The organism is Paenibacillus sp. QJM3NY_38 (assembly GCF_056173265.1).
This window is the reverse complement of sequence record NZ_CM149665.1, coordinates 1,446,200-1,503,870: the sequence shown is the minus strand read 5'-3', so window position 1 is coordinate 1,503,870 and position 57,671 is coordinate 1,446,200. Positions and strand designations below refer to the sequence as shown.

The 57,671-nt window shown below is 51.7% G+C and carries 48 protein-coding genes and 2 pseudogenes (2 of these 50 running past the window's edge); 13 read left to right on the top strand and 37 right to left on the bottom strand.

All coding sequences use genetic code 11. From position 1 onward, the window contains the following. The 7 genes from AC0VZ8_RS06560 to AC0VZ8_RS06530 all read right to left on the bottom strand — a co-directional run. On the bottom strand, positions 1 to 408 hold the beginning of the coding sequence (locus tag AC0VZ8_RS06560; protein WP_475486425.1) for a Gfo/Idh/MocA family protein. Its footprint begins 591 nt before the window's first position; 408 of the gene's 999 nt are visible here — the first part of the coding sequence; its start codon is at positions 406 to 408; its stop codon lies off the left edge, out of view. A gap of 50 nt (positions 409 to 458) precedes the next feature. Then, complete coding sequence (locus AC0VZ8_RS06555) at positions 459 to 914, bottom strand: acyl-CoA thioesterase (RefSeq protein ID WP_194541285.1); 456 nt, start codon at positions 912 to 914, stop codon at positions 459 to 461. Positions 915 to 1,148: 234 nt separating this feature from the next. After that, entirely contained in the window at positions 1,149 to 2,144 is a 996-nt protein-coding gene (locus AC0VZ8_RS06550) for an ABC transporter permease (RefSeq protein ID WP_475486424.1), read from the bottom strand. Then, entirely contained in the window at positions 2,141 to 3,631 is a 1,491-nt protein-coding gene (locus tag AC0VZ8_RS06545; protein ID WP_475487650.1) for a sugar ABC transporter ATP-binding protein, read from the bottom strand. The genes AC0VZ8_RS06550 and AC0VZ8_RS06545 overlap by 4 nt, the downstream gene beginning before the upstream one ends. A 144-nt stretch (positions 3,632 to 3,775) precedes the next feature. After that, positions 3,776 to 4,897, bottom strand: coding sequence for a sugar ABC transporter substrate-binding protein (locus AC0VZ8_RS06540; RefSeq protein WP_475486423.1), 1,122 nt, complete (start codon positions 4,895 to 4,897; stop codon positions 3,776 to 3,778). Positions 4,898 to 5,210: 313 nt separating this feature from the next. After that, entirely contained in the window at positions 5,211 to 5,846 is a 636-nt protein-coding gene (locus tag AC0VZ8_RS06535; protein ID WP_071221206.1) for an SGNH/GDSL hydrolase family protein, read from the bottom strand. Between the two features lie 331 nt (positions 5,847 to 6,177). Then, positions 6,178 to 7,920 (bottom strand): ABC transporter ATP-binding protein, encoded by a 1,743-nt coding sequence (locus AC0VZ8_RS06530; RefSeq protein WP_009589764.1) that lies wholly within the window; start codon positions 7,918 to 7,920, stop codon positions 6,178 to 6,180. 147 nt (positions 7,921 to 8,067) lie between these two features. Between AC0VZ8_RS06530 and AC0VZ8_RS06525 the strand changes: the two genes are divergently transcribed. From AC0VZ8_RS06525 to AC0VZ8_RS06515, 3 genes are all read left to right on the top strand, one after another. Further along, positions 8,068 to 9,510: an ABC transporter permease gene (locus tag AC0VZ8_RS06525; protein ID WP_475486422.1), complete on the top strand. Its 1,443-nt coding sequence runs from the start codon at positions 8,068 to 8,070 to the stop codon at positions 9,508 to 9,510. Between the two features lie 13 nt (positions 9,511 to 9,523). Then, complete coding sequence (locus tag AC0VZ8_RS06520; protein ID WP_475486421.1) at positions 9,524 to 11,032, top strand: ABC transporter permease; 1,509 nt, start codon at positions 9,524 to 9,526, stop codon at positions 11,030 to 11,032. Between the two features lie 79 nt (positions 11,033 to 11,111). Further along, positions 11,112 to 12,932 (top strand): ABC transporter substrate-binding protein, encoded by a 1,821-nt coding sequence (locus AC0VZ8_RS06515; protein WP_475486420.1) that lies wholly within the window; start codon positions 11,112 to 11,114, stop codon positions 12,930 to 12,932. Between the two features lie 426 nt (positions 12,933 to 13,358). Here the strand turns inward: AC0VZ8_RS06515 and AC0VZ8_RS06510 are convergent, their stop codons facing one another. The 14 genes and pseudogenes from AC0VZ8_RS06510 to AC0VZ8_RS06445 all read right to left on the bottom strand — a co-directional run bounded on the left by AC0VZ8_RS06510 (position 13,359) and on the right by AC0VZ8_RS06445 (position 33,671). Continuing rightward, a complete protein-coding gene (locus AC0VZ8_RS06510) occupies positions 13,359 to 13,904 on the bottom strand; it encodes an alpha/beta hydrolase (RefSeq protein ID WP_475486419.1) in 546 nt (181 codons plus the stop codon). A 313-nt stretch (positions 13,905 to 14,217) separates the two neighbouring features. Further along, the gene (locus AC0VZ8_RS06505; RefSeq protein ID WP_475486418.1) at positions 14,218 to 16,776 is read right to left on the bottom strand and encodes a beta-mannosidase; all 2,559 of its coding nucleotides are present in this window, start codon (positions 16,774 to 16,776) and stop codon (positions 14,218 to 14,220) included. A 150-nt stretch (positions 16,777 to 16,926) separates the two neighbouring features. After that, positions 16,927 to 17,943, bottom strand: coding sequence for a glycosyl hydrolase (locus AC0VZ8_RS06500; protein WP_475486417.1), 1,017 nt, complete (start codon positions 17,941 to 17,943; stop codon positions 16,927 to 16,929). A 237-nt stretch (positions 17,944 to 18,180) separates the two neighbouring features. After that, the gene (locus tag AC0VZ8_RS06495) at positions 18,181 to 19,176 is read right to left on the bottom strand and encodes a carbohydrate ABC transporter permease (protein WP_475486416.1); all 996 of its coding nucleotides are present in this window, start codon (positions 19,174 to 19,176) and stop codon (positions 18,181 to 18,183) included. 43 nt (positions 19,177 to 19,219) lie between these two features. Beyond that, complete coding sequence (locus tag AC0VZ8_RS06490; protein WP_475486415.1) at positions 19,220 to 20,119, bottom strand: carbohydrate ABC transporter permease; 900 nt, start codon at positions 20,117 to 20,119, stop codon at positions 19,220 to 19,222. Continuing rightward, positions 20,116 to 22,692, bottom strand: a complete 2,577-nt coding sequence (locus tag AC0VZ8_RS06485) for a DUF5696 domain-containing protein (RefSeq protein WP_475486414.1) — start codon at positions 22,690 to 22,692, stop codon at positions 20,116 to 20,118. The genes AC0VZ8_RS06490 and AC0VZ8_RS06485 overlap by 4 nt, the downstream gene beginning before the upstream one ends. 15 nt (positions 22,693 to 22,707) lie before the next feature. Further along, positions 22,708 to 23,328 (bottom strand): YIP1 family protein, encoded by a 621-nt coding sequence (locus AC0VZ8_RS06480; RefSeq protein WP_475486413.1) that lies wholly within the window; start codon positions 23,326 to 23,328, stop codon positions 22,708 to 22,710. Beyond that, positions 23,309 to 24,772: a gluconolactonase gene (locus AC0VZ8_RS06475; RefSeq protein ID WP_475486412.1), complete on the bottom strand. Its 1,464-nt coding sequence runs from the start codon at positions 24,770 to 24,772 to the stop codon at positions 23,309 to 23,311. The genes AC0VZ8_RS06480 and AC0VZ8_RS06475 overlap by 20 nt, the downstream gene beginning before the upstream one ends. 10 nt (positions 24,773 to 24,782) lie before the next feature. Beyond that, the gene (locus AC0VZ8_RS06470) at positions 24,783 to 25,694 is read right to left on the bottom strand and encodes a carbohydrate ABC transporter permease (RefSeq protein ID WP_071221217.1); all 912 of its coding nucleotides are present in this window, start codon (positions 25,692 to 25,694) and stop codon (positions 24,783 to 24,785) included. Between the two features lie 4 nt (positions 25,695 to 25,698). Continuing rightward, complete coding sequence (locus AC0VZ8_RS06465; RefSeq protein ID WP_216533217.1) at positions 25,699 to 26,667, bottom strand: carbohydrate ABC transporter permease; 969 nt, start codon at positions 26,665 to 26,667, stop codon at positions 25,699 to 25,701. A 12-nt stretch (positions 26,668 to 26,679) separates the two neighbouring features. Beyond that, positions 26,680 to 29,638, bottom strand: a pseudogene (locus tag AC0VZ8_RS06460) (extracellular solute-binding protein). Between the two features lie 61 nt (positions 29,639 to 29,699). Continuing rightward, entirely contained in the window at positions 29,700 to 31,067 is a 1,368-nt protein-coding gene (locus AC0VZ8_RS06455; protein ID WP_071221220.1) for an ABC transporter substrate-binding protein, read from the bottom strand. Between the two features lie 426 nt (positions 31,068 to 31,493). Further along, positions 31,494 to 32,537, bottom strand: a complete 1,044-nt coding sequence (locus AC0VZ8_RS06450; protein ID WP_475486411.1) for a LacI family DNA-binding transcriptional regulator — start codon at positions 32,535 to 32,537, stop codon at positions 31,494 to 31,496. A gap of 219 nt (positions 32,538 to 32,756) precedes the next feature. Continuing rightward, a complete protein-coding gene (locus AC0VZ8_RS06445; RefSeq protein WP_475486410.1) occupies positions 32,757 to 33,671 on the bottom strand; it encodes a hypothetical protein in 915 nt (304 codons plus the stop codon). Between the two features lie 379 nt (positions 33,672 to 34,050). Between AC0VZ8_RS06445 and AC0VZ8_RS06440 the strand changes: the two genes are divergently transcribed. After that, complete coding sequence (locus AC0VZ8_RS06440) at positions 34,051 to 35,100, top strand: S-layer homology domain-containing protein (RefSeq protein ID WP_475486409.1); 1,050 nt, start codon at positions 34,051 to 34,053, stop codon at positions 35,098 to 35,100. 89 nt (positions 35,101 to 35,189) lie between these two features. On the opposite strand, the pseudogene AC0VZ8_RS06435 reads toward AC0VZ8_RS06440, so the two are convergent. Together AC0VZ8_RS06435 and AC0VZ8_RS06430 are read right to left on the bottom strand one after the other, a co-directional pair. Beyond that, positions 35,190 to 35,622, bottom strand: a pseudogene (locus tag AC0VZ8_RS06435) (VOC family protein). A 112-nt stretch (positions 35,623 to 35,734) separates the two neighbouring features. Further along, positions 35,735 to 36,625 carry a putative RNA methyltransferase gene (locus AC0VZ8_RS06430; protein ID WP_475486408.1) on the bottom strand — a complete coding sequence of 297 codons (891 nt, stop codon included), beginning with the start codon at positions 36,623 to 36,625 and terminating at the stop codon, positions 35,735 to 35,737. Between the two features lie 433 nt (positions 36,626 to 37,058). Here AC0VZ8_RS06430 and AC0VZ8_RS06425 point away from each other — a divergent pair, with 433 nt between their 5' ends. The 3 genes from AC0VZ8_RS06425 (at position 37,059) to AC0VZ8_RS06415 (ending at position 39,413) form a co-directional block, all read left to right on the top strand. Further along, the gene (locus tag AC0VZ8_RS06425; protein ID WP_071221226.1) at positions 37,059 to 37,574 is read left to right on the top strand and encodes a DUF6773 family protein; all 516 of its coding nucleotides are present in this window, start codon (positions 37,059 to 37,061) and stop codon (positions 37,572 to 37,574) included. A gap of 25 nt (positions 37,575 to 37,599) precedes the next feature. Beyond that, complete coding sequence (locus AC0VZ8_RS06420; RefSeq protein ID WP_009594955.1) at positions 37,600 to 37,797, top strand: helix-turn-helix transcriptional regulator; 198 nt, start codon at positions 37,600 to 37,602, stop codon at positions 37,795 to 37,797. A gap of 164 nt (positions 37,798 to 37,961) precedes the next feature. After that, positions 37,962 to 39,413: an erythromycin esterase family protein gene (locus AC0VZ8_RS06415; RefSeq protein ID WP_475486407.1), complete on the top strand. Its 1,452-nt coding sequence runs from the start codon at positions 37,962 to 37,964 to the stop codon at positions 39,411 to 39,413. A 145-nt stretch (positions 39,414 to 39,558) separates the two neighbouring features. Here the strand turns inward: AC0VZ8_RS06415 and AC0VZ8_RS06410 are convergent, their stop codons facing one another. The 3 genes from AC0VZ8_RS06410 to AC0VZ8_RS06400 form a co-directional block, all read right to left on the bottom strand. Continuing rightward, entirely contained in the window at positions 39,559 to 40,233 is a 675-nt protein-coding gene (locus tag AC0VZ8_RS06410) for a DUF4097 family beta strand repeat-containing protein (protein WP_475486406.1), read from the bottom strand. A 143-nt stretch (positions 40,234 to 40,376) separates the two neighbouring features. Further along, positions 40,377 to 40,865 carry a helix-hairpin-helix domain-containing protein gene (locus tag AC0VZ8_RS06405; RefSeq protein WP_475486405.1) on the bottom strand — a complete coding sequence of 163 codons (489 nt, stop codon included), beginning with the start codon at positions 40,863 to 40,865 and terminating at the stop codon, positions 40,377 to 40,379. Positions 40,866 to 40,902: 37 nt separating this feature from the next. After that, positions 40,903 to 41,391, bottom strand: a complete 489-nt coding sequence (locus AC0VZ8_RS06400; RefSeq protein WP_260067052.1) for a DinB family protein — start codon at positions 41,389 to 41,391, stop codon at positions 40,903 to 40,905. 112 nt (positions 41,392 to 41,503) lie between these two features. On the opposite strand from AC0VZ8_RS06400, the gene AC0VZ8_RS06395 reads away from it, so the two are divergent. Both AC0VZ8_RS06395 and AC0VZ8_RS06390 read left to right on the top strand, forming a co-directional pair. Next, complete coding sequence (locus AC0VZ8_RS06395; protein ID WP_260067053.1) at positions 41,504 to 42,451, top strand: helix-turn-helix transcriptional regulator; 948 nt, start codon at positions 41,504 to 41,506, stop codon at positions 42,449 to 42,451. 185 nt (positions 42,452 to 42,636) lie between these two features. Then, a complete protein-coding gene (locus AC0VZ8_RS06390) occupies positions 42,637 to 43,299 on the top strand; it encodes a CatB-related O-acetyltransferase (RefSeq protein WP_071221231.1) in 663 nt (220 codons plus the stop codon). Positions 43,300 to 43,394: 95 nt separating this feature from the next. Here the strand turns inward: AC0VZ8_RS06390 and AC0VZ8_RS06385 are convergent, their stop codons facing one another. The 9 genes from AC0VZ8_RS06385 to AC0VZ8_RS06345 all read right to left on the bottom strand — a co-directional run bounded on the left by AC0VZ8_RS06385 (position 43,395) and on the right by AC0VZ8_RS06345 (position 52,001). After that, positions 43,395 to 43,685 carry a hypothetical protein gene (locus AC0VZ8_RS06385; protein ID WP_475486404.1) on the bottom strand — a complete coding sequence of 97 codons (291 nt, stop codon included), beginning with the start codon at positions 43,683 to 43,685 and terminating at the stop codon, positions 43,395 to 43,397. Positions 43,686 to 43,767: 82 nt separating this feature from the next. Next, positions 43,768 to 44,931 (bottom strand): N-acetylglucosamine-6-phosphate deacetylase, encoded by a 1,164-nt coding sequence (locus AC0VZ8_RS06380; RefSeq protein ID WP_475486403.1) that lies wholly within the window; start codon positions 44,929 to 44,931, stop codon positions 43,768 to 43,770. Continuing rightward, positions 44,924 to 45,712, bottom strand: coding sequence for a glucosamine-6-phosphate deaminase (locus AC0VZ8_RS06375; RefSeq protein ID WP_397376694.1), 789 nt, complete (start codon positions 45,710 to 45,712; stop codon positions 44,924 to 44,926). The genes AC0VZ8_RS06380 and AC0VZ8_RS06375 overlap by 8 nt, the downstream gene beginning before the upstream one ends. A gap of 20 nt (positions 45,713 to 45,732) precedes the next feature. Then, positions 45,733 to 46,761 (bottom strand): Gfo/Idh/MocA family protein, encoded by a 1,029-nt coding sequence (locus AC0VZ8_RS06370; protein ID WP_475486402.1) that lies wholly within the window; start codon positions 46,759 to 46,761, stop codon positions 45,733 to 45,735. A gap of 53 nt (positions 46,762 to 46,814) precedes the next feature. Further along, entirely contained in the window at positions 46,815 to 47,825 is a 1,011-nt protein-coding gene (locus AC0VZ8_RS06365; RefSeq protein WP_071221236.1) for a Gfo/Idh/MocA family protein, read from the bottom strand. After that, the gene (locus AC0VZ8_RS06360) at positions 47,822 to 48,688 is read right to left on the bottom strand and encodes a sugar phosphate isomerase/epimerase family protein (RefSeq protein ID WP_071221599.1); all 867 of its coding nucleotides are present in this window, start codon (positions 48,686 to 48,688) and stop codon (positions 47,822 to 47,824) included. Before AC0VZ8_RS06360 ends, AC0VZ8_RS06365 begins: the two co-directional genes overlap by 4 nt. Positions 48,689 to 48,758: 70 nt before the next feature. Further along, entirely contained in the window at positions 48,759 to 49,583 is an 825-nt protein-coding gene (locus tag AC0VZ8_RS06355) for a carbohydrate ABC transporter permease (protein ID WP_071221237.1), read from the bottom strand. Positions 49,584 to 49,643: 60 nt separating this feature from the next. Beyond that, complete coding sequence (locus AC0VZ8_RS06350) at positions 49,644 to 50,609, bottom strand: carbohydrate ABC transporter permease (RefSeq protein WP_194541255.1); 966 nt, start codon at positions 50,607 to 50,609, stop codon at positions 49,644 to 49,646. A 30-nt stretch (positions 50,610 to 50,639) separates the two neighbouring features. Then, complete coding sequence (locus tag AC0VZ8_RS06345; RefSeq protein ID WP_071221239.1) at positions 50,640 to 52,001, bottom strand: ABC transporter substrate-binding protein; 1,362 nt, start codon at positions 51,999 to 52,001, stop codon at positions 50,640 to 50,642. Positions 52,002 to 52,193: 192 nt separating this feature from the next. Between AC0VZ8_RS06345 and AC0VZ8_RS06340 the strand changes: the two genes are divergently transcribed. Together AC0VZ8_RS06340 and AC0VZ8_RS06335 are read left to right on the top strand one after the other, a co-directional pair. Then, positions 52,194 to 54,065: a sensor histidine kinase gene (locus AC0VZ8_RS06340; protein WP_475486401.1), complete on the top strand. Its 1,872-nt coding sequence runs from the start codon at positions 52,194 to 52,196 to the stop codon at positions 54,063 to 54,065. Beyond that, positions 54,040 to 55,104, top strand: coding sequence for a response regulator transcription factor (locus AC0VZ8_RS06335; RefSeq protein WP_475486400.1), 1,065 nt, complete (start codon positions 54,040 to 54,042; stop codon positions 55,102 to 55,104). Before AC0VZ8_RS06340 ends, AC0VZ8_RS06335 begins: the two co-directional genes overlap by 26 nt. Before the next feature lie 12 nt (positions 55,105 to 55,116). Here the strand turns inward: AC0VZ8_RS06335 and AC0VZ8_RS06330 are convergent, their stop codons facing one another. Further along, positions 55,117 to 55,647 (bottom strand): GrpB family protein, encoded by a 531-nt coding sequence (locus AC0VZ8_RS06330; protein WP_071221242.1) that lies wholly within the window; start codon positions 55,645 to 55,647, stop codon positions 55,117 to 55,119. A gap of 189 nt (positions 55,648 to 55,836) precedes the next feature. Next, a complete protein-coding gene (locus AC0VZ8_RS06325; protein WP_475486399.1) occupies positions 55,837 to 56,382 on the bottom strand; it encodes an NAD(P)H-dependent oxidoreductase in 546 nt (181 codons plus the stop codon). 248 nt (positions 56,383 to 56,630) lie between these two features. Between AC0VZ8_RS06325 and AC0VZ8_RS06320 the strand changes: the two genes are divergently transcribed. Continuing rightward, positions 56,631 to 57,017 carry a winged helix-turn-helix transcriptional regulator gene (locus AC0VZ8_RS06320; protein WP_071221244.1) on the top strand — a complete coding sequence of 129 codons (387 nt, stop codon included), beginning with the start codon at positions 56,631 to 56,633 and terminating at the stop codon, positions 57,015 to 57,017. A gap of 309 nt (positions 57,018 to 57,326) precedes the next feature. Then, positions 57,327 to 57,671, top strand: the 5' portion of a protein-coding gene (locus tag AC0VZ8_RS06315; protein WP_475486398.1) for a PadR family transcriptional regulator. Its footprint extends 201 nt past the window's final position; 345 of the gene's 546 nt are visible here — the first part of the coding sequence; it begins with the start codon at positions 57,327 to 57,329; its stop codon lies beyond the right edge, outside the window.

Here is a 57,671-nt window from a genome sequence, read left to right as displayed (position 1 = left end):
GTTGTCCCTGACGGTCTTGAAATTCGGCATCAACGTCGACTTCAGGGCTTCCATGAGCAGAACGTTGTTATTCTTCGCTGCTTCAATCATGGCGGACACTTCGGCTGCGTTAGAAGCCATTGGCTTCTCGCACAGAACATGCTTCCCGTGGTTCATGCATAATATCGCCTGATCTACGTGATAGGAATTCGGACTCGCAATGTACACTGCGTCAACCTCGTCATCCTGCAGCATCGTCACAAGATCCGTATACACTTTGGGATCCGCGTACTTGGCCGCGAAAGCCCTGCCCTTCTCTTCCGTACGGGAGTATACGGCAGCAAGTATAAATTCTTCCGTCTCCAGAGCAGCTTGGAGAAACCGCTCGGTAATCCAGTTTGTGCCGATCACGGCAAAACGGATGTTCATCCCTAATCCCTTCCCTTCTCATCTGATAGTAAGTGATCTTTCACTTTGCGTTACATCCATCCTTCAAAAGTCGAAATTCGCTCGCGTGCCGAATCCGGAATCGGCGTGCTCTTGCCTGTCGCGGTATCGATGAGCACAATGGTTCCGCGACCGGCCGCTTTTAAGGTGCCGTCCACCACGATCGCATACTGGACGTCCATGGAGGAGCGTCCGATCTCAGCCACCCGGACATGAAGCTTAAGCGGGTCCTTCAGATACAATTGAGCAAGATACTGGCATTCCAGATCCGCAACCACCGACACCTTTTGTTTGCTGAACAGGTCCTCGGTCAATCCCAGGTTCTCGAAATACTCAATGCGTCCCTGCTCAAAATACATGAAATAGCTGACGTTATTGACATGACCAAGCATATCCGTTTCGCAGTACCTTATCTTTATCGGAATTTCAAAGTGAAACGTGTCCAGCCAAGCCTTGGGATCCGGTTGTATGAAGGTTGTTTTTTTCATGATGAGTCCCCTTTCTCTCTGTAAGAGACAAATGTATGTACAATTAAATCAGTCTTCTACAAGGATAGTCAATACAAGTTGAGTCCGTCAACTACCTAACCAAATCATGGATAACCTGCCAAGAATGCAGCCGGCCATGAAAAAAGACCACCCGTTCCAGAGCAGAATCACTGGAGGGATGGTCTTGATAAGGATGAATGGAACAAGTTGGTCAAAATACGTGCCGCTTAGCCATCAATGTCTCTTCTTATAGTAAGTTAAGGCAAGCGCCAACGCCAGCACGGCGCCCTTCACGATATCCATCGCATAATACGGCACGGACAGCATGATCAGACCATTTTGCAGTATACCGATCAGTACTGCGCCGACAAAGGTCCCGAGCGCGTTCGGCTTGCCGGCTCCGAATACGGAGTATCCGATGAAAGTCGCAGCGACGGCATCCATCAGATAAGGTCCGCCGGAACCCACCTCGGCCGTCATGACGCGAGCCCCGAGGATAATCCCGCCGATGGCGGCAAACAATGCGGAGACCAGGTATGCAATCAAACGGTACTTGCTCACCGGAATCCCGGATAATGCTGCCGCTTCACGGTTGCCTCCGATCATATACATGTACCGTCCGTGTTTGGTATAGGTCAGGAACAGATGGACTACCAGGACCACGAGCACCATGATGATAATGATCCATGGCACCTGCCCGATCTTCTCAAACACCGCCGGAATTTTACCCGTGGCAAAATCTCCGCTCGGCAGGATCATATTCTGGGAAATGGTAGCACCGCGGGTATATGTCAAGGCAATGCCCTGGAAGATAAACATCGTCGCCAGGGTCATCAGCATGTCGTCGATCTTGAAATTGATGACCAGAAACGCGTTGATCAGCCCGACGGCTAGACAGAACAGCAGCGTGAGGCCGATGCCGATGCCGATATTTTGCCCGTGCCAGACGAACATGGAAATAACCAGCGCGTTTGCCAGGGAAGCCGTTGAGCCGACAGACAGGTCAAAGCCGCCCACAGCCAGCGATACGGTCAGTCCCACGGCAATAATCGTCACGATCGAGATCGAACGGAGTATGTTAATAATGTTGCTTGTATTCAAAAAGTTGTCGGCGACGGTCCCGAATACGAGAATAAGTGCAAATACCGTGATCAATGTGCCGTATTTATATAGAAAATCAAAAGCGAAACTAGCCGTCGGCTTCTCCTTAATTGGTCTTGCTGTATTCATGTTAACCCGCCTCCTGTGCAATAAAGCAATAGTTCCTCTTCGTTGGATGACTGCGTCGTCAGCTCCTTCGTGATGCCGCCGTCATACATCACATACACCCGATCCGTGATGCCAACAATTTCGGACAGCTCGCTGGAGGCGTACAGCACGCACTTCCCCCGCTTGGCCAGCTCGGCCACCAGATGAAAAATGTCCCGCTTTGCGCCAACGTCAACCCCTTTGGTCGGCTCATCAAAAATATACACATCCGCGTCGACCAGCAGCCATTTGCCGATTGCCACCTTCTGCTGGTTGCCCCCGGACAGGTTTCTCACTCGGGCCCGCTCGTTCGGGGTCTTAATTCCGAGGGACTCGATCATCTCCCTCGCCGCCTGCTTCTCCTTGCCGAAGCTAAGCCAGGATCCCCATCTGGAAAAACGGGACAGCACCGCAGCCGTTAAATTAATGGACACCGACTCTTCCACGAAGACGGCTTCGCGTCGGCGTTCCTCGGGGACCAATGCGATGCCATGCGAGACAGCATCGTGCGGCGAACGGATGCGGAGTTTATTCCCGTTCAGCGTGATCTCACCGGTTGATGTATCGGATGCTCCGAATATCGCCCGGCACAGCTCCGTTTTCCCGGCTCCGACCAGCCCGGCCAAGCCGACAATTTCTCCCTTGCGTATGTGCAGGTTAACACTGTTGATTTTGCCTGGGTCGAACATGTTCTTCACCTCGAAGCAGACGGAGCCGATCTCTCGCTGGATACGGGGAAACTGCTGCTCCATCCGGGAGCCCAGCATGTACTCCACCACTTTGGGCTGATCGATATTCGCAATGCGGTCACTCTTCACCAGCTGACCATCCCGCATGATCGTAATATCATCGCAGATTTCATACAGCTCCGGCAGCCGGTGCGAGATGAAAATAATGCCGACCCCATCCTGCTTCAGCTTGCGCACCAGCTTGAACAGCTGATCTGTCTCGCTGTGGCTGAGCGGCGCGGTCGGCTCGTCCAGAACCAGAATCCGGCACTGCTTGGAGACGGCTCTTGCGATCAGCACCATCTGCTTCTCCGCCAGCGTCAGCTCCGAGATCAGCTTCTTGCCGGGAACCCGGATGTTCATCCGTGCAAGAATCGACTCAGCTTCCTGATGGAGCTCCTTCCAGCGGATCAGGTGCCGCTTACCCATATCGTGAACCGTCCGGTCGAGCATAATGTTCTCTCCGACCGTCAGGTTTGGAATGAGAGCAGTATCCACCTCTTGATAGACGATCTGAATGCCCAGATCCTTCGCTTCCTTCGGGGAACGGATGTCTGCCTTGCTCCCATCGATCCAGATCTCGCCCTCATAATGGTTGTAAGCACCCGATAGAATTTTCATTAATGTAGATTTCCCTGCGCCATTCGCGCCGATCAATGCATGTGCTGTTCCTGCGACCGTCTGAAAGTCAACATCGATTAACGCCTTAACGCCTGGAAAAGAGATTGAGATATGCTTCATTTGAAGTAAGGGTGCCGCATCCGACACGTTGGTCGATGTGGCAGTTGTTGGCTCCAAAACGCTTCGCAAGTGTATTCTTCCCTTCAAATAGGATAGGGCGCCCTTATCGAAAACCGACAAGAGCGCCTGTATGAATCATGCCGTTTATTTGCCGCTTGCTTCTTTCAACGCCTTCATCCAGTCCTCTTCGAATTCGGTGCTCGTCCCCCAGCTAGGGATAATATCCGCCAGGTTGACCATGTTAACCGCTTCGGTTGCACCCTCAAGGCCGGAGCGTTCGATCAATACAGGCTCCAGATTGACCGTGGCAGGCGTTTCCTCGCCGGCAATCTTTTTAGCAAGCAAACGTACGTTGATCGCGCCGATCGTTTTCGGATCTACGGCTGCGGTAGCTACCCAAGGACTGTCCGGCTTCTGGATCAGCTCCAGGTCCGCGTTGGATACGTCGATGCCGTAAATCTTAACCTCGGTGCGTCCCGCTTCCTCCAGCGCTCTGGCTGCGCCGATCGCGAACGCATCCCAGGTTGCGAAGATCGCATCGATTTCGCCCTTCGGATACTTCGTCAGGATGGCGGATACCGCATTTTGCGTTTCCAGTGAAGTCTGGTCGCTCGCCACGCCGAAACGCTCCACTTCCTTGATGCCCGGATTGTTCTTCAGCGTTTCCTGGTATACCGCATTGCGTCGTACCATCGGCGGGAATCCATCTACCCAGAGATAGACGATGTTGGCTTCCGGCCCTTGCTCTTCCACCAGCTTGTCCAGTGCCAGCTTCGCCAACTGCTCATCATCCTGCGACGTCTGGGTTACCCCTGCAATGTCGCCAATCTCCGGCAAGGAGTCAAAGGTGACGACAGGAATTCCTTTATCCGTAATCTTCTTCACGTCTTGAACGGATGCAGGATCGTCTCCGTGCGAAATGATAAATCCATCGTAATCGCTGTCAATGGCTTGGGCGATCGCATCGTGGAATTTGGCGGAATCCCCGTTCGCCGAGAAGGTATCTACCTTAAACCCGAGAGCCTCGCCTTCCTGCTTCGCGCCTGCCAAGAATTGCGCCGTATGATCATCGCCCCCGATTTTCCGGACGACCATCAATTTCACCGGATCCTTCTCGGCAATGCCTGCCGGCAGGTTCTCGACCTTGTCCGCCAGATTGCCTGCTCCGCTACCGCCGCCGCTGCCCGATTCGGCACAACCGGTTAAGACAATCATAAACGCGAGCACCAGCGCCGTTAATTTCCTTACATGTTTACTGCCTTTCATGTTCTCTCCCCCTGTTTTCCGTTAAAAGGACTATACTAATTAATACAAGTAATCCTATAGGATTTAATTAGAGGCGTCAACCCTTATTTTCTCGCTTTAATGCATTACACCACAATGGCAAAAAAAATGAAAGTTGTTTTGATATGTATCGGCAGCGGCTCGCTCATATTTCATATCCCGTGCAAATCCTATCAGAAAAAAAAGAGCTCGGGAAGGCAGTGATTCACCCCCCGAGCTCTTTTCCCACCTAATCGATCAGCTCACCCAAGCTTATCCTGCAGCATTGCATTCCGCTTTTCGCTGATATTATGAATTAATCCAAACGAACGCCCATCGTTTCAAGCCAAGCCTTCGCGATCAGGCCGTGTCCGGCCGGTGACGGATGCACGCCGTCCGGCGCCCAGAAGGCAGCTTCGCGGCGCGCCGACGCCGCAGCAAACAATCCGTCCAGCGGCACCAGCAGCGCCCCGTATTCCACTGCTAATTCGCGAACGGCCGTAATTTTCGGATCCAGATCCTCGCGCCAAACTCTGCGATCCTCCGGATGCGGCAGCACGAACGGCTCAACCAGAATCAGCTTGGCGTCAAGCGCCCCTTTGGTGCGTTCGATCAATTTACGGTAGCCGGCTTTGTAATCCTCGGTGCTTGTCGGGTCCCCGCTATCATACCGGCGCCAAGTGTCATTGATTCCGATATAGATGGATACCCAGTCCGGTTTCAGATCCAGGCAATCCTCCTGCCATCTAGCATTCAAGTCGACGACCCGGTTTCCGCTGATCCCTCTATTCAAAAAGGTTACGTTTAACTCAGGAAATTTCATGCCGAACAACGAGTCGATCAATAGCGGGTATCCGTTCCCCAAGCTGCCGGAAAAGTTCCGGTCACGACCGCAATCCGTAATGCTGTCTCCTTGAAATAATACGACATCCCCTTGCTGCAAACGATTCATTCCACTTCCTCCTCATCGGTATATTGCTAATGTACGTACAATTGGAAATCCGTAGGCTCATTACTCGTGAGAACGCTTCCTAGCATTAAATATTTGCCATGCAGGGCTCAATTCCTTTTTATGTACCATGCAAATCGTCAATTTATGAGTGAATTTTTTGGCATGACTCATTGGAAGAGAACAACGTGTATCGACGTATCTTCTCAGGGGCAGACATGCTTTAAGCGGAAGCTTTTCTTGCGAGATCAGGATGGTAAGCCTCTGAAGTTTATTCTTATTTCTTCATATAAAAACCTGCCCCAAAATCGGGACAGGTTCTGTTATAGTTCAATTAAGCTCCGGTTGGCATGGCCACCCAATGACCTTCCGATACTTCCACAAGCTCCGAATGCTCGAGGTTATATTTGTCCTCACCGGTGCGCTCTTCCAGCAGTACCCGTTTCTTCTTGGATTCGATCTTCGGATCGGGTACCGGAATCGCCGCGAGCAAGGACTTCGTATAATCATGCTGCGGATTGGAGTACAGCTCTTCGCTTTCAGCCAGCTCCACGATTTTGCCCATATACATAACGGCAACGCGGTCACTGATATGCTTCACCATCGACAGGTCGTGCGCAATAAACAAATAGGTCAAGCCCAGACGATGCTGCAGCTCCTCCAGCAGTTTCACGATCTGCGATTGGATCGACACGTCGAGCGCGGAGAGCGGCTCGTCGCACACGATGAATTTCGGCTCCACCGCGAGCGCCCGGGCAATCCCGATTCGCTGGCGTTGGCCGCCGGAGAATTCATGCGGATAGCGCGTGGCGTAGGCCGGATCCAATCCGACCATATCCAGCAGCTCCTCGACCCGTTTCTTCCGCTCCTGCTTACTGCCGGTCAATTTGTGAACATCCAGCGCTTCGCCGATAATGTCCACCACCTTCAATCTCGGGTTGAGCGAGGCATACGGATCCTGGAAAATCATCTGCATATGGCGCCGCATGGCCTTCATTTCCGAAGGAGAAAGACGATTTACGGACATTCCTTGATACAGCACTTCTCCGCCTGTTGGCTGGTGAAGGCGAAGGATGGCTCGTCCCGTCGTCGATTTTCCGCTGCCGGATTCCCCGACAACCCCGAGCGTTTCCCCAGCCTGAATGTGAAAGCTGATATCATTCACCGCTTTAAGCACATTACCTTTACCCATATCAAAATACTGCTTCAAGGATTTAACCTCTAACAGAGGTCCCTTGTAATCCGTGCTTGGCACGATGATCGGCGCTGGCTTCGCTTTCTTCTTCTCGTCCAGGCGCGGAAGCGCGTTTAACAGCTTCAGGGTGTAGGGATGCTGAGGATTCTCGAAAATTTCCTCCGTCGTTCCCGTCTCGACGATCACGCCGTCCTTCATTACCGCCACGCGGTCGCACATGCCCGCAACAACGCCGAGGTCATGCGTGATCAATATAATGGAAGAACCGAAGCGCTCCTGCATATTTTTCATCAGATTGAGGATTTGAGCCTGAATGGTTACGTCAAGCGCCGTCGTCGGCTCGTCCGCGATCAGCAGCGCAGGTCTGCACGCCAGCGCGATGGCGATCATGACCCGCTGCCGCATGCCGCCCGAGAACTCGTGCGGGTACTGGTTATAACGCGCTTCGCTGTTCGGTATGCCGACCAGCTTCAGCATCTCAAGCGCCTGCTGCTTCGCTTCCTGCTTGGACAGCTTCTGGTGTTTGACCAGGCTCTCTGATATTTGTTCCCCGATTCGGATCGTCGGATTAAGCGAGGTCATCGGATCCTGAAAGATCATCCCGATATCGCGTCCGCGGATGCTCTCCATCTCTTTCTCGGTTTTCTCGGCCAGGTTCTGGCCAAGGAACAGGATCTCCCCATCTTTCATATAAGAAGGCGGGGAAGGCAGAAGCCGCATGATCGAGCGTGCGGTGACGCTTTTGCCGCTTCCCGATTCCCCAACGATCCCGAGCGTTTCCCCTTTCTTCACTTCAAAGCTGACCCCACGCACCGCGTGAAATTCTGAATCACGGGATTGAAAGGCTACACTCAAATTTTTAACCTGCAATATCGGTTCCAACTCTGCTCACCTGCCATTATGCGTTTATGTCATTAAAGTAATATCATCTACAACTCTTATAATCTATTGACTTTTAAAATAGGCTAAAATAAAATATACTATATCACTCGGAATAATGCAATTTGAAACAAGGAGGAAAGGCAGCTTATGGGGGGGACAGAAGCAGCAAGACCAAACAGACTCATAGGTTCGATAAGCAGCACATACAGTAAGATCCTTCTGAATCCTTCTTATAGATACTTACTATTATTATTGGGAGCGCCCGTGAATCTCGTGGTCTTCCTATTTTATTTGGTTCAGAGAAAGAAGGACGACTACGCGGCGGCTGAGAACCGCATACGCAGCGAGATGCTGGCTGCCGGAGATCTGGAGGCCCTTCGCTCCGAGATGATGGAGCAGCAGAAGCGCAAGCACGACTTCTTCAAGCAAAAAGTCAATGAAGGGCAGCTTCGGCAGGAAGTCGACAAAATCGTAGAAGCAAGATTCCGGGAAGTCCTTAAGGAACGGACTGTCAAGGAACTGAAACTGAGCAACCGGAAACGGTTGACCATGGCCGATACGTTTGGTTCTCTCATCGAGAATCCGTTGTTCTTCATTATATCATTTATTCCGGGCTTGCTGATGTACATCCTTATTTTTTTGTACAGCAATCCTTACCTGAAATATATTCTGGAGAGACTCGTGATGACGGTCTTCGTTATCTTCGGGGTAGCGGTGCTCGTCTTTACGATTCTCCACTTGTCGCCGTTCAACCCGGCAGCCAACATTCTGGGCGAGACGGCAACGCCGGAACAGATCGCGGCTTTTAACAAAATGCACGGACTGGATCAGGGCTATCTCACGCAGCTGTGGAACAACATTAAAGGAATCGCCTACTTCGATCTCGGCAAATCCTTCTCGGGCAATGAAGAGATTACTTCAAGCATCGCCAGAAAGTTCCCGATTACGCTGACGCTTACGGTCATTTCCCTGATTATCGCGATTGTGATCGCATTGCCGATCGGGATTATCTCGGCTACGAGACCGAATTCGTTTTTTGATTATACGTTTATGTTCATCGCGCTGATCGGGCTGTCCATTCCAAACTTCTGGCAGGGACTGATCTTCATCCTGAATTTCTCGATCAAGCTGCAGTGGCTCCCCGCCACCTTTAATCCGGAGAACTGGTTGTCCATGATCATGCCGGTGATCGTGCTCGGTACAGGACTTACCGCTTCGGTAGCGAGAATGACGCGCTCCTCTACGCTGGAGGTTATTAATGAAGATTACATGATCACAGCCAAAGCGAAGGGGCTCAGCAAGAGCACCATTCTGATGAAGCATGCTGTCCGTAACGCCATCATTCCGATCATTACGGTCATCGGACTTCAGTTCGGCGGAATGCTCGGCGGCTCCGCCGTTACGGAGAAGGTATTCAACATCAGCGGAATCGGCAGCTACATCGTCGATAAACAATTCATCCCTGACATCCCGGCCATTATGGGCGGCGTGGTTTACACCGCCATTACCATATCGTTGGTGAACGTCATCATTGATATCTTGTACGCGTTCTTCGATCCACGGATCAGGTCCAAGATGAAACAATACTAAAGCAGGTGTACTCATGATCAAGAAGCTTCTTTCTAAACAAGAAACCAAACACCAGCTGAAATCCTCACACGAGTACAGTCAAGCCAGCTTCACATGGGTTATTTCTTTGACCTTAACGGTGATCCTGCTTCTGAACAGCTTTGATTTCACTGGGGGAACCATCAAACCGTGGGTGTTCGCCTCCTTTGCGGCATATGCATTGTTCACCATCATTCAGATCATCATTACGCTGTTGATCCGCAGAGATCTTCGAAGCCAGGGAGAAATCCGGCGCTCGACAAGGATCCTGGGATACATTCAGCTGCTGAGCATTGCCACAGGAAATCTGTTTACCGTCACGTTCGGTTTCAATCTGATCAAAAAACAGAAGCCTCCTGAATATACAATTGCCGTCTACATGCTGTTAACCCAGCTGTTTGTCATCGCGGTCTCGGCACTGAATCTGTTCAAGCCTTATGTCTCGAATACATTCCTGCCGGCGATGGCCTTGCTTCTGATGATTGCAGTCATTCAGCTGATCGCGCTTATACTCGTTGCCCGATATGTTACAACGAATTCTGCACCTCCCCGGATGGCCTGGCTTGCCTTTCCGCTCATTCTGACTGCGGTGACGGGTAATATTTTTGCCTTGGTGCTCGGCATCAACCTGCTTGCGAAGATACGCAAGAACGGCAATCCGGCGATGACCCGCTGGGGCGACGTGTGGGTGAAGCTTACTGCCAACTCGACGGCCATGTCCGGACTGTTCTTTGTGATCTTCCTGTTCTGTCTGTCGGTAAGCAGTCTGTTTACCTTTGATTACAGCATCGCGATCGATAACAATTACAGTGCCATCCTGCAGCCGCCAAGCCTTGTGTACCCATTCGGTACGGACAACTTCGGCCGGGATTTGTTCTCCCGAATCGTATTCGGTGCCCGAATCTCGCTGATCGTCGGATTTGCCTCTACAGCGATCCCGGTTGTCATCGGCGGTGTTCTCGGTGCCATCTCCGGCTACTATGGCCGCCATACCGATAACATCATCATGCGTTTGCTGGATGTGCTGTACGCCATTCCGGGCATCCTGCTCGCCATTGCGATCATTGCTGCATTCGGAGCCAACACCGTCAACCTCATCCTGGCACTCAGCGTAGGCGCAATACCGACTTATGCGAGAACCATGAGGGCGAACGTGCTCCTGGTCTCCACCTTTGAATATGTCGATGCGGCCAGAGCTTTCGGCTCCAGCAATTTTTCGATTATATTCAAGCATATCGTTCCTAACTCGCTTGCACCCATGATTGTCAAATCTACGCTAACCATTGGTGCAGCCGTCATCTCGACGAGCAGCTTGAGTTATCTGGGTCTCGGCGTTGAGCCGCACATCCCGGAATGGGGGAATATCCTGAAGATCGGAAGCACGTATCTTGAGACGCATTCCTACTTGGCCATTTATCCGGGTCTAGCCATCATCGGGCTTGTCCTGTCCTTCAACTTCCTTGGCGACGGACTGCGGGATGCCCTGGATCCTAAGCTGGATTAAAACTTTTCGTGCCCTTGGCACACTAACTATCGGTTTCAAAAAATATTTTATATATATACAACTCAGGAGGGTATCACCAATGAAAAAGAGTTCCTTGCTGTTACTGTTTCTCTCGCTAGTCATTGTACTGGCCGGATGCAACGTAACAACCAAAGATGATGCACAGCAAAATCAGCAAGAACCATCGGATACAGCAACAGACACATCCGCTGTTAATATTGAACTGCTTGGCATGAGCTCTAACGAATCCGATGTCAACATCATTCGCGACCAGCTCACGAAGAACGGCTTCAATGTGAAGCTGAATCTGCAGGCGGACTACGGCAGCTTCAAGGCACAGCAGGATGCCGGCAACTACGACATCGCGCTGTCCAGCTGGACTACCGTAACGGGTAACCCTGACTATGCCGTTCGTTCCCTGTTCAAAACCGGCGGCGACTACAGCATCCTGTCCGACGAAGAAGTAGACAAGCTGATCGACCAAGCAGCTACGCAAACGCCAGAAGACGCTGTTGAAACTTACAAACAACTGGAACAACGTCTTGTAACAGACAAAGCTTATATCGCACCATTGTACATCTCCCTGAAGAGCCAAGCGTTCAACAAGGATGTCCTGGACGAAAATTCCGTCCGTCTCTCGAAGTCCCGTTCCCTTCCTTGGGAAGCCGTTGATTTCAAAGACCAATCCAAGCGTGCTTCGCAGCCGCTGATTCTGTCCCAATCGATCTCCGAACTGACTTCTCTTGATCCAATCAAGGGTAATGACGGTTCCATCAACATCATCAACACCAACATGAACGTACGTCTGATCAACCTGACCGATGATGACAAGATCACATCCGAAGGCTCGCTGTCTTATAACCATGCCATTGGCGAAGGCAACTCGGAGTATTACTTCATTCTTAGAGACGACATTAACTTTGCTAAAATCACAAACAAAAAGGCTGAAGATTCCGGCGAGCGCGTAGGCGCCGACGATGTCATCTTCTCCATGAACAGAGCCAAAGACAAAAATTCGGTACCGGATCATCGTACCTACACGCTTCACGAGCATATCAACACGGTTGAAGCTGTAACCGATCTGAGCGCGCTGGAGAACACCAAAGTATCCGGTGGCAGCGAAAGCATTAAGGATGCGCTGGAAGCTGGCTTGGATACCAAGATCACTTCCCTCGTTGACGACAAGAATCAAGCAAGCACGAAAGACGGTAAATACCAAGTCATTAAATTGACGACCACCGAGCCGTTCCCGCAAGTGTTGAACTACCTGGCTCACCAATCGGCCGGTATCGTATCGAAGAAACAAGTGGAATCCATCAACACGTATGACGTCGAGAAATTCGATGTGAACAAAGACATCCCTTACGGCGACCAAAACACGGTAACCGAAGGCGACAAATATAACAACACGCTGTATGCCAGCGGTCCTTATATTCTGTCTTCCAAAAATGACTATGAAGCGACCTTCTTCAAAAACCCTGGCTACATGAAGGGCACCGAGCACGAACCGAAAATCGAGCAAGTGAAGGTGCGCTTTATCAAGGATGCAGACAGCACGCTTTCCGCACTGCGCAGCGGCGAAATTCACTTGTACTACGGCGTGCCTGAAACGAAATACGATGTGGTTAAAGGCGACAGCAAGCTGAAGCTGCAAACGATCGAAAGCAACGCCGTATCCTACTTGCTGTTCAACACGAAGAACCGTGATGTGGCAAAAAGCGATGATCTGAGAAGAGCCGTGCTCTACTCCATCAACCAGGATGAAATTTTGACTTACTACAACAATAACAAAATCAAAGCCTACTCCACCGTCAGCCCAATCGTAAAAACCGGCAACGAGCTGGTGGCTGATCCGGCGAAGGTGAAGGAATTCTTGAGCGCATATAAAGCGAGCAAGTAAAAAAAGAGGACGACATTTGCGAAAAGCTGATGTCGTCTTTTTTTGATGCGAGGTTTATATGCGCCGCCGCTTACTTCTTGCTCCCATAGCGTCGCAATGAGCGGGTAGTTCTTTGCATCGCTCCGCATGCGGATGATTCTTCCGATCTCTGTTGCCCCCAGATTTCCATGAATGAATGGGGCTGATGTAGAAATCCGGGTGCAAAGGAGACCGCTACCGCTTCTCCAGAATCATTCCGCCTTCTCCGCTGAAGTCTTAACGGGACGGACCTGCATCCACACTTATTCGAAGATGCTAAACTAAACAAAGGACGAATGATTAGCCGCTGCGCAGCTACTCTCTCCCTTTTTTTGGGAGGGGGGGGAGGAAGCCGCCCCCTGTAATTAACATATACAGGGGGGGGCTTACCAAGATTGAGGGCTTGGATTACATACGCTTGATATCATCTGCAAGCTCGGGCAGGCCCTCGCCGAAGTAGTGATCGTCGCCCTCGTATGCCCGGGTGACGGCTTGGGGGAGCTGCTTCGCGTAGTGCTGGGCATGTGCGAAAGGTACTACTGGATCGTGACGGCTGTGATATAGAATTAACTTTGATATGTGCGGTAGCTTGGCTGCAAATGAATTGGGTAACGTATACTCTTCATTCTGCCAATCGTCGTCCTTGCCCCAATAGGGGGCCGCGACCAAGAACAGTCCAGAGACGGTTCGCTTGCAGCCTTCTTCCGAGAGATATTTCAGCAGCACCGAGCCGCCTAAGGAATGGCCTATGAGGAGAAGCTCCTCATCCAGTGCCTCGATTCCACTGGCTATCTGCGCTTTCCACAGAGTACAATCCAGATTCTCGGGCATGCCTGGGGATATAACATGGTAACCTTTACCGAGCTGTTCTTGTAGATGGGCGATCAAGCCGCTGCTGCCTTGGCGAATGCCTTGTGGGCCGGCACTATGGATGAACAAAACTTGTTTTTTCATGTTCAGCCTCCTTCCCGATCTTTGCTTATGAGGTATGAGCATGTCCAACAGGATGTGTACAGACCTAGAATAACTGATAGCAGCGTGCCGGACTTCTTTTCGTTTGCTGACATCCGACCTGTATCAGAAACCCATGGCATACCCTTTATCACATAGAGTCATCCAGATCAAGGTGTCGACCCCCGTGATCACCCGCTTATGATAAAGAAATGGTTAACATCCAATTCATGGCTCCATTAAAGACAAACAAGCCACCCCTTCACCAGAATCGGTTAAAGGGGCGGCTCTTTTTAGCGGATCTATTATGGTTTTTTTATTTCGCCAGCACCATCGCCGGGTCAATACAATCAGCCATGGACCGAACCTCGACCTGACCTGGCTTGCCCGGTACGAATGCCTGCTCTCCGTTATTTCGGCAGCTGAAGGAAACCGTCATCGGAATGCCCGGTATCAAGTCGAAGAAGTTATCGCTGTAGAAGCCTTCCGCTTCCGACGACAGCCATACGTGGCGGGCAAGCACGTTGCTCTCCAGCACAAACGTGGTGCCGTTGCTTCCCTCGACCTCTTTCACTTGGATGGTCGGGCTATGCAGACGAAGTTGTTTGTCATTCACGAAATAGAATGTTTTGCTGTCCACCTCGTCTCCGTCCTTAAGCAATTGCGCCAACAGCACGACCTCGGCTGGATCATGTCCACGAAGCAGTTCCTCGTTCACAGCTCGGAACACAACGAGCGACGCTTGCTCTTCCGCACGGATCGATTGCTCCGATACATAGAGCTCTTTGCCGTTAAAATCGAATAACTGAACCTTAAGAGTCCCTTGGACCTCTTCTGAAATGTCGGATACAAGATGGACCAGAACTTCGGAGTGCTTGGACTCGATCGACAGACTCACATCCCGGAAACTGCGCTTGGCCACATATTGCAGCGCCTTCCATCTGCCGAGATAATCCATGCCCGCCCACGAAGCGACCGGCCAGCAGTCATTCATCTGCCAGTACAGCGTGCCCATGCAGTACGGTTTGTTGCGGCGATGGGCTTCAATCGCCATCTTCATTGCTTCGGCCTGCTGAATTTGGCTCATATGCAGGAAAGCTTCAAAATCCTTCGGTTCATTATAATATTGATCCATATAAGTCTTGATCAAGCGATTGCCGGCACCGTTCTTCTGGTGCGCCAGCATGACTGTCGACTCCAGCTCCATATCGCCGTCTTCGGCGTAGGTACGGACCGTCTTCGGTTCCGGGAAGGACTGGAATCCGTATTCGCTCATGAACCGGCCGACATAAACATTGTAGTTATCAAACGGCTCCGTATTATGCCAAACGCCCCAGTAATGAATATCTCCGCTCGTTGTGGACGGATTGGCATGCTGCTCCTTGTCATGGCTGAGCGATACCAGCGGGGATGAAGGCCAATACTCCGCTCCCGGTGCATAACCGGTTACAGCCTCAGGCAGAATTTCGTGGAATACCTTTTCGTAGTCGCTCCAGATCTTCTCGCGGAGTTCCTCGGTATAGTCCTTCTTCCAGCCCCAGCCGCCATTCTCTTCATAATGCGCCCATGCAGAATCAATCTCGTTGTTGCCGCACCAGAGCACGATGCTCGGATGATTCCGCAGACGGACCAGGTTCTCCTCCGCTTCCAGCCGCACGTTCTCCAGAAAAGCCTCGTCGCCTGGATACATGCTGCAAGCGAACATGAAATCCTGCCATACCATGATTCCATATTCATCGCACAGATCGTAGAATACGTCCTCTTCATAAATACCGCCGCCCCATACGCGCAGCATGTTCATATTCGACTCCGCTGCGGAAGCGATTTCATGACGGTAACGCTCTGCCGTCATTTCCGTTATGAAGCTGTCATTCGGGATATGGTTTGCCCCCTTGGCAAACACAGGCGTGCCGTTAAGCTCGATGTAAAAAGAAGTGCCGCGGCTATCCTGTTCCCGCACCAGCTTGACGGTGCGCAGGCCGGTTCTAACCTCTTTCACTGCAACGATCCGCTCCGCTTCTACCAGCTCGGCATGGAACAAATACAGATGAGCCTCACCCAGGCCGCGGCACCACCACAGCTTCGGCTCCGCAATCGCAAGATTTAATTCAACCGAGTGACGCCCTTCTTCAAGCTGTACCTGCTGTTCCCACACCTGACTGTCTGCGGTTACGCGCAGCACCCCTTGCCAAGGTTGCTCCGCTTCGATTGCAGCTACCGCGGTAACTTTAGCCATGTCAGCCGTAACCTCATCCTGACGGATGAACAAGTCATCGATTCGCACCTCGGACCAAGCCTCAATCCGGGCTTCCCGCCAGATTCCGCTGGTCACAAACCGCGGTCCCCAATCCCAGCCATAATGATAAGGTGCTTTACGGGAAAATATGCTCAGTTTCTGATCGCCCAGACCCCCAAGCTCAGATTGGTCATTCGTAGCCGGCAGCGGATATCCGAGCTTCGCAAGCTTCGGCAGATCCTCCTGAATAGGGGAACGGAAGCGAATGTTAATCACGTTGCCGGAAGTCTTTAGCTGCGATTTCACATCGATCCGCCATGAACGGAACATATTATCTGCGGAAAGCACCTTCGTCCCGTTCACGAACACGTCCGCGTAGGTATCCAGGCCGTCAAACACGAGTTCAATGCGGGATTGGGCGCTCAGATTCGGATCCAGATCAAATGTGGTCTCATACTCCCAATCCTTCTTGTCGATCCACTGCAGGTCATGCTCATTCGTTCCGTAGAAGGGATCCGGGATTTTGTCATTTTTCAGCAGGTCCGTGTGTACGCAGCCCGGCACCTGTGCCGGAAGCCACTCGGATTCGTCGCACGCTTTGAATTTCCATTGGTTTAAGGTCATAACGTTATGATTCATGATAGTAGTCTCTCCATCTCTATATATTTATTTGATGCGGATCGGGTCATATTCCATACAGATATGGCTTCTCCGCGCATCAGCTTGTTCTCCACTCTACGCTCAGGTTAAGAGCGGCTTATGCTTGCATCCTTATCAGATACAAGCCGCTCAGCCTTTTAAATCCGGAAGTTCATCCAGCGTGACCGTAAACGGATGATGATAGGTTCGAATCAACTGCTGCTCGTCCGTATACTCTTCTGAATACCTCCGTTCATTTCCTTCTCCTGTGAACACGAAGTTTCCATACCACGTGCAATTCCATGCCCACGGGCATCCGTCCTCCAGCATGAGATCGGGGTCTGGAATGACGCCGTTCTCGGTCAGCGCAATGATTTTTGCCGTATCCGTATACGATAAAGCCGTGCGGAACCGCTCAGATTGCGAGCCGTAATCCCGGGCAGGCGGATAAATGTCCTCCCCGATGATATCGACGTAGGAATCGCCCGGATACCAATCTTTGTGCTGCCCGTTCCATACCCAGATCAGGTTGTTCAATTCGTGGTGATGCGTCATGCGTTCGTACATCAGCTTCCAGAGCGCAATGCAAGGCTCGGGGCCTTTGGCCCCCCACCAGAACCAGCCTCCCGAAGCCTCGTGCAGTGGTCTCCACAGCACCGGAATGCCGGCATCCTGCAGACGCTTAAGCTCGGCAGCGATAGCATCGATATCCCGAATGATAAGGCCGTACTCTTCCGATGAAGGCTCCGCCATCGCCTGTGCGATATCAAAGGTTGTCGCATTGGTGTAAAAGCCTCTGCCCCAGGTCCGATCCGGCGGCATATCCACCAAATCCTTCGGGGCGTTCCAATGCCAGCAGAAGGTCACGATCCCGCCTCGATTCCACCACTTCATCGCCAGATCCGTGTCCTGACACTCGGCTCCGCGCTCCACCCGTGAAGGCGAGTAATTCATGAAATCGAATCCGCCGACGGCAGGGTATTTCCCCGTGACCTCGTGGATCATGTCGAACTCCGGCGTGGATACAACGCCAATCTGCTGCCCGGTCAGCATCCGTTTGCCGTAGATGCTGCATAAATACTCCATTAGCCGTTTGGCTTGATCGGAAGCGGCCGGGTTGATCAGGTCCGGCTGGACCTCAAAGCGGGTGCTGCTTGCTTTTGTCATGCGATTCACTCCTGTCCTGTAAGTTCTTAATTAGGTGAAGGTTGCCGCCCGTAGGACAAGGTACAAAACTCATTCTGCGATACGACACCTATCCAGTAACCCGACATCCATCCTGCAAACACGGCACCTATCTTGGAACACGACATTCATCATGTGCCATGATCCCTCTTCCTCCAATACGGCACCTATCTAGTAATCCGTATCTATCCTTCGGCGTCACCTGTCCTGCAGCAGCCTTTACCCGACAACCCCGGTACGCTCCACGCTCTCCACAAAGTGGCGCTGCACGAACAAATACAGTCCAATGAGAGGTAGAATGGCCAGCAATATCCCCGTATCTACCACGAGTGCCACGTAGTTCGGATCGGCTTTGGCCGATGAACCGAGTCCCATCAGCGCCGGGAGAAACTGGTTCGCGTCAGCGGGCAGGGAAGCGATCTTCAGCGGCATCAGCGACTGCTCGCTCATAAAGAGCGAAGTATAGAAGGTGTCATTATACTGCCAGACGAACGAGAACAGGGTCACCGTAATGAGCGGCGGAATCGCATTGGGAAGCATGATCGCAAAAAACGTCTTAATCCCGCCTGCACCGTCAATCAGCGCGGCTTCCTCAATCTCCTTCGGGAGCCCCCGGAAAAATTGACGGAAGATATAAATGAACAGTCCGGCTTTAAGCCCGGTGGCCGTAGCCGAAGTAATGATCGAGGGCCAGTAGCTGTTCAGCAGGTTAACGCCTTCTTTTCCAGTAAACATGTGAACCAGCCCCAGAATATCAAAGCTGCGAAAATGCAAATACATCGGTACCATCAGCGTGCTCATCGGAATCAGGATCGTCAGCACGACCAGGCCGAACAGCAGGTTGCTTCCTGGAAAGGTGAACCGGGCGAAGCCATATCCGGCAAGCGCGGTCGACATCGTGGTCAGCAGCATCGTGATGAATACGTAAATCATCGTGTTCAGCAGCAGCGGCCAATAATCCAGCAAGTCGAGCACGAGCTTGAAGTTATCCAATGTGAAATGCACCGGAATCATGTAAATCGTTGGATTATAAATATCCTGTTTGTCTTTAAACGCCACAGAGAACTTGGAGATGATCGGATAGATAATGATGAATGTAATACCGATGATCAGCAGGTAGCGGAACACCCCCCACAGAATAGGCAGCGCCTTGTTCTTGAACCGGTTCATTCGTTCCTGAGCCGTTTCGTCCGAGCGATCCCGAATCGATGCCATACGGACCTCCTTTTTTCCTGTACCGTCAGGAATCTCTTAGCCATTAGTTTTGATAAAAGGTTTTCCTTGAGACGATGATCCCCATAATAATCAGCAGCAAGCTGATAACGATGGTATACAGCCAAGCCATCGCGGCGCTGAGCCCGAAATTCTGCGTTTTGAAGGCCGTCTCGTATATCGTCCGGGTCACGGTGCTGTCCGCGAACGAATCGATGATGGTATAAATCATGTTCGTCAGGATGAGCGGACTCACCATCGGAAAGGTGATTTTCCAGAACGATTCATAAGCGGTGGCCCCTTCGATCTTCGCGACCTCGTACATCGAGCCCGGGACGGCCTGCAAGGCGGCAAGAAAGATCAAAATCTGAACGCCCGAGCTGCTGATAATATCGTAGATCCTCATGACCGCCCCGATAATATACTCGGTTACGGTAAGGGGAAATCCGGCCTCGGATAAAATGCGCACCATCGACAGCACATTGAATTGCCCGGAAGCTTGCCCGAGCTCCTCCGCCACCGTAGCATTTCCGACCAGATTGATCAGACCGGATGTTTCCGCTGCGGAAATTGCGCCTGACGCCAGGATGACCGGAAGGAAGAATATCGCCCTCGCAAGGGCTCTCCCCCTGAATTTCTGATTCAGCAGAATGGCGGAGAACAAACTGAAGAACAAGATCAGCGGAACGTCCACCACCATGCCCAGTATCGATTCCGTCAAGATCCGGTTGAAATTCGCGTCCACGAACAGCGCCGTGTTGAAATTGCTCCATCCAACCGACTCCAGTTCATAGCCTGTGGGGGAAATGTTCAATTTACTGAAGCTGAACAGGATGGACTGGAGCAAAGGTCCGGCAAACAAAAAGACGAAACCGATCAGCCATGGCGCGATGAAAAGGAGACCGAGCATGGATCTTTTCTGAGTCAGGGACAATCTCATTTTCATGCCCGGCCACCCCCTACAGCGTAATTTTGCGGCTCCACCAGGACCCCGTTAACATCGACGGCTTGATCGGTATAATTGATCAGAATCGACGTGCCGTTCTCATACCTCACTTCGACCACGCCGCCTTCATGCCGCTTATGCTCCACCATCCGCTGCGTCCGAAGCGGCGCCAGCACCTCATTCAGCTCCTTGTACAAGGAAACCGCTTCTTCGAACCAATCCTTGTAATGGGTGGAGTACATGTCATCAAAACGCGTGTACTTCAGCTTCGAGCTTTGTTCATATGACCACAGGAAGTGCGGAGCTGATCCGAATTCCAGTGACTGCAGAAGCTGCTTGCGTAAATTTTGCTCATTCAGGTTATTGACTGCTGCCCCCGCATAATCCAGGTATCCGTGAATGACCATTTGATAAAAAGGGACTTTCGCATCCGCCAGCCCGAATCCGCTGCTCGACGTAGGTGCATCGATCACGTGGCTGGCATAAGCCCAGCTGTATGCATTGGCGCCGGAAACCATCGTATCCGGGTAGGCCTCATGCAGCTTCTGCAGCTGATCGGTCACGATAAGCTTCGCGGTTTCACGGAAAACCACCCGCTGCACCCGGTAGTCCGAGCTCAGAACATCGCCCAGGTCCCGCAATGACACAGCCCCGATGCCAAAGCGTTCATATTGCCCCGCGAATCGGTCCACGTAATAAGGAAGCTTCGCCGGCGACATAAGATTGTACGTACCGTAATAAGAGTCCATCCGGTTCGTGTTCCGATCATACGGATGCAGCGCTGCCGTCTCCCTGGTCACGAAACGGGATGCATCGGATGACGGCGTGAACGCCCCATCATCATGATAGACGTGCTGAAAGGCAACATCCGGATACAATCCGCCGCCGGCATCCTTCAATTGCTGGGACAGTTCCTTCAGCTCCGATGTGCTTCCAACCACGCGATCGGCCTTCACCTTAACCGGAGTTTTGTGATGGACGCCTTGGCCGAACCAGCCGAGGTAACGCATTCGGAGATTGGCGATGCCCTCGCCATTCAGAAGAGCGGCGATCTCCCCTGCCTGCTCGAAGGTGGTCATCGAGACGACGGCATCATAAGGTACGCCCAGAAAAGATCTCCGTTTATCCACGCTGCCCAGCATATCCAGATAGAACGGGATCCCCTCGTTTTCTTCCAGTGGAGTCAGCTGGTTATCCTCCACGAGCGTTTGCTGATACAAGCGCGCCATGCCCGAGTAGCTGGCCTCATCACCCGACAGGAAGCTGTATCTAACCGCCAGGTTGCCGCTGTAGAGCTTGTCATTCAGCAGCTGAATCTCCTGCACCGTGCTGCCGGTGTAAAGCTCCAGCATATCCTCGCCGCGCACGGCAAAGCTGCTGAATACATGATTGTACGAGTTCTGCTTCCCGCCGATGTCAGCGGACACGCTCGCGATGGCGTCGCCTTCTTCAATCACGGCAAACCAGCCGCGGTCTCCGCTCTTCATTCCGAACACGGGCATCCGTGCCTGCTCCGCCACCTGCCCGCGGCTGCCGCTGTTGTTATTCGGATCGGTGCCGTATATCCGCTGCACGTACTGCTCTTCCTTCACTTTGCCGTTATTCAGCTTAATGAGACTGCCGCTGCCGTCCGGGACCAGCATATATCCCTGTTCTTGCGAGCCCGCCGCACCGAAATAGCGAAGCAGCTCCACGCTGCGCAGACGGTGACTCTCGCTTTCCGTTACCTGATCAAGCGGTATGGAAACGACCAGCGAATCCTCCTCCAGCCGGTATTCGAGCGGAATCTTGAACTGCGGTTTCGAAGAGGCGCTTGCGGCGGCTCCTCCGCCCGCTTCGTTATCAACGGCAAGATCCTCCGCGGTGTAGCCGGCCTGCTCGAACGCCCCCAGCATTTTTTTCAGCACCAGCTCTTTCTTGATCTGGTCATCCAATCGCTCCAGCATCGCCGGGTTATCCTTCATGGGGTAATACCGGGCCTGCACATATCTCGCCAGCGACTCATCCAGCTTGCTGATCACCTTCTCCTGCAATCGGTCCTGCGAAATGTATTTCGGCAAGGCATCGATCCCGAGCGACACATCTCCCAGCGTATACGTGACGCGAATTCCGTTGTCCAAGCTTTCCACCGTGTAGTTCCCGTTCATCACACTCCACGTATAGTTCGGATAGGTCTCAAGCGTGCCGATCGCATCCCGGAACGTCAGCGTCAATTGCGAAGACAACACTTCCTTCTCAAACGGCGAGGCAATTCCATCCTCCATTCGGTCTGACGGATTGCTGTACCATACCGTATCGCTCCGTTTATCCCGTACCGCCACCTCGGTCGTTTCCGGATGATAATACAGGGCGAGCGCCGCCGTCTCCGCTACCAGATCCATACCGGCTACGCCGTCTGTCGAATCGTTCAGAAGGGTCAGCTCACCGCCCTGCGTCAACTCGGCTGCCGCGATTCGGTAAGCCGCCACTTCAACTGCCGGTGCTCCCCGATTCACGTAGATCAGAAAGCCCGCAGCCATGCACGTTATAACGGTACATGCAAGCACCGTGTACAGCCATTTTCTTTTTTTCACGGCCTACGGCCTCCTCTATTGCCTGAATAGGATCTCTCGGTAAACGTTGACAACGAACGTGTAAATCTGCTGCATCATGCTCAGCACGAGCGTGCCCAGAAATACGATGATGCCCATAACGATCAGGGTCAGAAACATCGTGACGACCGTTTTGCCGGCCGAGTACTGATGAACCGTCATCGTGCCGACAAAGAGCAGCCCGATAAACCAAATCGCCGCAACCGTCGTAAGCAGATAGTAGAACACGGCCTCTTCCTGCACCATGAACCGGCTCGCCAGCGTCATGGGCGGATAAATCAGCACCATCGGAATCAGGGCATACGCGCTGGCCATCACGATTTCTTTAAACTTCCCTTCCCCGCCCATGAGCGTGGTGACCGACCAGTTGGAGACGCACCACAGAAAGAACGGGAGCACGATAAAGATCAGTTCGTCGATGCTGCTCAGCGTCCGCGGATCATTGTAATTGACCAGAAATCCCGCGTATTGCCGCTGCAAAATCATGGCCATGACCACAAGTACCAATACGACATAAGCAACCCCGAGACGCCCTCTGTTCTCATACTTCAGGTCCCAATATCCGTCGAAGGGGTGCACGATCAAATGAAGGGGGAATCTAAGATAATCCTGTTTCATGCTTCCCTTCCCTCCTCTGCTTTCGGTATCTCACCGTTCTATAGACCGCATAGAGCAGGACAACGCTGGTCCCAACCGATAAAATGGTGCCGAAATGCTCCTTCATGACTTCTCTGCGGTAGCGTTTATAAGCAACGGAATAATTTTTGCGGTCCATGCCCAGCTCAAAATATCGAAGGGCTTCCTTGTTCTCTCCCTTCATGAGCTTCGCTTTCCCGATGCCGATATAAGCGATGTCATAGTTGGCGTTGAGCTGAAGCACGCGTTCCCAGTACCTTTCCGCCTCCTCGTCTTCCCCCCGATGATGGTGGCGTACGGCAAGGTTAACCTGTTTCCCGAACTCGGTTGGCTCGAACATGACGATGCTTGCCTTCCCCCGATCCAGCACAAGCTGACGGTCTCCAAGCTGTTCAATCGCCGCCGGCGTCTTAAACACGCCCAGCTGATTCCCGATGCCGCCGTAGACATACAGCAGGTTTCCGGACTCATCATAGGTGAATACGCGTCCCTGGGTAGAGTCGAGCGCGCTGTAAATCCCGTCGCCAAGCACTTTAATATCAACGAACTTGGAGGGACCTACCGTTCTCCGATAATAAATATCCCCGGCAACCGGAAAGTAGCCAAAGCGTTTCAGCACATCCTCACCTGACGGATTAAGTCGTTTAATCGGCTCCTTGGACCCGACATCAATATTTGTGGCATAAACGAACCCTTTGCCGTCAATATCCAGATTGGAGAATTCGGTCGGGATGAACAGCCTCATCTGGGCTTTTTGGGCACTCGTTGAGACCAGTCGCCAGAAATAATCGCCATAATCGCGTTTTACCTTAATCGTTCCGACGTAACCGAGAAAGGTACCGTTCTCCTCAAACTGCATAATGCCTTCATAAACACCCCGGGCGACAACGAATACCCGCTTGGCTTCATCCACCGTTACTTTCAGCGGGATGAATTGAAAGCCTTGAGGCAGCACATCCGATTCCGGCTGCTCAATGATCCGGACAAGCGCGCCTTCCGCCGTTAATACGACAACCCGCTGATGGTCGGTATCGGCAACATAGATGTTCTCGTCCCCGTCAATGAAGATGCCGGAAGGATTGGCAAAGCCATCCTCTTTCCCTTCATTCATAAAGGCATCAATGACGCGAACGACATTCCACGCTTCATCGAGACATACAATCCGTTTGTTGCCGCTGTCCAGCACGTAGATGTTTCCCGCCTCTGACACATGCATATCGCTGGGCTCCAAAAACTCCCCGATGCCCAGATCCTTCCCCGTCACGGAGCGTACCGGCACATAGGCTGCAGGCACGGCAACCGTTTCCTCCCAATAATTGTAGATATAGCTCTCATACGGAGCACTGGCGGAGACGCTCCCCGGCATCAAGCCGGTTAGCAGCAGAGAGGCCGCCGCAAGCGATAGCAACCATTTTTTCGCTGACATGTGATCCCCCCTAATCCTTCATCCCGGATGTGGCCATCGTCTCGATAATCCGGCTCTGCGAGAACAGAAAGAGCACAATCGGCACACTCATCAGGATGACTGCCACGGCTGCACCTGCGCCGGCTCGGGATATGCCGCCCAGAATGATCTGATTGGACGCATAGTGCAGGGTCTTAAGCTGCTCGCTGTAAATAAACCCGTTGCCATCGGTCCCCCATAGGATCTGGAACAGCAAAATAATCAAGGTAAGCCACGCCGGCTTCACGTTAGGCATCACGATGGACCAGAAGATCCGGTATTCGCTGGCTCCGTCGATCTTGGCCGCTTCAAGCAGGGCATCCGGTATCTGCTCCATGAACTGCTTCATCAGGTATAGGCCGAGCGAATAACCGAATGCCGGTATAATGACCGCCCAGTAGGTGTCGATCAGTCCCAGCCACGACAGGATCATATAATTCGGCGTCGCCGTCACGACCGGCGTGAACATCAGCGACAACACCACGATTTGGAACAGAAAGACCTTGCCCGGAAACTTGTGCTTGGCCAGCGGATATGCCGCAGCGGAGGCAAAGATCACGTGCCCGACAATGCCAACGCCGGTAATGAATACCGTATTGAAGATATACCGCGAGAACGGTACCCAGGACTGACCGAGCAGATTGATCAAATCGGAAAAATTATTCCACGTGGGATTGCGGACAAACAACGTGGGCGGGAACAGGAAAATCTCGTCCAGCGGCTTGAACGCATTGTTGATGGCGTACACCAAGGGCAGCGCCATGAAAGCGCCGAACACCGCCAGCAGCGCAAACAGGGAGAAGGTGCCCATGAAGGAACGGTTTACCCGTTTGCTGCGCCCTTTAAGACTTACGTTCAGCAGGCGGCTGCCCCGTTTTTTTGGAAGTTCGTATGTAACCCTCATGCGTCTACTCACCTACCTTGCGCAGCAATTTTTGGACGATCAGGTTGGTGCCCACCATCAGAATGAACAGCACGGTCGCAATCGCCGAAGCAAAACCCATCTCGAAGCGCGTCGTGCCAAAATCGATGAGATGCGTTACGATCGTTTCCGCCGCATAATTCACGCTCGGGAAACCGGCAAGCGCAATCGATACGTCGGCCACGGCAAACGATGTCGTAAGCTGAATGACCGCGCCGAACATGAGCTGTGGCCGCATTGAAGGCAGCGTAATGTACCACAGCTCCTGCCAACGGTTGCGGACCCCGTCCACGGCACCGGCTTCGTAGAGCGTTTTATCTACGGTCTGAAGACCGGCGATGAAAGCCAGAAAGCCGGTTCCGAGGCTGAGCCACAGCTGGACCAGAATGATGATCGGCATAATCAACGCTTCGGTCTTCAGCCATTGGATCGGCTCCAGGATGATGCCCAGCTTAATCAGCATGCCGTTCGCTATGCCGTAGCGGTCGCCCGAAAAGATCATCAGCCAGATGAAGTAAATGTTCCCGGAGATCGAAGGCGCATAGAAGATCAGGGTCATGAACGCCCGCAGCCGCGGACCCAGCTCATTGATGACCCAAGCAAACAGGAAGCAGGCCAAATAGCTGATGGGTCCTGTGATGGCGGCGAAGAGAAGGGTATTCTTCAGCGCAACCAGAAAGATATCGTCTTCCAGGAACAAACGCGTGTAATTATCCCAACCGACAAACCGCGGAAATTCCAGCATGTTGAAATACGTAAAGCTGAGAATCATGGAAATAACGACCGGAAAAACGGTAAACAGCGTGAACAGGATCATATAAGGCGCAAGCAAAATATAGGAATGCTTGCTGGCCTTGATCTCCGCCAGCTTCCGCTTCCACCATGATTGCGGCTTCACCGGGTGAACAGCGGCAGAGATCGTAACCTCAGGATCCTGAAGGCTGACATTATGCAATTTGGATTCCCCCTATCCCTGCGGCTCGCCGAATTCTTCTTGCTTGGTCCGGATTTCGTCGTGAATATACTGCACGGAATCCATCAAGGCCTCCCGCGGCTCGATGCCGCTGATCACCGCTCGGTAGAAGGCATTAAACAGATGTCTGCCCGTCGAATAGCCGCCTGGAACCTCCGGAATTCCCTGCACCCATTCAAATTGCGATTTCAAATTCTCATAATCGGCAACCGGCCACGGCAGACTGTCAAGCGCCTTAATATTCGCGGTTGGATAGCGTGCCGCTGCGCCCATCAGGCCTTCCATCTCGCGGCCGAAGCTGGTCTGCGTTGCATCGCTGGTCCACCATTTCAGGAACTCCCAGGCCGCGTCCTTATCCTTGGCATCATCCAGCATCAGCACGGCACTGCCACCGCTTGGAACGGTGCGATCAATTGTGCCGTCCGCCTGAACGGTTCCCGGAACGGGCGCAAAGCCCCATACGCCACGAATTTCCGGCGCGAACACGGACAGCTGGTTATAGGTGGTGTAGTCGGAAATGCCGATCGGCATTTGTCCTGTACGAAACCGGTTCGCAAAATCATACTCCCGCTCCAGCTTGTAATCCGTGTAATATTCCGTCCATTGTTTAAAGGCTTCCAGACCTATCTTGGAATCCAGATCCGATTCCTGATTGTTGTTGCGGTAGAATTTCCCGCCGGATTGCATCAGGAGCGCCGCATACAAGGAATTCGGCGGCAGTGTAGTCCACTGATCCGGTGCCTGCGCCACAACGGGAAGACCGAATTGCATATGATTTTTGTTCAATACGGCAAGCAGGCTGGCTACATCGTCCCAGGTCTTCGGAACTTCAAGTCCAAGCTCCTCCAGCACATCCTTCCGATAGAACATCATATTGAAGGTTTGCGTCTCGGGCAGCGCGTACACGCCGTCCAGGTATCGGTAAGGCACCAATGCGCTGTCCCTGAATCGGTCCGCTACCGAATCAAAATCATGGAATTGCGTCAGGTTTGCTGCCGCGTTCCGCATGGCAAAGTTCACCGGGAGGTCATTGCCGATCTGCATCGCGACCTCCGGTCCCTGTCCCGACAAAGTGGCGGGGAGCAGCGTCCCCATGTTCACCAGCTTCAGATTGACGTTGATGCCGGTCTCCGGCGTAAAGGTCTCGTCAATCATCGCCTTGATGGTATTGGCCTGATCGCGACCGCTCCCGATCCATACCGTGATCGAACGCTGGTTCTTCGCATCCGTGACGTTACCGATATTGTTGTAATCGATGAAGAAGGAGCTGAAGAACGTCGACGCCTCATGCTTCACCTTATCACCGGCACCCATCCCGCTCTTGGGCAGCTTGACATCGGCCGAGGCAACATAGAGGGCATCGATCTCCAGCGGCTGCTCCCTTGCCTGCTGCAGCCATGTTCCAAGTCCGCCGGTATTCGTCTTGTAAGCCTCCAGCCTGCGGGGAATCGTATCCGGCTTCTCGATCATCTCATCCAGCTGAAGCGCCATGGTCTTCAGCAGCGCCTCCTGATCGCCGGATTGTCCCGACAGCTCAACCAATCTGGCCGCAACGACATTCAGCCTGTCGCTTTCGAATCGGAAGATTTCCAGCAGCTCCGGTATCCGCTGCTCCACCCGGTAATCGCGGAATTCATCCGGACTCGTGCCAGTGATCATCAATATTTTGCGGTACATGGCATTCAGGTTCAGCAGACTGTCCTCCACCTCGTGAATAAGCGGAGCGAATTCACCCAGACTCGCCTCGAGGCGTAACACATGCTTACCTTGCTCCAACCGGAACAGATAGGGTTCATCGCCTCCAAGCACGTCCATGCGATATCCGTTCTTAAATTGGAACGGAACGTGGTTCATTTCTTCAAACGGAACCTTCCCGTCGATCGTCAGCTTTTCTCGTCGCGTACATGCCCCGCACAAAATTTTGCTGCGATTTGAATGCAATCTTGTAGAGCCCGCTCTCGGGTACATCCAGCTCCCATTCGATCCACTGCCCGGGCAGCCGCCAGTTGAAACCGCCAATGGTATTGATTCGGACCTTCGATGCGCTGTAGGGACTGACGCTCGGGCTCGAACGCTCGCTTAGCGGATACAAGGTCGGTGATGATTTGGCGACTGCATCTTCCCCCTGAATCGTCAGTAAAGTTCCTTCGGTTATTCGAGCTCCTTCAGTCTCATACTGTTGATGCAGCTCGGCGTACGTCAGCGGGCGCTCCTGCTTGAAAAGCTTCAGCTCCCCGATCACCATCGGCTCTCTTGCTGCTGTAAGAGACACGGTATGCTCTCCTTTTTCAAAGTAAAATAGAAACGGCTCCGTGATATATCCGTCCGCATCCTTCAGCACTGCCTCGACCCAGGCCGGACGTTCGATTTGCTTCGGTCTCAGGTCATTGCCCTGGTTATCCTGATCGATGCCGTCCTTGGCGTTATCCCATATCCGGTCGAATTGCAAATAGGCAGCCTCTTGAAAGGGAAGCTTCCCGTCGATGCGGATGGAACGCTCAATAGAGGAGCTCTTTCCTTCCACTGGATAATAGAGCAGGGACAGATTGTACATTCCCTCTTCCTCTACATGAACCTTCCATTCCACCTCCCCCTTCTCCCCCGTAAAAAGCGAGGTTCCAGGATGACCGTCATAGGCTTCCAGTCTGCGGAATTCCCCGCCGTCGGCACGACTGTATTCCGCCGCAGGAATCGTGATTACACGATCAGGTCGACTCTTTCCGTCATGATCCGACAAATACTGGGCATAAGAAATACTTTTTCCCTGCTGTGTGCTGAGTTTGACCAGCGATGCGGGACGTTCCAATGAAAGCTCTGTCCGGCTGTCTTCGGCCTTGATGCCGGATCCGGGTTCATTTCCCTCTCTATTAAAAAACAGAATCAAAGCGGCCATGACCGCCAAAAGAATCAATAGTCGGCTCATCCATTTTTTTAGCTGCACGTGAAGTGTCAATGTTCATCCCCCTGTTCAGGAGAAGGGGGCGCGGCTTTAAGCTTTAACGCCCCCGTCCATCTTATTTGCCCATTTTATCGACAGCAGCCTGCGCCTGTTGTTTATATTTCTCGGCCGTAGCGGTTACCGATTGATTGTTCACGATAATATCCTCAATGAAAGCACCCGTAGGGTAATCCGTGTAAGCTTCGTCGACCGTGATGACACCGGTTCCGGCAATATGCTCGCGAATCATGTCAATGTCTTCCTGATTGGTATAGATGCTCTCCAGGTAATCCTGACCCGGATATTCCTCTGTTGGCGGTATATCGAACGTCTCTTCATAAATTTGATAGACGATGGCCGGATCTTTCACGCCCTTTGGAATGAACTTCGCGGATGCGGCGGTATTGGCATACGTTGTTTCCGGCGAGCCTTGCGGACCGCTAGGAATCGGAACCACGCCGACCTCGAACGTAATGTCGCCTAGCATCCATTCCGCTGCCGTAAACATGGCTACATCACCGTCTTTAAAGGTGTTTGTTTCTTCCCAGTTCGTTTTGTTGCCGCTCTTGACTTTAACCACCTTCTCCACGTTGTAGAGGCGGTTCACAAATTCGGCTGCTTCCAATGTTTTCGGATCGGACAAGCCTTCTTTGCCATTGGAATCATCAACGATTTTGCCCCCGTTAGCGGCGGTGAAATGTTTAACCGCATCAATCGCCCAACCGGAGAAGCCCCATACATCGGTTTTCCCGTCGTTATTCGTATCCTTGGTTGCCTGCTTGGCAATCTCCATGAGTTTATCCCAGTTCCATTCTCCCTTGGCATACAGCTCCTGAAGATCCGGGAGGCCGTTCTTCTTAAATAAATCGCGATTGTAATGAAGTCCAAGTCCGATGGAGGTCGGATTATCGAATCCGTATTCCCCTCCGCCAATGGCAGGATATTTCGTCTGCAGATCGGCTTCGTTATTGATATTGTTCTGATCCGTCGTAAACTCGCTGATCGGCAGGATCTGCCCTTTCATAATAGCCGGCAATGCCGATTTGTACTCCAGCTGCACGATATCGGCAAACGGCTCGCCTGCCAGCACGCTTGTCGTAAATTTATTCATGTACTCCTCAAAGGGAACGTTAACAAACTCGATTTTGCAATTGTATTTCTTCTCGATTTCAGCAATCTTCTCCAGGCGGGCTTTCTCCCCGGCTGTTGTGCCTGCCGGCTTCAGATCCCACCAAGATGCAACCTTAATCACCCGGCCGCCTAGATCTACAGGTTCTGCTTCAGGTTCAGCGGGTTCTTCTTTTGGAGTCTCTGCCGCCGTTTCCGTGCTAGGAGCCGGAGTCGCAGGCGGTGTCTCCGCTTGTTTAGCCCCTCCTCCACTGCAGGCCGTAATCAAAAATAATAAACAGACAAGCAATAAAGAAAGCCCTTTCATTTTTCTCACGCTAAAAACCTCCCCTATTTGTTAAACGCCCTGTTTAAAGCTGCATGTCCCCCAAGATGATGTTGAATGGATTGATTCACGGTTTTCCCTGCTGCTATCCTCGCCCCCCAATCCGTTATCCCTGTTTGCCAAAAAATATATCACTTCGATTGTAATTTCGTCAATATATTTTATGATAATAATAACAATAAACCTAATCAATTATTAAAAATAACATAAATATTTAGTGACAGCGATTACAAATTTATTCTGCATAACTCGGCTTTTTTCGATACATTCCCTTATATATCAACGATATATTTCAAACCAATGCAGCGAACAAGAGCTTTATAAGATCATATAATTTGTTATTTTTTTGTTATGAGTATATAAAAACCCCGATGTCATGGAGACATCGGGGCTAACGTGAGAATATGACAATGCAGCTTAGACTTCATCCGTATCGCGTGTTGCGTTATTCAAATCCCTAACAATGACATCCGCTTGAATTAAAAGCCGCTCGTAATTGGAATCCGGGTTCAATATCCGCCACAGCAATTGATCGACGGCACGCATCCCGAGCAGTTCCTTATCGATGTTGACGGTTGCCATAATCGGCAGGTTATCGTACATATTATCAAATCCGGTCACCTGTACGCGGCCCGGTACGTCGATGCCCTGATTCTTGAGCGCCTCCATGGCGAACATGGCGGTGATATCGTTGGCGCAAACAAACACTTCCGGAAGCTCGCTTCCGGCAAGGGCCTTTTCTAACGCTACGTGTATATTCTCAATCTCCGGGCTGATCAGAGATGGCAGCTGACGATGTTCGATTTTGTAATCGGCCAGCGCGGACGAGAAGCCGATCCAGCGCTCGTAATAGCTCTGGGCATCTTCGATATTGCCGATGAACTGATACTTTTTATACCCTCTGCTGATCAGCTTGGTCATGATTTGTTTCATGCTGTGCATATTGTCGGTGAATACCGTGTCCGATTGAAAAGCCGGGTCCATGTGGTCCACCATGACCACGGGAATGTTCAGCTTCTTGATATCCATTAAATTTTGGGTGGATACCGATCCCACCGTCACAATCCCGAGAATGCCCTGGGGATTTAACAGAGTGAACATATGGTCATTCGATGGCTCCGTTAGCGTGAGAATGTCCAGCCCCTTCTGATTCAGGCGAGCGGATATGCCGTCAAACACTGGTCCCCAATAGGGGGATTCCCGATTTTGATAACGGACATTCGGGAATAGAACAAGCACCGCCCCCGCCCATTTTCTGTTTTCCGGATCTTGAAGCTGCTGGTTTTTCCCCGCGGCTTGGTTCGGCTGATCCTTAAAGTACCCCAGTTGGCCCGCTGCCTTCAGAATCATGTCCCTGGTCTGCGGACTGACGCCCGACTTTCCCGACAAAGCACGGGATACCGCGAATTTAGACACGCCCGTGAAATCGGCAATTTCCTGAATCGTCACTTTCGTTTTCATCGTTATCTACCTACTTAAGTGCGAATTTGTCGTTCATTTCTCGTGTTATTTATGTTAGTTTTTGTTAGGTTACAGACATAATATTATTTGAAAAAGCAGTCAAAGTCAAAGAATATCCTGCATTTTCTTGTTTTCATTTTTACAAAAACAAAAGCTGTCCTCTGGTCATGTTCAGACCAGCAGGACAGCTCCTCTCTTGTAAGAGATAATATTACGATATTATGGTTTCTCCACGAGCAGCGCTTCCCACTGCAAGCCTTCCCCGGTGATTTCGGTCCGGAGGTCGGAGATGCTCTTCAGTGCCTCCTCGCGGCGTGTCTCAAGTGTGATTACCGTTTCCTTGTATAGCTCGCCTATCTTCTTCTGCGTACCGGTTGCCATTTTCGTTATTTCGGATTTTCTTGCAGCATTGCCCTTGGAGATCGCGGTTGTCTGTTCCTTAAACAGCTTGCTGTATTGGCTCTTAGCTGTTGCCTTGCTGATTTTCCCCTGTTTGTACTTCCACATCGGACTGTTCAGATACGACGTACTGGATCCGTTACGAAGCTTCCACATCGGGCTGTTCAAATAGCTTTCACTGACCATTTTGCTGAATTTCCATGCGGAACTGTTCAAATAGCTCGGGGTGATCGTCTTCTTGTATGTCCACATCAGGCTGTTCAAATAATCCTCGTTCATTTCTTTGCTTAGCTTCCAGAGCGTACTGTTCAAATAATCCCGGTCTGCGGCTTTCGCATACTTCCACATCGGACTGTTTAAATAACTTGGATTGATCAACCGTTCATATTGTGTCAGCTTATCCTTTAAATCACGGTTCCCTTCATACTTCAGCTTCAGCTGATCCAGATCTGCTTGAAGCTTCTCGTCCCACTGCTTTTGATCCTCCAGCACTTTTTTCTCCAGCTGATCCAGGGACGCATGGCTTGCATCGTAAAACACCTTATATTTCTTGTCTACTTGTTTCTGGTAATTGTTATACGCATTTACCGTCTTCTTGTTATAGGATTTATACTCGCTCCATACTTGATTCATCCATTTCTGATCCGCTGCGTGAACCGTTGTTTGCGGAAATAGGACCGAGACTGCAAGCAAAAGGCTGCATAGGGTCAATACGGATTTTCGCACCAATCTCATCGAATTTCGCCCCTTTTCTATAGATAGTAAACAAGGGATATTTTACCTAATGGCTTGGTATCTTCCAATAGGAATTCCGAACCCCTAACTTTTAGACTATTGCCTGCTTGCTCCGAGCTCGATTATTTCATAATACATCGTACTTCATTCCCTAGCTCTTTCGCGAAAATCATGCCTTTTTTTCGCAATTCCATTTTTCAAAGTGGAGGATATATACACTTCCATAGTCCTGTAGTCACTAAGTATCGATTAAGTTAGTTAGCTAGTTATAACAGCCCATCTTTGACCAGAAGCGCTTCCAGACGCTTGACCGGTCGAAAAACACACTTATACAATGTATTTTGTAGTATTTTAGCAAATTATAGATGGAGGATTGCAGATGTTGAAGTTCAGGGCACTATGTGCGCCTATACTCCTGGTTGCCTTCTTATTCGTAGGGGCTGGCAGCGCTTCCGCTGGGTTTACGTTTCGGGATATTGATAATCACTGGGCAAAAACGACCATCGAATGGGGCGTCGATAAGGGAATTGTCAACGGTTATGCCAACGGGATGTTCATGCCCAACCAGAATGTGACCGAGGCCGAATTCATTCGCATGCTGGTTGTCGGCATCACGGGCAAAGACCTGCAGGAGAACTATTTGACCGAGCTATGGTCGGATAAATATTATCATTTTCTGCACTTCAAGAACTATCCCGTTCACGGATTCGCAGACAAAACCAAGCGCAGCCAATACATAACGCGGGCCCATGTGGCCGAGCTGATATCCAGCGCCGATGGCGTGAACTATGACGGAAATCAAGCGATTCAATACGTTTTGGGCAAAAAGTACGCACAAGGCCGAATCAAGGGCGAAAACACGATTGAAGGGTATGTAGGAAGCGGCACCATCACGCGCGCCGAAGTGCTTCAGCTGATCAAAAACCTGACTGATCGCGGAATGTCGAACCTGTACGATCGTCCTGCCGTGCCAAGTGCGGAGGCGATGCTTCCGAAGCTGCCAACGCCTTGGGATGTGTATCGGGACGAGATGTATCTCGTGATTCGTCAGAAGGTATTCTCGAATTACGGCGGATACCGCATCTATGACGACGGGTTGAACAAAATTGTGATGACCAGCACGAAGCAAACCGGCGAAACGGATTATGCCGTATCCGTTCAATTCGAGCCGCAGATTATGCAGTTCAGCGGAATCGCACTGTCCAATGCCGCCGATAAAACGCAGCGCAGCATGCTGATCGAGCTCCTCCAACTGTATGGCTTTCAGGTCGATTCCGCCTTCCTCGCGAAGATAGACTCCGCCGAGAAGAACAAGAAGGTGATCGAGCTGAAGGTGAGCGGTAAGACCATCGTGATTGATCCGCTAGTGGCAAGCCCTGCAGGGCATGTCCATATCTACTATAAGTGGTGGGATGGAACGCGGGCGTAGATAAGGGATCTCCCTTTTTGCTATAACCGAATAAGGGCCCTGACGGCAAATCGTCAGGGCCCTTTTTATTATACCTGCAGGAGTGGAATCTACTTCTGCGCTTCAACTTCGGTTGAAATATTCCAGTATACGCCGTATTTGTCCGCTACGATCCCGTAGGCCGGGCTCCAGAACGTCTCCTGCAGCGGCATAACCACCTGACCACCTTCAAGCAGCGCTTCGTAGAACCGCTTCGCGTGTTCGGGTGCATCGGTCATGATGCAGATCTGAACCTGATTTGCTGGATTCAACCGGTTGACCGGGAAATGTATCCGAAAACATCAGATCCGTCTCTCCTACCCTCAGCAAAGCGTGGGAAACGCGATCCCTCGCGCTCTCCGGCAGCGGAAAATCAGGGTTCGCCGGCATTTCGCCGAAGGTCTGAACCATGACCATCTGGGCATCCAACGCCTTTTCATAGAATTGAATAGCTTCCTTAGCATTCCCGTCCATAATGAGATACGGATTCAATCGAAGTGTCATGCGATCGTTAACCACCTTTTTTTTCATATTAAAGTAGATAACTCATATTATCTCCCAACAGGATCACTTTAGCAAAATATGACGCAAATCTAGACAGGAACATTACTTACCCTCATATCCATCCATACAGAAGTGTGAAGTCGGCGGTTACCTCCATCTCTCCATCTGGCATCCGTTCAATAACCTCAGGTGAGATGCTCCAGGATAGCGGCGTCATGTGAATCAGTTGCTTCATCTGATTGGAATCCAGAATGACGCGATACCGAAGCTCATCGAATTCGATCCGTTCAAAGTGACGGATGAACAGCTCCATCGTGCCGTCATTGGAATACGTCTCTTTACCTGTACCTGTATAAAACAAAGCGCGAAGCTCCTGCAAATACATGCTCCCCGGGATTACTTTCACTAACATTCCGTCACTCGTTAGCAGCCGCCTGAACTCCGAATAATTGGAAGGAGACAGAATATTCAAAATGTAATCAAACTGTTGGTCGGCAAACGGGCTCTGAGACAAATCAGCCACGCACCATATGGGGTCCGGGGATGTCTTAGCGGCCGTAACGATGCCCTCTTTGGCAATATCCATACCCACTCCGAGAACGTCCGGCACCATTCGTTGCTCTCGAAGCTTACGTAAAATGGCGGATAGATGGGAGCCCTCCCCGCAGCCTGCATCAAGCAGCCTTACAGACTTCCGGGATTCCCTGGACTTCATTGCCTGGATCAGGCGGCTCGTTACCGCTTCTACCATAGGGCCGAAGAAGCCGCTGCCGCTGATTGTTTTTCGAGCCTCGAACAAAGCCTTATCGTATTTGGTTCTGGGTGTTTGGTTCAACAGGTTTACGTATCCCTGTCTGGATATATCATAGCAATGCCTGTTCTCGCATTCCAGGCTGGCCATCCGTTCTACCTTCATGGCACCGCTGCAAATCGGGCATTGAAACATCTTCTCGTGTATCGAAAGTTTTTGCGCTTTTTTTAACAATTTTTCATTGTTGGACACAGCAAAATCACCCTTTCATTCGATTAAACGCAATGAAAAAGGCACAGAAAAATAAACTCCGGCCGCAGTTGTCAAAAAAATGGGCCGAGCCTACTTTGATCTGTACCTCACATTAACGTAAACGAATGAAATGGATCACGAAAAAACACGCTCCTGACATCAATTCGGGCAAGAGAGATGCCCTAATCCAATTTTAACACGCGAGCACAGAATGTAAACCTCCGAGGCAAGCATCCGGTTCAGCAAAAAATATCAAGAATTAGCTCCCCCTATGGACTATGATGAGTGCTTGAAGCTCTATCCACCTGCTCACTTAAAAAGACAAATATTAAATTCAAAATGACATATATATATTGCAAAAAGACGTAAATACTATTACAATGCATGTATCCAGAAAATCTCAAGAACCTATCTCTAACCAAAGGAAGGAATGATGAGCTTGAATTGGTTTAAGAAGAGCACGGCTGAAGATGAGCGTATCGTCAATCTAAAGAACAAGTTATATAAAGAGGTGTATACCTTGATCATGATCATATGCAGCATATCCGTCATCATCAAATCTTTTGCGCTCCCGCGAACGGAGTCCGTCTGGCTGGAAATGCTGATCATACTGGGAGGAAGCTTATATTTCGGGATACGCAGCGTGGCGCTGGGGATTTACTCGGATGAAGTGGAGGTCCATGACCAGCGGAGCAAAATTTCGTTCAGCATGCGTACGGCGATATGGGGGCTTTTTATCGGTGTCGCACTTGCTCTTTTTTTCGGTATCCGCAGCGCGATCCTGTTTGGCAATGACAACAGTGCGACCGAGCTCAAATATTTCTTTAGCGTTTTTTTCGTTTCACTGATCATCTACATCCCGCTCTTTGTCGGGGGGAATTGGTTGATCCACTACGGCGCCAACAAGGTAAGCCAGAAAATGTCACAGAACGATCCATTCGACTCGTAGAAAGGGATATCAGGGGGACTGCCGCATGAAAAACATCAAATTGAAGATGGCCCGCGTCGAGAAGGATTTATCGCAGGAAGAACTGGCCCAGATCGTCGGTGTCTCCAGGCAGACCATCGGCCTGATCGAGCTGGGGAAATATAATCCGTCCCTCAGCCTGTGCGTTGCCATATGCAAGGCATTATCGCGTACTTTGAACGATCTGTTCTGGGAAGAGGATTAAGTGGCCAGCTCATGGCGCGGCGTTGAACCATCGAGCCGTAATCTCGACTATGTTAAGGAGGTGATTCCCACATTCAAAGCACGAAGCACATAGTGGCGGGCTTCTTTACACGTCCGTTCATTCAATTTAAAAATCATTCAACATCTTATAAGGAGTGATCCTCTATGCCACTACATAACGCTAGAAAAGCATTTACCGTGTTTTTGCTCACCGCTTCTATTGTAGGAACTTCCCTAATCCCTCACGGAGAAGCATATGCTTCTACCGCCGATTCCATCCAAGGCCAGGTTACAGAAGTTAAAACAGCCCGAACTTCGGATGAAAAGATTGCCGAGTGGGAGAATTGGGCCAAAGACCATGCGTACCGACTGGATACGATTCAACCCACCGACACGGCGGGCGGTCCAAATCAATATAAGGATCTGGCTATGCTAAAACCATTACTGCAAGATAAACGTTTCGTGTTTCTGGGGGAAAGCTCCCACGGGGTTGGCGAGTTCAATCTGGCTAAGACCCGTTTGATCCAGTTTCTGCATCAGGAGATGGGGTACAACGTTCTGGCCTTTGAGAGTGGTCTTGGTAATAGCTCCTTGGCTTACGGCCGGGCCGGACAGCAGAGCGCGGAACAAACGATGAAGGATTCAATCTTTGGCGTCTGGTGGTCCAAGGAGATATTGCCGTTGTTCGAATACATACAAACAGCACAACAGAGCAAGCAGCCGCTCGTGCTGACCGGTTTTGACATGCAGCTGCAGCATCCGCTGTTGGATGGACAATGGCTCCAGGATCAGGCCATGGCTAAGCGTCTAACGGAAGCTGAGAAAAAATTGTCAGACTACTCACTTGGTACGGATCTTGAAGCTTACCGCAAAGAGAAAAAGCAGCTGATTCAAATATATAAGGATGCTCTAAAATCCTTAAAAACGGAGGCAAACGAAGCTCATTTGAAAAAGCTCTATCCGGATAACCCCAAACTTTCCATGCTGCTTGAAAGAAGCTTGAACGACCGGATTCGGGTAGCCCAGGAATATGTGGAGCTCTCCATCAAGTCGACCCTCGGCATGGAAAGCGGGGATTATGCACCGTTCCTGGAATCGATGGAATGGCGGGATCAGGCGATGCATGACAATCTCATGTGGCTGGCAACCGAAGTATACCCGACGGAGAAATTCATCGTCTGGGGACATAACGACCACATCCGCAAATCCCAAACCGAGGTGATGGGTTCGCCATATCCGGTGACTTTAATGGGAGAAAAACTATCGGATGAAATGAAAAAATACAGTTACGTGCTTGGCCTGTATCCAGCCAGCGGACAAACCGCAGATAACATGGGGAATGTGCATGACGTTCTGCCGGCAGAGCCGGGATCCATCGAATCGATCCTGTCGGCCGCAGGCTCGCCGTATACCTTCGTTGACCTGCGTTACCAAAAGCGCGAGGCAGGGAACTCGTGGATGTTCGAGCCTCGTTTTGCCTATAGCTGGGGCATGATTCCAGAGAGCTTAATCGCCCGTGACCAATACGACGGTATTCTGCTGATCGATGACGTAAGCCCGCCGCAATATATGAGATCCTCCGCTTCATCCAAGGCTTCAGTGCCTGCCGAAGAATAAGGTGCTATCATTTTTCATTGTCATATAGGAGTTTAATAGGTTAACATGCCAAGCATCCCCTGATCGTCTGCTTCTAGAGCACATAAACTGTGAACTCTGGAGCGGACTAGTGCGGGGATGCTTCTTTTTCTTATTTTCTAGCATGTTATTTTATCGAGATGTTCCCCGAGGAGGTTTTGAGTTTCACCACATGCTGCCCGTCACCAGAGCGTCCTTCCGTTTTCCGGTTGCTCTCCTTCCTGTCCTCGAGCGGAACGGCAATGGACCGATGTCCGCTGCCGGATTGCAGCATCCATGTCGCATCAGGCGTTTCTTCATCGAGCTGTATGTTCACGTTTCCGCTCGTCGCCGATACCTCCACATCGTTGTTCAAACGGGTAAACGCAAGCGAGATATTCCCGCTTTTCCCTTTCACCTGGAGGCTGTGGTTTTGCAACCCGGTCCCCGTTACATGGCCAGAAGAGCCGTCAATCACGACCTGCCCTGCGTAATCCGCAGGAATTCTCACGCTGAGCTCCGGCATCCTGCCGATATTCAATATCCGAGTAATATCGTTATCTAAATGAATCTTCACCCGATTGTTTTCCTGATTAACAACGGCCCCTGCGGAACTGCTGTTTCTGAGCAGCGAAACTTCCAATGCTTCCACATCCGCTGTCTCCACGTATAATGGCGTACTGCCATGGTCGATCTCCAGCACTTCAACCTCCTCAAGCGTTACGCGTTGGAGTTGCTCTTCTTCTTCGGCCCTCGAACCGCATGCACTGAGCAAGAACATGCAGAGGATCCATAGGATTGCAGCTGGTGCATATCGTTCCATTACTTTTTCCACCCCTTTTCAACATTGAAGCCATTGTACAGGATGACGCAGCGTCACTTTCAAGCGATTTTTCAATACCGGTAAAAAACAGGAAAAAGACACCGCCTTGTGGCCGTGCCTCTCAATAGGTCAAGTTATGGATCCTATGGTTGTCCATCTTTGTTGTCGTACCACGATAATGTTGGACGGGTTGGAGGATATCCGTGCTGCTCCCTGAATTGCTTACGCACTTCGGTAAAGTCATGCCAGCTCTTCCCGCTCCCCGGATGATTGGCATGATATACGATGCAGCGAAACGCATCCTCCACGCAAGGATCCACCCAGAAACCGCTGCTCGCTTCCATCCGGTCCGTTAAAGCGGCAGCGTCTTCATCCTTGATATCTTCCAATGCGTAATACCCCAACTGGACTACGCGTTCAGCCACTTTCGGTCCGATCGAAGGAACCGTCTGAAACTGCGCCAGTCCCCGGATATATTGTGCGCGGCTATCCGAAACACCAAGCACGCCGGACAATAACTCGATATCCATATGCGCAATATCGCTGAGCTTCATTTTGTTTGACCGCAGCTTTGCTCGCTCTTTGCCGGTTAACGGCAGCTTCGGCGATTTTCCCGGTATTTGTCGCGGCATCCTTCCCCCTCCTGTTCTTAATCAGCACTCCTGACGTTTAATATAAATCGAACATACTCACTTCATAGCCCTGGGCTTTCAGATAATTGAACATTTGCGCCCGATGATGCTGGGCATGCGTGACGATTTCAATCAGCCACTTGGCTTGGGTTGAACCGTGCTCCAAGTAGAAGGGTTGGGTTGTCTTCTGCATAAATTCTTCATCTGTCAGCCCATTCATGTAGGATTTTACATCGGCAAGTCCCCTCGTCATCCAAGAGATCAGCTTGTCCTTGTCCACGCCGTCAGCGGCGATGCTTGCTTCCAGCTCCCGGATCTCCGCTTCGCTCTTCTCTTGCAGAATCAACAGGTCCGTCGCAGGCACCGAAACCAGATGATGTACGAGTTCCTGAAGCGATCTCATATTATGGGCCGGCCTGTAATCCCAATGCGCTTCTGAAATTTTGCCGATCAGATTCGAACTGGTACGAACGATAAGCTCCAGCTCCTCGAACAACAGCTGCTTCATTTCATGCAATTGACTCACGTTTCATCACTCCATTTTTTAGTTATACGAGGTCTTTTGGGTTCTACGGCAAGTATAGCGTATAATAGTGACAACTATTGTCATAGTCATCCAACGATTCGGAGCTGATCCTATGTCCAAATCCAAACGTCTCATTGATCTGATGATGACCGTTAACCGAATGCGAAAATTCACCGTAAGAGAACTGGCCGATCAATTCGGCGTGTCGTCTCGCACAATCTTGCGGGATCTGCAGGAGCTCAGCGAACTGGGGGTCCCCCTTTATTCCGAGGTAGGACCGCACGGCGGCTACCAGGTGCTGAAAGAACGGGTTCTTCCGCCGATCGCCTTCAGCGAGGAAGAAGCCGTCGCGATGTTTTTTGCCAGCCACGCCTTGCGTCACTATCTATTTCTTCCCTTTGAAGCCGAGTCCTCTACCGCACTTCAGAAATTTTATTATTACATGCCCGGGGATGTCCGCGACCGGATCGACCAGATGAAGAATCGGGTGGATTTTCTGACGCATACCAGACAGCAGAAGGCTGAATCTCTCGGGGCTCTGCTGGATGCCGCCGTCGACCAGCGGGTCGTTACGGTGTTGTACGAGAGCAGGGAAGGTTATGCCGCGCGAAGCATCCAGCCCGTGGGCATCTATGCAAGCAACGGCTTCTGGTATTGTCCCGCTTATTGTTTTCTGCGCGATGATTTCCGTCTGTTCCGCTGCGACCGCATGCAGTCCGTGGCTGAGGATGCAACCGGCATCGAGCCGCGGGATCACCGGCATATCCATCTGGGCAATTGGAGGGAATACGGGGCAGAGAAATCAGTCTATACCCGGATGGTCGTTGATCTGAGCCGGGAAGGCGTTCAGCGCTGCGAATCCGAATTGTGTCCTGTTCCCCATATTGACATGCAACCGGATGGTAGCGGACGGCTTGATCAGAACGTCCCTGCCAGCGAGCTTTTGTATTTTGCTAAATTTTTCCTCGGATTAGGAAATGAAGCCACGGTGAAGGAGCCGCAGGAGCTGGTGGATTGCATGAAGGGGATTCTGAAGAAGGTTATGGCGAAGTATGATTAGAGGTACCCAACATGACTTGTAAAGCATGCGTTTGACGAAAAGATCAACCCTTTGTTACAATCTCACCAATACTGAGGAAAAGGATGAGGACGATGGTTCGTCGCTTGATCAGGTTTAAGAATGTCGCTACTGTATTAAGCTTCTAAGTAAAAATGATCTATTCTACTTAGAAGCGAGGTATAAGAATGAAACAACATCGGTTCGAACACTGGTCCGAAATTAAGTATTTAAAGGATATTGTCACTAACCCAATGATTACAGTAGGAGAATACTCTTACTATTCCGGTTATTACGATTTTCATGATTTTGAAGATGGTTGCGTTAGATACCTTTGGGGGGATGAGAAATCCCGAAGGTTGTTTAATCCCATCGAAGAACATGGTTGGCATATAGATAAATTGATTATTGGCAATTACGTATGCATTGCAAGTGGTGTAGTTATATTGATGGGTGGAAATCACAATCATCATCCTGAGTGGATAACCGTGTATCCTTTTGTCGATCAGATTGAAACTTCTTACGCACCAAAAGGCGATACCATCATCGAAAGCGATGCCTGGATTGGAATGAATGCCATGATTATGCCAGGTGTGACCATTGGCGAAGGTGCTATTGTGGCGGCTGGTTCGGTTGTTGCAAAAGCTGTCCCGCCCTACAGTATCGTGGGCGGTAACCCTGCCAAAGAGATAAAGAAACGCTTTACGAATGGAGAAATTGAGAAGTTAAAGGAAATGCGATGGTTCGATTGGGAACGCGAGAAAGTTGAACGAGCCGCTCAGATCTTGTCCAGTTCTTCTGTAAATCAATTATATGACTTTTATCAAAAAGAAATAAAACCATACGTTTAAAACGTTACATTAGAAAAAAACGGATGCAGATATCCCTTCTTGAATTCAAGAAGGGATATTTTTTACGTGGTCTCTGCAGTTGCATTCATTACAACCTATGGACCCATTATTAGATATCCTAAAAAGGTGTAGATAAAATAAGAGAATAGCGCAAGCGCATTGCAGGTTATTAATAACAGGTCCTTGGCTGAATCGGTTACGTCATAGGAACGTATGGATAGCGCGATACCAAATGGCGGAATAACGACAGTGGACAGAAGTCCATAAAAGTAAAACCAGTGCCCGTCGCGGATAAACAAAATCTCTATAGTGAACAAGAGGATAGGCAGCACAAATGTCCACAATGAGATTTGCCGTACAACGGGAACTCTCCATTTCAATGGCATGTCTTCTCTCCCTCCTGTTCCATGATAAGGAAAAACCCAGATCGCAATCTGGGTTTTGGTTACATTTTCTATATTTTAACATCTAACAATCCCCTTGGTAAACTGAACGCCCTCCCTTGACGGTCTCCACTATGCAGAGGCACCCCTTGCGCTTCTCCAGCACTACGAAGTCGGCCTGTGCTCCTCTCATTAGGCCATAGGGTTCCGCTTGCCCCATCGCCTCGGCGGGCCGCATGGAAGCCATGTCCCAAGCTTCAGGAAACGTGCACAGCCCCGACTGAGCCAGCCGCCAAACCGCATCGGCAAGCATCATGGCCGAGCCTGCCAACAGCTCGGGCTTGCGGGCGAGATGCAATCGGCCTTCCGGCGTTAAGACAACATTTCCGCCGATATGGGTCTCGTATTCTCCTGGCGGCATCCCGCTTAAATAGACGGCATCGCTGACGAGCAGCGCTTTGGACGACTTGGCGCGGAGCATCACTTTGATGACCGAATCCGGCAGATGGTTCCCGTCCGCAATGATTCCTGCCCACAGCTGATCTTGCGCAAGCTGCTCCCATATATAATTCGGATGCCGCGGCAGCGTCAGATGTGCGCCATTGCCAAGATGAGTAGACATCGTGGCTCCTGCTTCCACGGCTTCCCGAATTTGCGCAGGCGTCGCAGCGGTGTGCCCGATCGATACGACGATTCCCGATTCGACGCATGACCGGATAAAACTCGCGGCATCGGGCCACTCCGGCGATAGGGTGACGATCCGAATCCGGTTCCCCGATGCCGCCTGCCATCTCGCAAACAATGCCCAGTCCGGCGCCTTGATATACCGGGAATCATGCGCTCCCCTTGGGCCTTCCTCCGGAGAAAGAAAAGGACCCTCCAAATGTATACCGCCAATAGTTGAACCGACCGCTTCAACCTCCAGGCAAGCCGCGTCGATAACCCGCAGCAATTCCTCGATCTCTTCGTCTCCGTTGGTAATGACGGTGGGGTAGTACAGCGTTACGCCTTTCTCCCATAAGCGCCGGGTTGCCTGAATGATCGTATCCGTTGTGAGCGGCAGCGAATTGAAATCATGTCCGTAACCGCCGTTAATCTGAAGATCGATCAAACCGGGAGCGATCCACGTCTCCTCTTCACCATCGTGAGGAAGTATCCGTTCTATCCGGCCGCCAGAGTCCCATTCTAGCCTTATTCGCTCCCCTGTTGCGTAATGACGGCCCATACGAACAAGTTCATGGCTATCCATTCCGGATTTCCCCGTACGACTCCCGGTCCACGTACAGCGTGCAATCAGAATGCTGCCGAAGAATGCTGGCAGGACAAGCCTCGCTTATATCGCCGTACAGCGTCCTTTGTACCGCCGCTTGCTTGCTTGCGCCCGGAACGACGCAGAACAGGTGGGCAGCCGACATTAAGGCCGGAATGGTAAGCGTAAGCGCGTATTTCGGAACCTCCTCCAAGCTCGGGAAACAGCCGTCATTCACCTGCTGTCGGCGACAATCCTCGTCCAGCTTCACCCGCTTTACCCATAACGGATCCGCAAAATCGGCAACGGGCGGATCGTTGAAGGCGATATGCCCGTTCTCGCCAATGCCGAGGACCACCATATCGATCGGCGCAGCGGTAATCAATCCGCTGTACCTGTCGCACTCCGCTTCAGGATCATTCAAACCGTCGATCAGATGCACCTCTCCTGGAGATACGAGATCAAACAGCCGCCGGGATAAAAAGTTCCCGAACCGCTGCGGGGCCGACTTGGGAAGCCCGATGTATTCGTCCATATGAAAAGCCGTGACTCGGCTCCAGTCTAATCCGTCCGATTGCACCAGCGCCGCCAGGCACTCATTCTGGGACGGGGCGGCTGCAAAGACGATACGAATGCGCTCTTTCTCGGCCAGCAGGCGCTGCATGGCTGCACGAATATCAGCGGCAGCCGCCTTCCCCATCGCCTCGCGCTGGTCATAAATGCGGACCTTCAGTTGATCCTGAACTTTTTCAAGCACAGGCTTTACGCTGCGCTGAGACATCATAAAGTCACCTCCATCCCCTACAACACCGGTGTTCCGGTCTGCAGTTCGATTTCCTTGCGCTGGCGGGAAGCCTCGTAGGTGCCGAGAATAATCTCCAGCGAATGCCTGCCGTCCTTCCCGGTGATAACAGGCTGTCGGCCTTCGCGAACGGCAAGCGCCATATCTCGAATTTGCAGGCGATGACCGTCCGGTATGACTTTAAATGGCTCGAACTCAGGCAGCTGAATCTGCTGGCCATCGATCTCAAGGGATACGATCGTATCCTCTTCAATGACGAGCACGCCCTTATCCCCATGGATGACCAGCCGCTGTCCTTTGCCGTCGCAGGCCGTGGTCGTGATCTCCAGCACGCCGAGCGCCCCGCTCGCAAATTCAAGCGCAGCGATAACGGTATCTTCGACCTCGATATTACGCAGCACGGCCTTGGCCTTTGCAGTCAAGGACGCAACAGGGCCTACGAGCCATTGCAGCATATCCACCGTATGGATTCCCTGATTCATCATCGCCCCGCCGCCATCCATGGCCCAGGTCCCGCGCCAGCCCGCACTGTCATAATAGGCCTGATCGCGGTACAGCATGACATAGGCCGAGCATAAACTGAGCTTCCCGAGCCGTCCTTCCTGAATGACCTGCCGGGCATACACGGCCTGCGGGGACATGCGCCTCGGAAAGACGGTTGCGAGCAGCACTCCGTTTTCCGCACACACCTCAATCATGCGCTCGACATCATCAAGCCGGATCGCCATCGGTTTCTCCACCAGCACATGCTTGCCCGCCCGGGCAACCATCGCCGTCTGTTCTGCATGCATGCCGCTTGGCGTGCAGATACAGACGACCTCCACATCCTCGCGTGCCAGCAGTTCTTCCAAGGTGTTGCAGATGTCTCCTCCGTACGTTTCGGTAAGCTTGACGGCTGATTCCCGTTTCGTATCGAATACGGCGGCAAGCTCAGCCTCCTCCGTATTCAAGATGCCCTCCGCATGAATATCCGCAATAATCCCGCAGCCGATCATACCGAATCGGACGGGCAGCTTTTCCTTTGTCATGTTGCCTACGCCTCCTCCACACGCTCTTTTTCAATGAAAGCCGTATACATTCCCTATTCCCGGATCAGGATCCGTGCTCCCTCATCGGCCATCACCGTAGACTCCGAGGCTTTGTAAATATCTTCATGCGTGATGATCCCCTCTTCCCCCTCCACCCGGTTCAGGAAATCCTGTGCAAGGGAGAGGGGCGGCGGTGTCAAAGGCAAAGAACGCAGCTCCTGATCGGTGATGACAAGCGCAACCTCATCACTCGATAATAAGGGATCGCCTTCCAGCCGAATTTCCGCAATGCCGTGCGTCCCCGTAATGAATATCCGGCCGTCTCCCCAAGTCCAGCTGCCGGCGGGCGTATGCCAGTCCGCGTACAGCTGTGCCGTGATCCCGCCATCCATGAATACCTGCACGCCGGCTGCGTCATAGAAGGTCGGGTATTCAGGCAGCATATGCTTCGCCAGATAACCGGATGCAGCCTCCACCTCCCGGCCCGTCAGCCATCGTAACAGGTCAAAATCGTGCACGAAGAGATCGTTAATGATGCCTCCGGATTGCGACTTGTCAAAATGCCAGGCTGGCCTCGATTCCGGATTCAGCCGATGCGGCTTACGCATCGAGATGTGGACGATGTCCCCTAACTCTCCCGCCCGGATCATCCGATGAATGGTATGCAGTGAAGGGCGGAAGCGCTCGGTCAGCATCATCCCTACCTCGATTCTTCCCCGCTCCAGAACGCCGCGCAGCCGGGTCAGTCCCGCCCGATCTGTCACGGCAGGCTTGTCGATCATGACGGGCTTGCCGTGCAGCTCGCACTGCTCAATGACATCCATCTTCTCATGGTTGATAGCCGCGCAGCCGATAACACTCACGCCTTCGTCGCTCAGCAGCGATCCCTGATCCCCTGTCAGTTCCAGACCGTACCGGTCGGCAAGAGTACGGGCCAGCGGCATATTATCCGGTTCGTATACGCCAGCGCATTCGTAGCCCAATGCCAGCATCTCCTCGATGAACATGCCGATGTGGGCATGCTGGCAGCCGATGATTCCAAATTTCCGCGCGTTCCCCGTCATCCGATCGACACCTCCACAGCCTGCAGCCACTCCTTGATGACCGACAGATCATAAGCAAGCCGTTCCTTCGGCGGATAGGGAGCTGCGCATTCCAGCGTAAGCCAACCCCCGTATCGGTATTCCCGAAGTCCCCTGAGCAGCCCGCCGTGATCCACTTCTCCTTCACCAAGGCGGCACTGCAGGAAGAACTCTTCCCCGTGACGGGTCAAATTCTTGAACGTTCCCGGGCCGCCCCCCTGCGCGATCCGCCGTTCATCCTTAATGTGCACATGGAACAAACGGCTTCCCAGCTGCCGGACCGACTCTTCCCCAAATTCCGTGTCGGTGATGTACATATTCCCTGCGTCATGAATCAGACCAACCTGGTCATCGCCGATCATATCCAGCAGTCGCAGAGCGCTATCAGTCGTCTCCACCAGGCTCTGGTTGTGAATCTCCAGCACGATCCGTTTTCCCGCAGCGCGGGCTTCCTCCGCGCATTTCCGAATCCAGAAGGCCGCTTTGGCATAATGATAATCCTCTGCCAGGAAGGCATTCGGCCCTCCCTGAAAGATCCGGATCATCCCCGCCTCCAACATTACGGCGCGTTCAAGCAGACCCATAAACTGATCGTAAGCCTCAGCGCATTCCGCATCTCCGCTTGTCGAGAAATGTCCCATATAACCTGCCAATGCAGGAATCTCCAAGCCATGGCCTTCCGCAACAGCCTTCATTTCGCGAACCCGCGGCAGCGAAGCTTCCGGAATTAAGTGCGGTTCGCGGCAGGCAATTTCGATTCCGTTAAAACCGAGCCCGGCCGCGATCGACATCGCTTCATGGATGCTGTAATCGATTAACGATCCGCTGAATGCCGCTATTTTCATCTTCTTTTTCATCCTTTCCATTACAGACATGGCCCCTTCCGGAGCCAACAGTAACGTTAGTAACGTTCCATTATTTAATCCCGGCCATATTGTGGTTCTGCACAAAATATTTCTCGGCAAACAGGAATACCAGCAGGATCGGAACCAGACTGACCAGTGCGGCTGCGATCATAAGCTGTTCATTGCCGGTCCACTGGCCGGACAAGGAGAGAATGCCGATGGGCAGCGTATACTTCTCGTTCGAGGTCAAATAGATGACAGGCGTCAGAATCTCGTTCCACTTGCCCATGAACGTAAAGATCGCCAGCGTCGCCAGCGTGGGCCTGGCCATCGGAATGAAGATCCGCAGATAAATCTGGAACGGATTGCAGCCCTCCATCTTGGCCGCTTCCTCATACTCTTTAGGTATATTCATGAAAGCCTGCCGCATGAGGAAAATCCCAAACGGCTGAGCCAGCCATTCGATAATCCATAGCGGCGTGAGCGTATCCAGCATGTTCAGCTTATTAAAAATGATAAAATGCGGGATGATGATGACCACCGCCGGAATCATCATCGTACCCAGCACCATCACGAACAGCGCACTTTTCAGCGGAAAGCGAAGTCTTGCGAACGCATAACCGACCATCGAGCAGGAGATCAGGGCGCCGATGACAGACAATGCGGCTACGAAGATGCTGTTCAGCGTGTAGCCGCCAATATTCCCAAGCTGAAACACCTGGGCGTAATTGGACCATTGGAATACTTCAGGGATCCAGCGGGGCGGAACCGTTGTATATTCCTTGTAGGTTTTCAATGAATTCATGAGTGCCGACAGAAACGGCACGATCATGATGAGCGAGCTGATCCCGATCAGCACGTATCCGATACTTTTTCCCAGCAGCTTTCTTCTCATTTGAGGCCACTCCTTCCTCCGATGCGGTTCCAAATCCCCGGTTCCATCTTGATCGCTTGATCAGTCATAATGCACCCACTTCTTTTGGGCCCGAAGCTGTATCAGCGTCAGCAGGAACAGGATCATAAACAGCACCCAGGCAATGGCGGAAGCATACCCCATCCTCATAAAGGTGAACCCTTCACGATATAAATACAGCATCATGACCAGGCTGGAGTTATTCGGACCTCCCGCCGAGCTGATGTCGCCCCTGCCAGTCAGCACGTAGATCTGTTCGAATGCCTGGAAGGTAGAGATGGTGCTCATGATGACAACCAGGAAGGTCGTAGGCGAGATCAATGGAACGGTAATATACCGGAATTTTCGCAGGGCTCCAGCACCGTCGATCTCCGCGGCTTCATACAAATCCCCGGGAACGCTCTGAAGTCCCGCCAGATAAATGACCATAATGTAGCCGATCCCTTTCCAGACCGCGATAAAGACAAGCAGCGGAATCGCCAGCTTCGGGTCCTGCAGCCAGCCTTGCCCTTCCAGCCCCAGCTTGGCAAGCAGCGTATTCGCCAAACCGAAGCGAGGGTTGAATACGGCGTCAGCAACATACAGGATGACGGTCCATGAGGAAATCACCGGGATAAAATGGGCCATCCGGAACCATTTAAGCCCTTTCAAACGCTGGTTTAGCGCGACGGCCAGCACCAAGGCCAGAAAGGTCTGGAGCGGCACGAACAGAACCGCAAAATACAAGGTATTCCACAGGGAACGCCAGAACATCGAATCCTCGGCCATGCGCCGGAAATTATCCAGTCCGCTCCACTCGGGCGGATTCAGCATATCGTAATCGGAGAAGCTGAAGTACAGGGATGCGGCGAGAGGCCCCGCCACAAAAATGATAAAGTGGAGAACATAGGGGGAGGCCATGAGCAGCCCCCATCTCCCCTCATGATCCCATTTCCGTTTTCGGGCGGGCTTTCCGTGCGGCATCGGATCGGCTTTGAGTGCTGCATTGTCGTTTAGCGTATTGTCCATTTCACTCCCGCCTTTCTTCCACCCTTGGTTTTATTTTTTATAGAAATCATCGAGGACCGCCTGAACGGCTGCGTCCGCTTCGCTTAAAGCCTGATCGATGGTTGCATCCCCCAGGAAGGCACGCTCCGCATGCTCGTTGAATTTGCCTACCCATTCTTCCCAGACCGCGTTATTGTCGAGCGTCTGCGCGAACTCCAGGCTATCCAGGAAAGCCTGGCGATTAGCCGGCTGCTCTCCCGCCTTGAGGAACACTTCGGATTCCGCAACGGATTTTTTCACGGGCACGGCTTCGCCAAGCTCCGTCCACTGCTTCTGCACATCGTCTTCCGTCGCCCAGTATTTAATCCACTCCCAGGCAGCTTCCGCTTTCTCGTCGCTTGACTTCTGATTAACCACCCACGAGTTGGCAATGACCGGGGACACCCGCTTGCCGTCAGGTCCCTTCGGCAGCAGCGTCACATCGTAATTCAGACCGGCTTCATTCGCTGCCTGCACCCGGGCATAGATGCCAATCCGCATGGCGGCCGATCCGCTTGGGAACACGGCGGTATTGCTCTGGAAGCTCTTCAGATCGACCGGATCCGTAATGATGCCGCGCTGCATGCCGTCGACCATCCATTCGAACGCCTGCTTGTTCTCAGGGGAATTGATGATCGAGTTCTCCGCTTTCTCGTCAAGGGTTCCGCCGCCGTAGGATTTCATCACGGAGAACCAGCCCTCGGTAATGCTGAAGAACGTAAGCCCGAACTGATTCACGCTGGCTGCGTCGAACCCGCTGTCCTCGGCCGTTTTTCCGCCGGCATCCACCGTCAGCTTGGCTGCCGATGATTTCAGATCCTCCCAGGTCCATTCATCCGAAGGATACGCTACGCCGGCCTTATCAAACAGCTCCTTGTTGTAAAACAGCACGCCGACCTGTATGCCCTGCGGCACGCCCCAATAGCGCCCGTCCGCATCCTTGTTGAAATCGAGGCCGTAGTACTCATCGGCTTTCAGATCCCTTGCAATCCAATCGGTCAGATCCTTGGCCGCGCCCCGCTGGGCGTATTTCATCACGTAGACGCCATCGGACAACCATACGTCCGGCGCCTGGCCGGCCGCGATCTGCGTATCCAGCTTCTGGTAGAACTGCCCGTAAGGCGCGCTCTGCGTCTTCACCGTAATGTTCGGATGCTGTTTCTCGAACTGCTCGATCAGCTCCTTCATCTTCGCATCGGAACTGTCACTGGAATAATACCCGAGCAGGATTTCTACCTTTTTCCCTTCATCGCCTCCGGTGCCGGGTGTGGCAGTGCCGGTCTTTCCTTCATCAGCATTGCCGCAACCGCTTACCATAACGGATATCAGCAATAAGGCCGTTAACCAGCTGTAAAACCCTTTTCTCTTTTTCACAAATCCTCGCCCCCTATTGTTTGAAATGGATTAATGCGATTGTAGTTGATAACGACCGAATGCGCCCATGTGCTTTCTTAGCCCACTTGTGATTTCTTGTTGCGGCATCATGGTTTTTTATTTACAACTTGTGTTTTTTTGCTACAATGTTCCTTACATTCCCTACTTCAATGCGAGGAAGGCGGAAGAGCGATGAACATCCAAGGCGTTTCCACCGGTAATCTGACCATTAATCAACGTTTATTCGTGCTGATCATCCTATTCATTGGCCTCCCCTTCTTTCTGCTCGGCAGCTTCTGGTACCAGTCGTCTACCGAAGCGATTGAACAGTTTGCCGCAGGCGCTAACAAGCGTATCATCGAGCAAACCAACGTCTCGCTGGATTCGTACATATCCAATCTGGAGAATTCCACCTATCCCTTTATCCACAACCCGCAGATCCAGCAATTTCTCTCGGCTGCCCAGCTTACTCCCTATGCCTACTTTCAGCTTGCCAAAAAAGTGGAGGACGACTTGTTTGCCCAGATGATTTACGGCAGGTCCGACATTATCGGAATCTCGCTCGTCGCCGAGAACAAAAGACAAATTACCGATTACGAAAGCGCTCCGGGACTGCTCGATATGAGTGAAATCCGCAAACGCAACCGATCCTATCAGGCGCAGCTGGATCAATTCAACGATTTTCAAATCATCGGCCTCAGCCGGGTAGGAAACACGCCAGCCCTTACCGTGGCCCGGAAGCTGTATGACAATTCGTCCTTTCTCTATAAGGGCTTATTGATTGTCGACCTCAATCTGAAGCAACTCGGAGCCATCTGCTCTAACGATTCACTGGGGGGCTTTGACGTCTGGATTATGGGCAAGGACGGGCAGATGATCTACCACCCGGATCCGAGCCGGGTCGGAACCCCAGTCGAACCGGGGCTGTTAACACGAATTCAAAACCGGGACTCCTCCTTCTTCCGGCATCAAGACACCGTTTCGGGCACCGAAAAGATGGTCCTGCATGAACGCTCGCAGATCACCGGCTGGACGGTTGTTGCCGACCTGCCGCTGAACAATCTCATCGGCGGTTTAATCACCCAGCGCAATTACTCGCTTGCGGCCGCAGCCGTTCTCATGATCATTGCATTGGCGCTTGTGGGCGGCTTCTCCTTGTCTTTAACAAGACCGCTCTCCATGCTGCAGAAGCTGATGGCCCGCGTTGAGCGGGGGGATTTTGTGCTTCCTACCAACGTGAACCGGTTCCGCAACAATGAAATGACCGCCGTGTTTCACAGCTTCTACAGCATGACGGGAGAGCTGAAGCGGCTGATCCGGGAGGTCCAGGATTCCCAGCTGAAGGAACGGGAGCTCATGATCAAGCAGAAGGAATCCGAGCTCCGCTCCATGCAGTCCCACATCAACCCGCATTTTTTGTACAATTCATTGGAGATTATTAATTCATATGCCATTGCGGACGATCATATGGAAATCAGCCGCATGACGAGGGCGCTGGCCCATATGTTTCGTTACAATATCGGTCATGCCGGATCCGTCGTTCCGCTGCGGGAGGAGATGACGCATGTCCAGTATTATCTCGACCTTCAAAGCGCCCGTTTCCGCAGGCTCCGGATCGATATGAACCTGAACGAACGGGACCTGAATCGTGTAAACGCCGTCAGGCTCACGCTGCAGCCGATTGTAGAGAATGTATTCATCCACGGATACCGAGGCAAGAAGCCAAGCTACCTTGGGATCAGCTCCCGTGCGGAGGCGAACTATTTTGCCATCATCATCCGGGACAAGGGGATTGGCATGACGGCGGAAACGCTGTGGCTAATCAGGCAAATCCTGCAAACCCGCGAGAAGCCGGGTGAAGGCATGCAACCAAACGACGGAGAGGAAACCACCAGCGGCATCGGCCTCTTGAACGTGCATCAAAGACTCCAGCTTACCTTCGGTGACGAGTATGGCCTGCAGCTTGTGGAATCCGTGCCCTTGGAAGGCACGATATTTGAAATCAGATTGCCGTACAGGACTAGCGAGGAGGGACACCATGTACCGGATCATGTTGATAGATGACGAATACGCCATTCATTTGAGTTTGCGAAAGCTTGTTGAGAGGTCGGGTCTTCACATTGTCGTCACCGGCGAAGCTGAGGACGGGGTTGAAGCGCTCCAAATGCTGGAGGATAGCCGGCCCGACATCATCGTCACCGATATTTGCATGCCTGAAATGGATGGACTGGAATTTATCCGCCGTGTCCGGGAATCCCATCCTCAGATGCATTTCATTATCCTGTCGGGCCATGACAATTTCGAATTCGCGCGTCAGGCCCTGCGCTATGGCGTTTCGGACTTCCTGCTGAAGCCCATCGACCCTGCCCAGTTCCAAACGACGCTGGAACGTGCCTGCAGGGAGCTGAATGAGCGGAAGGCGCGGTTCTCCCGGCAAACGGAATGGACGCTTGCGCAGCAGCGCCATAAGGCCAGGCTGGCTGAGCTGCTGTATTCTGCCGATGAACAGGGAGCGCTGGAACAAATTCGCGAGATCATGGCTCTTTTCAAGACGAGCGGGCCAGAAGAAGTCAGCATGTCACGGTACGCCCATATGCTGATGCAGGATCTGCTGACGGCTATGAAAGAACGCGGTTTGTCTCTTGCGATGGAGATTGGCGAGGATCAATGGCCACAGGGCGACGATCCCATTGCCTGCAGCCGTCAAATACAAGATAAGATCAAGGAAATGCTGGCGTTGATTAAGGGCTCCCGAAATTTAGGGTCTCGCCACAATATTCAGAAAGCCAAACGTTACATTGAAGAGAATTACGCGATGGAGGATTTGTCCTTGCAGGAGGTAGCTGATTCGGTGGGGATGTCGGTCACGTATTTAAGCCGTACCTTCAAGAGTGAAACGAATATGAACTTCGTAAAATACCTGGTGCAGGTACGCATGGAAAAAGCGAGGGAATTGCTGGCGGAGTCTGAGCTTTCCGCCCAGGAAACAGCCTACCGTGTCGGCTTCTCGGACTATGTCCATTTCAGCAAAACGTTCAAAAAATTTCATGGCCTCACCCCTTCTGCTTACCGTAAGCAGTGCAAGGCCATGAATGGAGAATAAATTCGCATGCACTTATTCGGATTGCACACCGTTCTTCCATGCTTTCGCCCTGGCAAGCAGCTGCTCAACGAACACATTCTTCTCATCGGAGTATCGGAGCAGGGTCCGGGTCCCTTGCGAAACGATCCGTCGTTTGATCTCGCTGTAACGCTCGGCTTCATCGGCATGTGCCCGCAGGTAATCCCTGATCATGATGTTATGATTCCAGATGTCGCCACGATATAACACAATATGAACGTTATAGGCAAAGCCGCCTCTTTTGCGGAGATATAAACGGCCTGGAATTCCGGCTTCTCCGAGATCCTCATAACCCATAGCAGTCAGTCTGGGGATGATTTCACTCGAATGCAGCGCATTCTCCACGCCCACCAGAATATCGATGATGGGTTTGGCTGTCATCCCCGGTACCGATGTGCTTCCAAAATGTTCGATGGCAGCCGTGAATGGACCAATCTCCCTGGTTAACGTCTGAAGTTCATCGCTAAACCGATCGGCCCACTGCTTGTCGTAGGACTCCAAATGAATGGCTTCGTCAATTGTCATAAAAGCTCCCCCTCCAAGTTTTGTAAGCATGTGCGATGAAGCCGGTTCGAGCCAACCCAACCTGTAAATGGGCTGGCCCAAAAACCCGAGGCACTGCTTCAGGTCATGTCATACATGACTCCATCATGCCTTTTATGGCGCCGGCCGGCAAGTGCCAATCTTCTATCGGTTCAGGACGAGAAGCATGCCTCAGTATCGGCTTTCGGCTGCAGGTGCTAGAACCTGGTCGGCATATCTGCCTGCCTCCGCCTGGAGCTCTTCATCGCTTACCTTCTCTACGTTATAGGTCGCAAAGGCCGGCAAATATCGAACTTTGCACCGGTTCAACGTAGCTTGAATCGGGCGCAGCAGCTCACTTACGGTATACCAATTGTCCCCGCCTGCCTGATATCCTTGTTCTAAGCCTGCTACCGTCGTGGCCACCATAAATTCCTTGCCCTTCAGATTGTTGCCTTCTGGTCCGAACGCCCAACCGAAGGTCAGAACGTCATCGAACCATTTCTTCAACAGGGGCGGGCAGCTGTACCAGTAAAACGGGAACTGGAACACTACCCGATCATACTGAAGAAGAAGCTGCTGCTCGCGCTCAATATCGATAATCCAATTCGGATACTCCTTGTAAAGATCCCGGATATCTACATTTCCATTCGCATACAGCCTGCTGTGCTGCATCAGCACTCGATTCGCACGCGAGTTGTCTAAATTCGGATGAACCACAATCACCATGATTTTCATATTCAGGTCTCTCCTGTCCCATTTGGTTTGTTTGACACCCCCATTATGTTTCGGATCCGTTTCGTTGAAAAGTACGCTCTTTTTATGTACTTAGTCGGTTTTAGCGTACCTATTCATCCCATGCATAGTACGATAAAACGTACTAAGTACGAAGAAGAATAGTACTGGGTTTAAATCGAATACTGTGCTACATTACTAACATCAAATGAACAAAGACCGATGACACACTTCCTATGGGAGATGAGAACATGAGAACAACCGATCATGAACGGCCTAACACCGACGGCATCCTGACAACGCTGCAATTAATCGGCGGCAAGTGGAAACCGCTGATTCTGTTTATACTGCTGCAGGACGGAACCAAACGGTTCGGGGAGCTCCGGCGTCTGCTTCCGGGCGTGACTCAAGGCATGCTCACGAATCAGCTGCGCGAACTGGAACAGGATGGGCTGGTCGTACGCAAGGTATATCAGGAGATTCCGCCCAAGGTGGAGTATTCCATCTCACAGCATGGAAAAAGCTTGGACAGCGTTCTGACCGACATGTGCACCTGGGGATTTCAACATCTGGATTATGTCGAGAAGGTCAACGGTCAGCCTAAAGAGAGTCACGAAAAAAACGCAGGCGGACTGTAAACGCAGGAAGCAAAACCCTTAATGCTCTTGCCGGGCACGGCTCGCCTATGCAAGCACATGCATCTACTCCCTGCTGTGTAAAACGGATCCAAGTCTGCTATATTTCTCAATTTGAGTTGGCATCTTTCCTCCTTCGCATTCTTCCAGCCGATCCTTCTGGGATCGGCTTCAATTGTTGCACCTCTCTATCCTGAAATTCGGACGACCGTTATTTGGAGAGCGATTGCCAAAAATATTCTCCTGGTATTGCATTTTATGTCGTATCGATATATATTTATATCGATACGACATATTTATGGAGGGGCTCATATGTATGAAATTTTTGTTCTGGGTGAATTGATGACCGGGGATAAACACGGCTATATGCTCCAAGAGATCCTTAAAAATGCAGGCGGGCCTTACCGTCAGATCAGTTCCGGAACGTTGTATCCGCTGCTCTCCCGAATGGTGGATAACGGGTGGATCCATCTTAGTCTTGACGAATCCGGCGGAGGCAAACGCCCCCGAAAAATCTACAGGATTACCGATTCCGGACGGAATAACTTTCTCGAGCTCATGGAGAAACCCCTGGAATACAACATGGATACGGAGCAGGTATTCCATTTCAAAATGGTCTATTTCCGGTATGTTCCGAAGAAGGTTCGACTCGACTGC

Coding starts and splice junctions, on each gene's coding strand:
- AC0VZ8_RS06555 (WP_194541285.1), bottom strand. CDS start 914: ATGAAAAAAACAACCTTCATACAACCGGATCCCAAGGCTTGGCTGGAC.
- AC0VZ8_RS06525 (WP_475486422.1), top strand. CDS start 8,068: ATGGGGGGGACAGAAGCAGCAAGACCAAACAGACTCATAGGTTCGATA.
- AC0VZ8_RS06355 (WP_071221237.1), bottom strand. CDS start 49,583: ATGAGAAGAAAGCTGCTGGGAAAAAGTATCGGATACGTGCTGATCGGG.
- AC0VZ8_RS06475 (WP_475486412.1), bottom strand. CDS start 24,772: ATGTCAGCGAAAAAATGGTTGCTATCGCTTGCGGCGGCCTCTCTGCTG.
- AC0VZ8_RS06500 (WP_475486417.1), bottom strand. CDS start 17,943: ATGACAAAAGCAAGCAGCACCCGCTTTGAGGTCCAGCCGGACCTGATC.
- AC0VZ8_RS06365 (WP_071221236.1), bottom strand. CDS start 47,825: ATGACGGGGAACGCGCGGAAATTTGGAATCATCGGCTGCCAGCATGCC.
- AC0VZ8_RS06440 (WP_475486409.1), top strand. CDS start 34,051: ATGTTGAAGTTCAGGGCACTATGTGCGCCTATACTCCTGGTTGCCTTC.
- AC0VZ8_RS06395 (WP_260067053.1), top strand. CDS start 41,504: ATGTCCAAATCCAAACGTCTCATTGATCTGATGATGACCGTTAACCGA.
- AC0VZ8_RS06380 (WP_475486403.1), bottom strand. CDS start 44,931: ATGGATAGCCATGAACTTGTTCGTATGGGCCGTCATTACGCAACAGGG.
- AC0VZ8_RS06450 (WP_475486411.1), bottom strand. CDS start 32,537: ATGAAAACGAAAGTGACGATTCAGGAAATTGCCGATTTCACGGGCGTG.
- AC0VZ8_RS06405 (WP_475486405.1), bottom strand. CDS start 40,865: ATGCCGCGACAAATACCGGGAAAATCGCCGAAGCTGCCGTTAACCGGC.
- AC0VZ8_RS06375 (WP_397376694.1), bottom strand. CDS start 45,712: ATGTCTCAGCGCAGCGTAAAGCCTGTGCTTGAAAAAGTTCAGGATCAA.
- AC0VZ8_RS06370 (WP_475486402.1), bottom strand. CDS start 46,761: ATGACAAAGGAAAAGCTGCCCGTCCGATTCGGTATGATCGGCTGCGGG.
- AC0VZ8_RS06385 (WP_475486404.1), bottom strand. CDS start 43,685: ATGCCATTGAAATGGAGAGTTCCCGTTGTACGGCAAATCTCATTGTGG.
- AC0VZ8_RS06335 (WP_475486400.1), top strand. CDS start 54,040: ATGTACCGGATCATGTTGATAGATGACGAATACGCCATTCATTTGAGT.
- AC0VZ8_RS06410 (WP_475486406.1), bottom strand. CDS start 40,233: ATGGAACGATATGCACCAGCTGCAATCCTATGGATCCTCTGCATGTTC.
- AC0VZ8_RS06360 (WP_071221599.1), bottom strand. CDS start 48,688: ATGAAAATAGCGGCATTCAGCGGATCGTTAATCGATTACAGCATCCAT.
- AC0VZ8_RS06320 (WP_071221244.1), top strand. CDS start 56,631: ATGAGAACAACCGATCATGAACGGCCTAACACCGACGGCATCCTGACA.
- AC0VZ8_RS06350 (WP_194541255.1), bottom strand. CDS start 50,609: ATGGACAATACGCTAAACGACAATGCAGCACTCAAAGCCGATCCGATG.
- AC0VZ8_RS06545 (WP_475487650.1), bottom strand. CDS start 3,631: ATGAAGCATATCTCAATCTCTTTTCCAGGCGTTAAGGCGTTAATCGAT.
- AC0VZ8_RS06505 (WP_475486418.1), bottom strand. CDS start 16,776: ATGAATCATAACGTTATGACCTTAAACCAATGGAAATTCAAAGCGTGC.
- AC0VZ8_RS06340 (WP_475486401.1), top strand. CDS start 52,194: ATGAACATCCAAGGCGTTTCCACCGGTAATCTGACCATTAATCAACGT.
- AC0VZ8_RS06390 (WP_071221231.1), top strand. CDS start 42,637: ATGAAACAACATCGGTTCGAACACTGGTCCGAAATTAAGTATTTAAAG.
- AC0VZ8_RS06325 (WP_475486399.1), bottom strand. CDS start 56,382: ATGAAAATCATGGTGATTGTGGTTCATCCGAATTTAGACAACTCGCGT.
- AC0VZ8_RS06425 (WP_071221226.1), top strand. CDS start 37,059: ATGAGCTTGAATTGGTTTAAGAAGAGCACGGCTGAAGATGAGCGTATC.
- AC0VZ8_RS06330 (WP_071221242.1), bottom strand. CDS start 55,647: ATGACAATTGACGAAGCCATTCATTTGGAGTCCTACGACAAGCAGTGG.
- AC0VZ8_RS06490 (WP_475486415.1), bottom strand. CDS start 20,119: ATGAAAATGAGATTGTCCCTGACTCAGAAAAGATCCATGCTCGGTCTC.
- AC0VZ8_RS06515 (WP_475486420.1), top strand. CDS start 11,112: ATGAAAAAGAGTTCCTTGCTGTTACTGTTTCTCTCGCTAGTCATTGTA.
- AC0VZ8_RS06535 (WP_071221206.1), bottom strand. CDS start 5,846: ATGAATCGTTTGCAGCAAGGGGATGTCGTATTATTTCAAGGAGACAGC.
- AC0VZ8_RS06540 (WP_475486423.1), bottom strand. CDS start 4,897: ATGAAAGGCAGTAAACATGTAAGGAAATTAACGGCGCTGGTGCTCGCG.
- AC0VZ8_RS06550 (WP_475486424.1), bottom strand. CDS start 2,144: ATGAATACAGCAAGACCAATTAAGGAGAAGCCGACGGCTAGTTTCGCT.
- AC0VZ8_RS06510 (WP_475486419.1), bottom strand. CDS start 13,904: ATGAAAAAACAAGTTTTGTTCATCCATAGTGCCGGCCCACAAGGCATT.
- AC0VZ8_RS06470 (WP_071221217.1), bottom strand. CDS start 25,694: ATGAGGGTTACATACGAACTTCCAAAAAAACGGGGCAGCCGCCTGCTG.
- AC0VZ8_RS06520 (WP_475486421.1), top strand. CDS start 9,524: ATGATCAAGAAGCTTCTTTCTAAACAAGAAACCAAACACCAGCTGAAA.
- AC0VZ8_RS06495 (WP_475486416.1), bottom strand. CDS start 19,176: ATGGCATCGATTCGGGATCGCTCGGACGAAACGGCTCAGGAACGAATG.
- AC0VZ8_RS06415 (WP_475486407.1), top strand. CDS start 37,962: ATGCCACTACATAACGCTAGAAAAGCATTTACCGTGTTTTTGCTCACC.
- AC0VZ8_RS06480 (WP_475486413.1), bottom strand. CDS start 23,328: ATGAAACAGGATTATCTTAGATTCCCCCTTCATTTGATCGTGCACCCC.
- AC0VZ8_RS06445 (WP_475486410.1), bottom strand. CDS start 33,671: ATGAGATTGGTGCGAAAATCCGTATTGACCCTATGCAGCCTTTTGCTT.
- AC0VZ8_RS06420 (WP_009594955.1), top strand. CDS start 37,600: ATGAAAAACATCAAATTGAAGATGGCCCGCGTCGAGAAGGATTTATCG.